Genomic DNA, 45,016 nt, shown 5'->3' on the forward strand with positions numbered 1-45,016 from the left:
TACGGCCTCATTTCTCGCTGCCGTCCAGATCAGATGCATCGCTCTCTGGGCTAAAATCTTGTGACGACACTATCTAGGAAAAACAGATCTTAAGGTTTCCCGTCTTTGCCTTGGCTGCATGACCTTTGGCGAGCCAGACCGGGGCAGCCATGCCTGGACGCTGCCGGAAGAGAGCAGCCGTCTGATTATCCAGCACGCCCTGAATGGCGGAATCAACTTCTTCGATACGGCAAACAGCTACTCCGACGGCAGCAGTGAAGAGATCGTCGGCCGTGCCCTGCGTGACTTCGCCCGCCGCGAAGATGTAGTGGTCGCCACCAAGGTGTATCACGCATCCGGCACGCTGAAAGAAGGCCTCTCCCGCGCACAAATCCTGCGTTCCATCGATGACAGCCTGCAACGGCTGGGTATGGACTATGTCGATTTACTGCAAATCCACCGTTGGGACTACAACACGCCGATTGAAGAGACGCTGGAAGCGCTCAACGATGTGGTGAAATCCGGGAAAGTCCGCTACATCGGTGCCTCTTCCATGCATGCCCATCAGTTTGCGCAGGCGCTGGAATTGCAGAAACAGCATGGCTGGGCGCCGTTTGTCACCATGCAGGATCACTACAATCTCATCTACCGTGAAGAAGAGCGTGAAATGCTGCCGCTTTGCTACCAGGAAGGGGTTGCTGTCATCCCATGGAGCCCGCTGGCGCGTGGTCGTCTGACACGCCCGTGGGGGGAAACCACTGCCCGCGTCGTGTCGGATGAAGTGGGGAAAAAGCTGTATAACGAAAGCGATGAGAACGATGCGCAGATTGCCGAACGTCTGGGTTCGATAGCCGAAGAAACGGGCGCAACGCGCGCGCAGGTGGCGCTGGCCTGGCTGCTGAGCAAACCGGGTATTGCCGCACCGATTATCGGCGCATCGCGCGAAGAGCAACTGGAAGAGCTGCTACAGGCGGTGGATTTGACGCTAAAACCGGAACAGATCGCCGAGATGGAAACGCCGTACAAACAGCATCCGGTGGTTGGGTTTAAGTAATTTTGTAGCGCGCTAATGAGTCTGAAATGTCCCGGATGCGGCGTGAAACGCCTTATCCGGGCTACCGTCCATAGCCCCGGTAAGCGTCAGCGCCACCGGGGTTTCCCGGATGCGGATTCGCCTGATCCGGGCTACCTTCCGTAGCCCCGGTAAGCGTCAGCGCCACCGGGTTTTCCCCGGATGCGGATTCGCCTGATCCGGGCTACCTTCCGTAGCCCCGGTAAGCGTCAGCGCCACCGGGGTTTCCCCGGATGCGGATTCGCCTTATCCGGACTACCTTCCGTAGCCCCGGTAAGCGTCAGCGCCACCGGGGTTTCCCCGGATGCGGATTCGCCTGGACCGGGCAATATCAGATGAGAAATACCACTAGAGAATGCCAATTGGCCAGTAGTGCCCCACCGCGTAAAGAATACCCGCGGAGATAATCCCAGCCACGATGTCATCAACCATAATCCCCATGCCACCATGCACATTACGGTCGAACCAGCGAATCGGCCAAGGTTTCCACATATCGAAGATACGGAAAATCACAAACCCGGCGGCCACCCACTGCCAGTCATAGGTCGGAAGCGCCATCAGGGTGATCCACATCCCGATAAACTCATCCCAGACAATGCTGCCATGATCGTGCACGCCCATATCTTTCGCCGTACGATGGCAAAGATAGACGCCCACGCTAATGCCCAGCATCACCAGCAGCGAATAGAGCTGCCACGGAAGAAAGGTCATCAGATACCAGAACGGGATCGAGGCCAGAGAACCCATTGTACCTGGCACAACAGGGCTTAACCCGCTGCCAAACCCCGTTGCCAGCAGATGCCACGGGTTACTCATTTTCAAACGGCTTTTGGCAATATCTTTTTTAAACAGTGGCAAAGTGGTCGTATCCTTTCCAGTCAAGCGTCACAATTTTACCGTCACGGGTAAAATTCAGTCCTTCCACATCCGCGCTCATCTGCCCAATACAGGTCACTGGCACACCTAAATGGCCAACCGCCACCTCCAGCGCACCCCGATTAAGTTCCGGCACGGTGAAGCACAGTTCATAGTCTTCGCCACCTGACAGCGCCCAGCGCAACGCCTGCTCCGGCTCCACATGACGCTGAATCACCGGCGAATAAGGTAACGCATCGAGGTCAATTCGCGCACCGCAGCCGCTGGCCTTAAGGATATGCCCCAGGTCGGAAATCAGCCCGTCAGACAGATCGATTGCCGAGCTTGCCAGATTACGCAGTGCCTGCCCGTGTAACACGCGCGGCACAGGACGCAGATGACGCTGAATCAGGTAAGTCGCATCTGTTTGATCGTTGACCTGCAAACGATCTTGCAAAATAGCCAGCCCGGCTGCGCTGTCACCCGGTGTGCCGGTGACATAAATCCAGTCGCCCGGTTTGGCACCGGAGCGTTTGATTGCGCGCCCCACTGGCACATAACCGTGGATACCCAACGTCATCGACAGCGGGCCACGGGTCGTGTCGCCGCCAATCAGTTGCATATCGTAGTAATTGAGTTGTTCGAACAGGCTATCGCTGAACGCTTTAAGCCAGTCTTCATCGACACTCGGTAGCGTCAGTGCCAGCGTGAGCCACGCCGGGTCAGCGCCCATGGCCGCCAGATCGCTAATATTCACCGCCAGCGCTTTATACGCCAGGTCAGCCGGGTCGATATCAGGGAGAAAATGAATGCCTGACACGAGCGTGTCAGTGCTGATCGCCAGCGTCTGCTTTTCAGGAACATTCAGCAGAGCGCAGTCGTCACCGATGCCGGTATCGACATCACGACGTGAGCTTGTTACACGGTCAAAATAACGGGCAATCAGGGAAAATTCGCCGCATGCCATACGTTATGCCTCAGCATAGAAAGGAAAAAAGCCGGATAGAGTGCGGTTAGACATCGCACCCCATTCCGGCTTGAGGATCATTTTTTGTTGGGGCGAATCACGGGTGCGGCTTTATCGAGCACACCATTAACAAACTTGTGGCTATCCTCAGCACCGAAGGTTTTCGCCAGTTCGATAGCTTCGTTAATCGCCACTTTGTACGGCACATCTGAACGTTTGGACAGTTCGAACAGTGCAATACGCAGTACCGCTTTCTCAACCTGGCCCAGCTCTTCGAGCAGACGGGACAGGTACGGCTTCATCAGGCCGTCGAGATACGCGCTATTAGTCGCCACCCCGCTTAACAGCTCACGGAAGTACGGGACGTCAACGTCTTTTACGTCCTGTTCTGCCAGGAACTGATATTCAACATCAGCGATGTCGTTCTGGGACAACTGCCAGGAGTAGAGCGCCTGGACAGCACACTCACGGGCGCGGCGACGAGCAGCAGGTTTCACGGATTTCCCCTTACAAAAAATCAGGCCTTGATGGCTTTCAAAACATTAATCATTTCAAGCGCGGTCAGTGCAGCTTCTGCACCTTTGTTGCCAGCTTTGGTGCCAGCACGTTCGATGGCTTGTTCAATGCTTTCGGTAGTCAGTACACCAAAAGCGACCGGGATTTCGCTGTCCTGCGCGACATGCGCCAGGCCATTGCTTGCACCACCGGCTACATATTCAAAGTGCGCAGTACCGCCACGGATAACGGTACCCAGCGCAATCACCGCGTCATATTTACCGGTTTTCGCCAGCGCGCCCGCCGCCAGTGGCAGCTCATAAGCACCTGGAACCCATACAACGGTAATATTTTTATCTTTTACCTGGCCGATACGTTTCAGGGCGTCAATCGCACCTTCCAGCAGGCTGTCATTGATAAAATTGTTGAAACGCGCAATGGTGATGGCGACGCGAGCGTCCGGGGCAGCAACGTTAGCTTCAATAATGTTCATACTCTTCCTTTACAGGTTCAGTTCAGACCCCGCAGGGGGGCGGATTTTATCATAATATTTCACGCGCTGCTTCCCTTTTACAGCAGAGGCTACGCGTGGGTAAGATGCAGGCAGACGTCTGGCCCAACCTGACGTATCTCATTGAATTTAAAAGATGGCGCATCAGCCAACGCTTCAAGACCCGGCAGTACGCACAGCCCTCTGGCATCCGCACCCAGCAGTTTCGGCGCCAGATAGACAATCAGTTCATCCACCAGACCCGTCTGTAGCAACGCGCCCGCAAGATTAGCCCCCGCTTCCACCCAGATGCTGTTGATCTGCTGTTTGCCCAGCAGCATCATCAGGGTGACCAGATCCGCGTGTCCACGGTGCTCCGGTACAAGGATTTCACGCACCGATTCAGGCCAGGCGCGGCTATCGCTATGCGTACGCGCAAACCAGGTTTCCCCCGGCTGCTGTACTAAGGCGTGTTCAGGCGTCACGCGATTCTGGCTATCCACCACAATACGCACCGGCTGGCGCAGGTTTTCCTGCGGATAAAGCGCCTGTACGTCGGGGCTCAGCTCATCCCAGCGAACCGTCAGTTTAGGGTCATCTGCCAGCACCGTCGCGCTGCTGGTTAAAATGGCGTGACTTTGGGCACGTAAGCGCTGTACATCGCGTCGTGCCTGCGGTGAAGTGATCCACTGGCTCTCACCGCTGGCCATCGCCGTACGCCCATCAAGGGATGCGCCAAGTTTAAGCTGAATCCACGGAAAACCGGTACGCATGCGCTTTAAAAAACCTTTATTCAGCGCTTCGGCTTCCGCCATCATCAGGCTATGGCTCACTTCAATGCCTTCCTGTTTAAGCCGATAGAGGCCACGTCCTTGCACCTGAGGATTTGGATCCTGCATCGCTGCCACAACGCGGGCAACGCCTGCGGCAATGAGCGCTTCACAGCACGGCGGCGTACGCCCGTGATGGCTGCACGGCTCCAGCGTCACATAGGCCGTTGCACCGCGCGCGCGCTCACCCGCCATGCGCAGCGCATGGACCTCGGCGTGCGGTTCACCCGCACGATAGTGAAAGCCTTCACCGACGATTTCGCCGTTATTCACGATCACGCATCCGACATTGGGGTTCGGGTGGGTGGTAAAACGCCCGCGTTGCGCCAGTTTGAGCGCACGCGCCATGTACATTTCGTCCTGCATGGTCAGTCCTGTAAACGGGCGATCTCTTCGCCGAACTCTTTGATATCCTCGAAGCTGCGATACACCGACGCAAAACGGATATAGGCAACTTTATCGAGCTTTTTCAGCTGTTCCATGACCAGATTACCGATCATTTTGCTGGGGACTTCGCGTTCCCCGGTAGCGCGTAATTGTGACTTAATATGATTTAACGCCATTTCAACGTCATCGGAGCTTACCGGGCGTTTTTCCAGCGCTTTCAACATACCGCTGCGTAGCTTATCTTCGTTGAACGGTTCACGAACCTCATTGCTTTTCACAACGCGCGGCATCACTAGCTCTGCCACTTCAAAAGTGGTGAAACGTTCATTGCATACCAGACACTGGCGACGGCGGCGAACAGACGAACCTTCACCGACAAGGCGAGAATCAATTACTTTGGTATCCACGGCGAAACAGAATGGGCAATGCATACGACGTCCTGACGAGTGAGTTAACTGAAATCTATTTTACCCTGAACTGGCATGACAACAAAGACGAGCCGATTTTGAGACAATGGATCGATGGCAACGGAGCCGTTGCGATCTACCATTAAAAACATCCTCATATTCAAGGAAACAGACAGAATGACAAGACGTTACCTAAGATCCCTGTTACTGGGAAGCGTTTTCGCCCTCAGCGCCTGCGCACAGCAAGGCGAAGTTCGTCAACTGCATCAGGATGTCAGCACCCTGAATAAAGAAATGACCAAGCTGAACAAAGAAACGGTGAAAATCACCCAGCAAAACGCGCTGAATGCTAAATCCAGCAACGGCGTCTACCTGCTGCCAGGATCCAACACCCCTGCCCGCCTGAATAGCCAAATCGGCATGCTGCGTATGACGCTCAAAGACGTCACCCCAAATGCCAACGGCACGCGGGCCACGCTGCGTATTCAGGGGGAATCTAACGATCCGCTGCCGGCATTTAGCGGCACCGTAGAGTGGGGGCAGATTCAGGGCACCACCCAGAATTACCAGGAAGTGAATGTCCAGAACCAGCTGATTAGCGCCCCAGCCAGTACCCTCGCACCGAGCGATGTTGACGTCTCGCTGCAGCTCAATGGTATTACGCCAGAGCAGTTAGGTTTCGTCCGCATCCACGATATTCAGCCCGCCACCCCGCAATAATTTCCAGGGCGACATTGTCGCTCTTTTTCACACTTTGTTACGCCTGAGCGCCCGCCAGACAAAATCTGGTGGGTGTCATTTATTGGCAACAATGATGATCCTCAGTACAATCCCTGCTGCGAAATGCGCGTAAACGTGAACGCAATCGATTACGTGTGTTTCAGTAATGTGAAACAAGACATATTTTTGTGAGCAATGATACTTATAATAAGCTCGCAGAAACATGAAATATTTAGAAACGCAATGCGTGCATTCTTTCACTCCCGTAAGGGATCTCTTATCAGTGGCATAACTATGAAAAATACATTACTTGCAGCTGGCGCTGCGCTGGCGATCACAACGTCTTTCTCTGTGAGCGCAGCAGACACCAATAAACCTGAATATGTCTCCGACTGGTGGCATCAGAGCGTTAACGTGGTGGGCAGCTATCACACCCGCTTCGGACCGCAGATTCGTAACGATACTTATCTGGAATATGAAGCGTTTGCGAAAAAAGATTGGTTCGATTTCTATGGTTATGTCGATGCCCCGGTCTTCTTCGGCGGTAACACCGACGCGAAAGGTATCTGGAACCACGGTTCTCCGCTGTTTATGGAAATCGAACCGCGCTTCTCCATTGATAAACTGACCGGCACCGACCTGAGCTTTGGTCCGTTCAAAGAGTGGTATTTCGCGAACAACTACATCTACGACATGGGCCGCAACGCCTCCGGCCGCCAGAGCACGTGGTACATGGGTCTGGGTACCGATATCGACACCGGTCTGCCGATGAGCCTGTCTCTGAACGTGTACGCAAAATACCAGTGGCAGAACTACCTGGCAGCGAACGAAAACGAGTGGGATGGCTACCGTTTCAAAGTGAAATACTTTGTTCCGATCACCTCTCTGTGGGGCGGCCAGCTGAGCTACATCGGCTTCACCAACTTTGACTGGGGTTCAGACCTGGGCGACAACGACTTCCGTGATCTGAACGGTAAGAAAGCGCGTACCAACAACTCCATCGCGTCCAGCCACATTCTGTCCCTGGGCTACGATCACTGGCACTACTCTGTTGTTGCGCGTTACTGGCACAACGGCGGCCAGTGGAACGATGACACGAGCCTGAACTTCGGTAACGGCAACTTCAGCGTGCGTTCTACCGGCTGGGGTGGTTACCTGGTTGTGGGTTACAACTTCTAAGAGAAGTTAACCACGCGTCTAACGGCTGTTGGGCGCCAGTAAAAAAGCACCGAACGAGACGCTCGTCGGTGCTTTTTTTATTCGTTCAGGTCTGCCTACGCAGTAAGCGGTGCTATTTTTTCTTATTTAGCATCGCTTTTAGATCGGCGAACGGGTTATAGGTCGCCTCACCCACATCCTTTTGGGCATCCTCACCCGCAACAACCGTCGAACCATACTGATCCGCTTCGGTATATTTCGAGTGTTCATGATCGTGGCAGAACAAGCAGAGCAGCTCCCAGTTGCTGCCATCCTCAGGGTTGTTGGTATGATCGTGATCCATATGGTGGACGGTGAGCTCACGCAGGTTCGAATACACAAACTCCCGTGAACAGCGCCCGCACACCCATGGAAACAGTTTTAATGCTTTTTCACGGTAGCCGCTTTCCAGCCGCGTATAGTTTTTAGGGATAATGGCCATAATAATTAAATACCTGAGTAACGTAACGGTTTACGGGCAGTGCCCTGCTTCACTGAATTTTACCAGTCAATCGCTTACGCAGACCAGCGCCTGAGTCGCATCCAGTAACCACGGGCGCAGGTAGCCCACCGTACTGGAGAAAGGCAACACATCTTCCGGCAATCGGATGCCCAATTCTCGCTGAATATAATCACGCCGTGTTTGTACCCGCTGCCAGAGTTGCGGGTAATCCTCTGCCAGTTGCTGACGCAGCGCCGCATCGGCCAGGGCCACCGTGTCCTCAATACTCGCCCCCGCATAACCTGCACGAGAGGGGATAATATCAATCTGCAGAATCATTCCACTGGCCAGTGGAATCGTTGATTGCGGCGATATGGGCGAACATAGCCACTCTTCATCTGCGACGAGATGGCCCGGATTGAGATGCCAGTGATACTCCACCTTCGGCAGCACCGACTCAACCAGGCGATACATTTCGCCGCCCGTCAGACCAACGCGGAGATTCTCGAGCCACGCCACGACCGCGCGATAGTAGGGGATCGCCACGACGTCGAGATAATCCGCAACCGCCGTCGGCAATTCATCCGCACTGCCAACAACATAAGCAGCACGGCTACTCAAACCGCCTTTAAAACTGGTGGTCAGCGAGAATTTATCCCCGCGCTCGATAACCTTATCGCCAGGATAGAGCCGGCCGTTAGCGAAACGCTCTCCGGTAGCGGCAATCATCACCACGTTATTCGCCTGCCCTTCCGCCGCCAGTAGCGCACCTATCGCTTTTTCGGTTTTGCCCGGCGCAGCGGCGTTTAGTGCCGTCAGGATCGCGCTCGACGCCAGGTTTGCCCCGTATTCATAGTGCGCCAGTTCGTTGGCGTTATTTACCGTGCGCACGCCATATGCCGGGGAGATAAAAATATCCGTCGCATTCAGCAGGCTGCAGCTCTTCCCTGCCGCCTGCTGGATGGCACTAAAAATAAACGTCGGGAAATCAAAATGCTGCGAGGTATCTTCCCCCGCACCGGTAAATAACTTCCAGCCAGCCAGGCCAATCGTCTTCTGCGCTACGATCCCCGCATCCTGTAGCAGTTGCGGCAGCGTTTTGGTATTCGTCATCGGCTGATTCGGCAGAGAGAACCACGGCGCATGCACTACCTGATTTTCCAGCCGGGCATAGGGCGCCAGTTTCAGGTTCTCATTACCCAATACCAGTACGCAGTCGCCGTTGCTGTGCAGCACCAGCAGCGCCTCTTCGAAACGCGGGATAAACCCGGTGAGGTATTCGAAATTTGCGCCGTGCTCTTTATCTGCATAAACAATCAGCGAGTCCAGGCGACGCTCACGCATTCGCGCCAGTACGTTCTCTTTACGCGTCTGCACTGTTTCATCCGTCAGCGTGACACAAGGAATTGCATGCCACAGAGCGGGTTGCGCAACGGTTTGCAGCGTAATACGACGAGGGGTGGGGGTCATCAGATTTACTCCGTGTCATCATGCGCCAGGCAAGCAGAGTAACGAATACAGCGGACGTTGCGAGAAAAAAATCCCGGTCATGCGACCGGGATTCCGATTATAGAACAATTTTACGCAGGCAATAATTACGGCAGAATTGACGGCTGATCCGCCCCTTCTTTTTCCACTTTCTGCTGAATCAGGTGCTCACGTTTCATGCCCAGTTTCAGCGCCAGCGCGGAGGCCACGTAAATCGAGGACGCCGTACCGATGGTGACACCGATAAGCATGGTCAGGGAGAAGCCCGCCAGAATCGTACCACCAAACAGATACAGCATCAGGATCACGACTAAGGTGGTCCCGGAGGTGATCAACGTACGATGCAGCGTCTGGGTCAGCGACACGTTAAAGATTTCGTAAGAAGTCCCACGGCGAATCTTGCGGAAGTTTTCACGAATACGGTCGGATACCACGATACTGTCGTTAAGCGAGTAACCGATAACGGACATCAACGACGCCACGATAGTCAGGTCAATCTCGATATGGAACAACGACAGCACGCCCATGGTAATGATCACGTCGTGCGCCAGTGCGATAACAACCCCTGCCGCCAGGCGCCACTCGAAGCGGAAGCCGACGTAAACAAGGATAGAGATCAGCGCCACCATCAGCGCCATTGCACCGGTTTGAGCCAGGTCAGCACCGACGCTCGGCCCCACAAACTCAATACGTTTTACCGTCGCATTCTGGCTGCTGGTATCGTTAATCACTTTAACGACTTTGCTGCCCAGCTCCTGACCACCGGTTTCCCCGTGTACAGGCGGCATACGTACCATGATGTCGCGGCTGCTACCGAAGTTTTGCAGCAGCGGCTCTTCAAAGCCCGACTTCTGCAGCGCTTCGCGCATCTGGTCCATATCCACTGGTTTTTCCAGCGTGATTTCGATTACCGTACCGCCGGTAAAATCCAGACCCCAGTTAAATCCACGCACGCCAATGATGGCGATAGAGATAATTAACAGCAGACCAGAGATGCCGAACGCCCAGTAATCCCAGCGCATAAAGTCCCAGACTTTACGGCCGTAGTTCAATTGTTCAACAGTGTATTCCTGTGCCACAACGCACTCCTCAGATAGACAGCTTTTTAACGCGCTTGCCGCCGTACAGCAGGTTCACGATGGCACGGGTGCCGACAATTGCGGTAAACATCGACGTTGCCACACCGATACCGGTGGTAATCGCAAAGCCTTTGATTGCGCCTGTACCCACTGCATACAGGATCAGGACTTTAATCAGCGTCGTGACGTTCGCATCGAAGATGGAACTGAACGCGCCTTTATACCCTTCATCAATAGCTTGCTGCACCGAACGACCGTTGCTCAATTCTTCTTTGATACGTTCGTTTATCAGTACGTTAGCATCGACCGCAACCGCAAGGGTTAACACAATACCCGCAATACCTGGCATGGTGAGCGTCGCCCCTGGCAGCAGGGACATAATGCCGACAATCAATACCAGGTTGGCAATCAGTGCGCTCGTCGCAATCAGACCAAACTTCTTATAGAAGAAGATCATGAAGATGATGGAGACCACCAGGCCTGCCAGACAGGCTTCCAGACCCTGAGTGATGTTCTGCATCCCAAGGGTTGGACCAATGGTACGTTCTTCAACAATCTGAATCGGCGCAATCAATGCACCCGCTCGCAGCAGCAGTGAGAGCTGACGGGCTTCGTTCGGGTTGTTAATACCGGTGATACGGAAGCTGTTACCCAGACGAGACTGGATATTGGCGATGTTAATCACCTCTTCCTCTTTCACCAGAATAGCGCGGCCATTTGCGTCTTTCTTACCACTGTCTTTGTACTCCACAAACAGGGTCGCCATCGGTTTGCCGATGTTGTCCTTGGTGAAGTTAGACATGATGTTACCGCCAGCGCTATCCAGTGAAATGTTCACCTGCGGCTGGTTGTACTCATCCTGGCTGGACGTGGAGTCGGTGATATGGTCACCGGTCAGAATCACACGTTTGTACAGCACAACTGGCTGCCCTTCGCGCGTCTGCTTCACTTCGGAATCGCCCGGCACACGGCCCGCAGCGGCAGCGGCCTGATCAACATTGCTGTTTACCAGACGGAATTCCAGGGTTGCAGTTGCACCGAGGATTTCTTTTGCACGCGCAGTGTCCTGAATACCCGGCAGCTCAACCACGATACGGTCTGAGCCCTGACGCTGTACCAGCGGCTCAGCGACGCCGAGTTGATTCACACGGTTACGCAGGATATTGATGTTTTGCTGCACCGCGTATTCGCGGGCTTCGCTCAGACGCGCATCGGTCATCACCGCACCCAGCGCGTTATCGCCCTGGCTGGTAATAACGAGATCGCGGTGACGCTGGGTCAGATAAGTGACCGCCTGGTCGCGCGCACCTGCGTCGCGGAAGAGAATGCTCAGGCCATAGTTATCGTCCTTACGTACGTTGGTGTAAGGAATGCCTTTATCGCGCAGGTCGCTACGCAGGCTGTCGATATTCTGTTCCTGGAGTTTGCCCAGCGCAGTGTCCATGTCCACTTCCATCAGGAAGTGCACGCCGCCACGCAGGTCGAGACCCAGTTTCATGGGTTCGGCATTGACTGCGCTCAGCCAGCGCGGTGTGGCCGGAGCAAGGTTAAGCGCCACGACAAACTGGTCACCCAGCTCAGTCACCAGCGCTTCACGCGCGCGTAACTGAACGTCAGTGCTGTCAAAGCGAGCGAGAATAGCGCCGTTTTCCAGTGCCACAGACTTCGCGTCGATTTTTTCTTCTTGTAGAGTTTTCTGGACCTGGATCAGCGTTTGCTCACTGGCGGCGACACCGCGCGCACCAGTGATCTGAACAGCCGGATCCTCACCATACAGGTTGGGAAGTGCGTAGAGCAGGCCGACGGCAATGACGACGACCAGCATAATGTACTTCCACAAAGGATAACGGTTTAACACGGCAGTTCCCTTTGGGAAAACAAGAAATTACAGCGCCTTCATGGTGCCTTTCGGCAGAACGGCAGCTACGAAGTCACGTTTGATAACCACTTCAGTGGTATCGTTCAGCGCGATAGCAATGTAGCCAGTTTCCGCTACTTTGGTTACGCGACCGACCAGACCACCGTTGGTCAGCACTTCATCACCTTTCGCGATGGAGTTCATCAGATTTTTATGCTCTTTAGTGCGTTTCTGCTGTGGGCGAAGGATCATGAAATAGAAAATCAGACCAAACACCGCCAACATCAGAATCAGAGACATCGGGCTGCTCTGCGCTGCGCCGCCTGTTGCTGCTACCGCATCAGAAATAAAAAAGCTCATTCAAATTCCCTCATTATTAAAATTAATCAACGTTCAAAGGCGGAACAGTACGCCCCTGACGCTGGTAAAAATCGGTCACGAAGCTCTCTAATTTACCCTCTTCAATAGCCTTGCGTAAACCCGCCATCAAGCGCTGGTAGTAACGCAGGTTATGAATGGTATTGAGTCGCGCGCCCAATATTTCGTTGCAACGATCGAGATGATGCAAGTAAGCGAGCGAATAATTGCGACAGGTGTAGCAATCACACTCAGGGTCGAGTGAACCCGTATCGCTTTTGTATTTCGCGTTACGGATTTTCACCACGCCGTTGGTCACAAACAGGTGACCATTGCGGGCATTACGTGTAGGCATAACGCAGTCGAACATATCGATGCCGCGACGTACGCCTTCCACCAAATCTTCTGGTTTACCCACGCCCATCAGATATCTTGGTTTATCTGCCGGGATTTGCGGGCAAACGTGTTCCAGAATGCGGTGCATGTCCTCTTTTGGCTCACCCACAGCGAGACCGCCGACAGCGTAGCCATCAAAGCCAATCTCTACCAGACCTTTCACGGAGATATCGCGTAAATCTTCGTAAACACTGCCCTGAATGATGCCAAACAGCGCATTCGGGTTTTCCAGCGAGTCAAAGCGGTCGCGGCTGCGTTTCGCCCAGCGCAGGGACATCTCCATCGAGCGTTTTGCATAGTCCCAGTCAGCCGGGTACGGCGTACATTCGTCGAAGATCATGACGATATCAGAACCGAGATCGTACTGAATTTCCATGGATTTTTCAGGATCGAGGAAAATCGGATCGCCGTTGATCGGGTTACGGAAGTGAACGCCTTTCTCGGTGATCTTACGAATGTCACCCAGGCTAAAGACCTGGAAGCCGCCGGAGTCGGTCAGGATCGGTCCTTTCCACTGCATAAAGTCATGCAGATCGCCGTGCAGTTTCATGATTTCCTGGCCCGGGCGCAGCCACAGGTGGAAGGTGTTGCCAAGGATGATTTGCGCGCCAGTGTCTTTGACTTCTTCCGGCGTCATCCCTTTAACGGTGCCATAGGTGCCGACAGGCATAAATGCAGGCGTTTCCACTACGCCACGAGCAAACACCAGGCGGCCGCGGCGTGCGCGACCATCGGTGGTATCCAGTTCAAATTTCATGTTTTCTCCAGCGTCAGAAAAACAGTCCGACGTTTAAACCAGCGTCGCGGATTTATTCCCCGACACGTTCAGAAATAGCCTGCGGATTGTACGTGATAAACATCGCGTCGCCGTAACTAAAAAATCGATATTTTTGCGCAACCGCTGCTTTGTAGGCATTCATGGTGTGCTGATACCCGGCAAAGGCGGAAACCAGCATGATAAGCGTTGATTCCGGCAGGTGGAAATTGGTCACCAGCGCATCGATAACCTGATACTGGTAGCCCGGGAAGATAAAGATTTGCGTGTCGCCAAAGAATGGTTCGATCAGCGCATTTTTCGCCGCCTGTGCCGCGCTCTCCAGCGAACGCACGGAGGTGGTCCCTACGGCGATAACACGATTGCCGCGCCCTTTGGCTGCCAGCACCGCGTTGACAACCTCCTGCGGCACTTCGGCGTATTCGGAGTGCATAATGTGGTCTTCAATGCTGTCCACGCGCACCGGCTGGAAGGTTCCTGCCCCAACGTGCAGCGTCACGAACGCCATCTCAATGCCCTTCTCGCGCAGACGCGCCAGCAGCGGCTCATCGAAATGCAGCCCTGCGGTCGGCGCAGCCACCGCACCCGGCTTCTGGCTGTAAACCGTCTGGTAAAGCTCGCGGTCAGCATCTTCGTCAGGGCGATCGATATACGGCGGCAGCGGCATATGACCAATGGCGTTCAGAATATCGAGCACCGGACGTTCATCGTAAAATTGCACCTCGAACAGCGCATCATGGCGAGCCACCATCGTGGCCGGGATGCTCTCATCGTCGCCCAGCAGCAGTTCCGCACCCGGCTTCGGTGCTTTTGACGCGCGAATATGCGCCAGAATGCGCTTATCGTCGAGCATACGCTCCACCAGCACTTCAATCTTACCGCCGCTGGCTTTGCGCCCGAACAGACGCGCCGGAATCACGCGGGTATTGTTAAACACCAGCAGGTCGCCGGGATTAAGCTTGTCGAGTAAATCCGTGAACGTACCGTGTGCAAGTTCACCTGTCGGCCCGTCCAGCGACAGCAAGCGGCAACTGCTGCGCTCAGGCTGCGGGTAGTGGGCAATCAGGGATTCAGGTAATTCAAAGGAAAAATCGGCAACGCGCATGACACTAACTCGAGATGTAAATAAGAGGCGGGTAGTCTAGTGCCGGGGCGTTCTCCCTGCAACCTTTACCCCTCCGGATAGTTCATATACTCTAAATAATTCGCATTACAAAATGGCGGCAGCAGCGAAAACTCCCGACAAATCCAATGGGAATACCACGCCCTACCGTGAAAATGCGACCTGAAAAAAAACGAGTATAACGATGAATTTTCTCGCACACCTGCACCTCGCACACCTCGCTAATAGCTCGCTTTCCGGTAACTTGCTGGCGGATTTTGTTCGCGGCAACCCGGACGCACTCTACGCTCCTGACGTGGTTTCCGGCATCCATATGCATCGTCGTATCGATGTCATGACCGACAACCTGCCGGAAGTTAAAGAGGCGCGCGGCTGGTTCCGTCCTGAAACACGCCGCGTCGCGCCGATCACGCTCGATGTTATGTGGGATCATTTCGTGTCGCGCCACTGGGATCGGATCTCACCCTCGATGCCGCTTAGCGAATTCGTCCACTACGCGCATACGCAGGTCAGCGTGATCCTGCCGGAGGCCCCGCCGCGCTTCGTCAATTTAAATGACTATTTGTGGTCTGAGCGCTGGCTGGAGCGCTACCGGGAGATGGATTTTATTCAGCGGGTTCTCAACGGCATGGCCAGCCGCCGACCGCGACTCGATGCCCTGCGGGACTCCTGGCAGGATCTGGATGAACACTACGCGCAGCTTGAAGAAAAGTTCTGGCAATTCTACCCGCGCATGATGGCGCAGGCAGAAACCAGAACCCTGTGATATCAGGCGGAACGCTCTTTTTGCACTTCGCGCCAGATACGCAGCGCCATCCACAGTAAGGCCAGCACGCCTAACACCAGTGCAGCCCAGACCAGCCAGATTTGCCACTGGCTGCGCAGTTCGGCAGCCGAGGTTGCGCTCAGACGCGCTTCGCCGCCGAGCTTCACGCGATCGCTGGCAACGGCCTCGGGCAAATTATCCGGTGAATGTTGCTGGCGTAGCGCCGCCGGGATCAGATTATCCAGCGTCACCGCCTCTTTTCCTGCCGCCTTGTTACCCCATGCAAGGATAAACGGTCCGGTCCCCTGCGCATTAAACAGCAGCCGCTGGCCGGTACGCTGCCCGGTAACCTGCGGAATAGCCTCAGGCATATGGGCGTTTACCGCTTTAAGGCGAATCCCCTGCACCAGCTCACCGGGGCTGGCAATGTCATCCGATACCTGGCCGTTGAGCTGCCAGAGCACCTCTTTGGCCAGTGGTCGCCATTCACTTTCCGCCGACGGACGCCAGGCTATCTCAACGGGCAGAACGCCTTCTTCATCCAGCTTCACCGCAATAGAAGAAAGCGGCTGCGGCTGCGACCATTGGTATTGCGCTTCCTGCGTGGAAATACGGTTTCCCCACGCCGGAAGACTCACGTTCGCGGCAAGATCCTTGTCGCTATTTTCAATCACCGTCGCTCCCGTGATCGTCACCGGCAACTGGGTGGTATTAAAGACCACCAGCAGATAGCGTGGACCATCGGTTGTCATGGCAAGGTTGATGTTGATTTGGTTGAGCGTGAGCCGGTCGTTGCCGCTCGCCACATCCATGACCGGCACATCATCTTGCAACAGCCCCCATTCCTGCATGTCGGTGCTGTAATAAACCGTTGCTTTGCCTTGCCAGTTTGTGGCGGGTTTATCCCAGTTAATCTTGAGTTGTGACACGGTGAACACACCGGAGGCATCGTCCGGCAGCGCCAGCAGGTAGCTCTGGCCTACCCCCTGAATCCGCGAACCTTCCAGTTTAATCTGGTAGCCATCCGGAGAACGCAGCCAGATCCGCTGCCCTTGCTCATCGAGTTTCTCAACGGGCGAGGTCGAGAGAGGAAAAATACGCAGCGCCATACTTTTCGGCGCGGGCTGCGTCTCTTTTAGCGTCTCCAGGGTAAACGGCACCCGCTCACCCTGATGGTTAAAAATGCGCACATCGCGCAGATCCGGCCAGACACTTTGCTGATAGACCTCGACAGGAAGATCCACGCGATACCAGGGAGAAGACTCCGTCGTTGTCAGCGCCCGTCCCCAGGCATAATCCTGCGGCGTTTCCGGCGTCGTATCACGGGCGAATCCCGGCGACGACAGGCTGATTAACGCCCCGATGACCACACTCACCATCCATCTCATGATTTCTCTTCCTCACTCAATGCTTTTGTCTCTTTTGGGGGCAAGGGAGAAAAATAGCCCACGATTAACACCAGCACCGCCACGCCAATAAAGGCAATAGCCCGCGCCAGTCCGCCGCCACCTGCGCTGTCCACCAGCATTAATTTCACGATAACCACGCCCAGCAAGGCCGCACCGCAGAACCATCCTTGTCGTTTTCCCCGCCGCGTTGCCAGTAGCATCACTACCAGCGCGCCCAGCATCCAGAACAGCGCGAAACTGGTCTGAATCAGGCGGGAATGCCAGAGATGTTCAATATCCCAGTCCACGCCGCCATAATTTGCCAGCGCCCGAAGCAGCAGGCCATTCAACCACCAGAAACCGATCCCGGCGAGCACCAGCGGTGCTCCACGTAGCGCCATCTGCGGGAAGCGCGTTTCACAGAAGCGCCACCCGCTCCACAGCGCCAACAATGCAAACGCGGCACCTTCTTCCAGTGGGTTAACCAGCGGCAGATAGCGCATGTGGATGACGCGCCCGTCCTGCACATTCGCCAAAAGCAGCATGACGACTAACGGGAGAACTACGGGCAGCAAGGCCAGCGAGCCGTACCATTGCGGCCAGACACGCAGCGGCCAGACACCGCGACGAATCCCGGCATAAATCAGTAAAACGGCAATACCGCCTGCCGCCATCAACAGACCGCTACGCCAGGCATCCATACCCCAGGGCAGCGCATCAACAAACCAGTAAAGTTCGGTACCCGCCGCCAGCAAAATGAGCCACAGCAGCGAAATATGTAGCCCCTGTGACAGCAGATCCGGCACTCTGCGCGCCCGATACAGCAGCAGGAATGCCGAGGGCAGCGCCACGCACCAGGCGAGGTTTTGCCAACCCGCGGCCAGCAACTGCTGCTGGATAACCAGCTGCCAGAGTAAAACCGCCAGCATCCCCGGCCAGAGCAGCCATACAGCATAGTGTAGCGCTCGCCAGCGAAGCCGCTGCGCCATATAACGCCAGCCCCAAACGGAGAGCGCCAGCAGCCCAAGTACCGCCGCCGGAATACCTTTATTAAGCACCCAGTCGGACGCCCCCCAGAGCGCCACCAGCCAGAAGGCGATCCCCCCCGCCAGCAGCACCAGGCTGCCCGGTGCGGGCAGACGACGCCAGAGTCTGGCGGCAACCAGCCAGGTCGCACTCAGTACCGCAAAAATCACCATCACCGAGAGCGCCGTTGTGCCGTCGGCCATGGCCCAGAGGGCACTGCCGAGTGCCAGCATCAGCAACCCGGTGCCGCTATAGCTCATACGCCGTTGCCCTTGCATCACGCCAAGCCACAGCACGCCCAACCCTTCCAGCGCCCACGCCATTGCCGTCCAGCGCGCCGACAGCGCCAGCGGAATAGCAAGCGTTGTAAATGCGCCACCGAGCGCCAGCGCCGCCAGAACCAGCGGTTTTCCCGCCGCCGGGAAGCGTTTTAGCGCCCCAAAGGCCAGCAGCATATAAAACGCGCCGTACCCCAGCGCACTGAGTGCCGGGCCATACGTCAGGTGCTGCGTAATGGCATATTGCATGCCAAACCCCACCAGCGGCGGAGCAAAGAGCAGCACGCCATCAATAATGCGCTCACCTTTCTTTTGCGCCCGTAGCGATAGCGCCACGCTCAACACGCCGAAGATCAGCAGATTAGCAATCAGGAACAGCTGGCAGCTCAGATAGTACTGAGGCCGGTAATCGGCAATCCCCCACAATCCGCCCACACCGAAAGTGAAAAACATCCCCAACAGGTTGAGCTCGCGCCAGTGCTGCCAGACGCTGATGGCCAGAATGCCGACAGAGAGTAATAGATAGAAAGAGAATAAGGTGACATGGCTACCGCCGCCCGTGGACAACAGCAGCGGTGCGGCATAACCGCCAAGGCTTGCCAGCATGGCCAGGCTTAACGCCCGTTGCAGAACAGCCAGCCCAACGCTGGCCGCGCAAATCAGCAGCAGTAGCGCAAACGCCAGTGACATGGGAAGCATCTGCCACAGGCGAAACGCGCCAAAGACCGTGAGATAGAGCGCTCCCGTCGCACCGCCTTGTAAGATCAAGGCAAAGACAGGCTGCTTGTGCCGCAAACGCCAGCCGAGGAACAGCAGCGCCATCGCACCCAGCGCGGCAACGGCCAGGCGCAGTTCCAGCGGGAAGAGCGAGCGTTCAACGCTATAGCGAAAGAGAAAGGCCAGTCCGAGGAACAGCAGGATGATACCGAGCTTTGCCAGCGGGTTGCCCTGCATAAACCAACGCAGCAGCGAGGTGGTCATGCCACCCAGCGGCCTGGCGGGAGCGGAGTCCGTCTGCACGGGTGCCGGTGTGGAGAGATTGGGCGAAGCCGCCGTCGCTGGCGTCCCTCGCGCCCAGACGTTCACCGGAGTGGGGTCGGGTACAACCGGCTCGGGCTGCGGCTGCGGGACAGAAATCTCAACCTCAGGTAAGACAATGTCAGGTAAAGCAGTCTCAGGCGGGGCAACAGGCGAAACCGCCTCCTGCACGGCGGGCGCTTCGCTCACACCACGCCCGCTAAGCTGCTGTTCAAGCAGGTCTACGCGCTGTCGCAGGCGCGACAGCTCACCCCTTGCGGCATTACTTCGTCGGTAAGCCAGAACCGATAATGCCGGGACAACCACCACCAGCATAAACAACAGGGCACAGGCTAACAGTACCAGTCCATCCATGATTTCACCTTCATTCCGGAGCGTGCATATACTTTGGCACACATTGCTGGAATTGCGCTATGCCCGCTGCGCTTTCAGGTACGCGTTAGTTCCCCTGCCAGACCGAGGCGGAGATGGCAGGTAACGCTAACACCTCATCCTGCAACGTTCCTTTCCCCTCTTTCAGATGCCACACCTTTGCTTCCAGCAGCGGCGATTCCGGCAGGACGACCTCGCAGGACTCCCCCCGGTTGATCGCCACCAGCACGCGTTCTTGCTGATACAGACGCAAGAAGACCACCACATTCTCTTCGGCATAGATCACCTGACAGCCGCCGTAACAGAGCGCGAGACAGCGTCTACGTAAGCGGGTCATCCGCTGGTAGAGCGCCAGCAGTCCTGCGTCCTGTTTTGCCCTGTCCCAGGGGAAAGGTTTGCGACAGAAGGGATCGTTGGCCCCGTCGAGTCCAACTTCATCGCCATAATAAATGCAGGGCACGCCGGGCCAGGTAAACAGCCAAATCACCGCCAGCGGCAGCCTGGCGACATCTTTCCCCAGCACGGTCTTAAAGCGCGGCGTGTCGTGGCTATCCAGTTGGTTAAACATCCGCAACTGCTGCTGATGAGAAAGCCCGGCACGGTAGTTGTCCATCCACACCATACAGGTCTGGGCATCAATACGCTGTGGATCCATCGAAATATCGGTATTCGCCAGAAACGCCCACAGCGGGAAGGCAAAGCCACGGTAGTTCATGGCGGCATCTTCCACATCCGCCTGCAGCCACTGGCGCGCATCGCCGAAATGCTCGCCGACGATATAGGCCTCAGGCAGCGTCTCTTTGGCAGCTTTGGCTATCCCGGCCACATGCTGCAGGTTATTGCGCGCCCCACCCGCTTCACCCAGCATATGCACCACATCCAGCCGCCAGCCGTCCATATTCCACGGCGCTTTCAGCCAGTGGCGCACCACGCTGTCTTCACCCTGGTACATCTCGTCCACCAGCGTCTGTGCCTGATAATCCAGCTTTGGCAGGCTCGAATAACCCAGCCAGTCGCGGGCGCGGCCATCATCATCAAAGCTGTACCATCCACGCCAATGAGAAGATAGATTATGGCAAGCCCCTGTCGTCCCACGATTATGGCGATCGAACCAGGCATGCGAGTCACCGCTGTGATTAAAGACCCCGTCCAACACCAGGCGGATCCCCAAACGGTGGGTATTACGGCGCAGACGAAACAGCGCCTGGTCGCCGCCAAAACGCGCATCCACGTGACGGTAATCTTCCGTGTCGTATTTGTGCACGCTGGGAGCGACAAAGATCGGGTTGAGGTAGAGCGCGGTCACGCCCAGTTTGCGCAGGTAAGGCAGTTTTTCGCTGATCCCGTCCAGCGTGCCGCCGTAAAAGGTTGAACCGCCCGCCTCACCGCTTAAAGGTTCATCCCAGTCGCGCAGCACGATCTCCTGGCCGGCAGCGTGGTGATAATAGACGTCGTCTTGCTGATCGCCATGCTGTCCGCTACGGGCAAAACGATCCGGAAAGATCTGATAAAACACCTGCTCCGCCACCCACTGCGGCCCGTTGTCGGGATAATCCACGGCGAATTGTTCCAGCCGTGCCGGGGGAAAACGGCTAAATCCCTGCGGCGTAAACCAGAGCTGGCGATCGTCCCACAGCAGCTTAAAGCTATAGCGACGCCGCGGCTGTCCGCTTTGCAAAGAGATCGCTGCACGCCAGGCCGTCACGCCGGGTTTCGGTGCCAGACGAACCCGCCGCATCGGTATCGCGGTCTCTTCATTATCTATTTCGGCCCGTAACGTGACGCGAGACGGGGGCTTACTTCCGGTTAGCCAGAGTGTAATAACCAGTTGGTCTTTGTTCTGTTTTACAAACGGCGCGACAGGCAAATGCCAGGCTTGCAACATCGACTTTCCCCTTTGTCAAAAATGGCGTCACTCTTGCACAAATGTAGTCTCGCCAGCTCATCTTTTCTGCTTTTTTATGGGGTTGAGAGCCAGGGCGCAGAAAATTCACCCTCTGTATTTTTTCCCACAGCCAGATGTGATCTGGCGGGTTTTTCGCCGGGCATATGCGTGAGTTTTTTCGCGCCGGGTTCGTGCGATTGCCCGAAGTCTCCCCTCCCTCCGGTTTTTTATACTGTGTGAAACCATAGCGTGAGAAGGGATTAAGCATGAGCAGTAAACCTGAGATTCTCGTCATCACTGAGATTCCCCAGCCGATGATTGATGTACTTGAGCAGCATTTTGTCGTGCATAAATTCTGGTTACAGGACCCCGAGTCATTTCTGCGTGAGCATGCCCATTCCATCCGCGGTGCCTTGACCCGTGCGGCCAAAGGCATCAAAAAAGATCTGATTGAAAAATTGCCCGCGCTGGAAGTGATCAGCGGCTTCGGGGTGGGTGTCGATGCCACCGACCTTGATACCTGCCGTCAGCGCGGCATTAAAGTCAGCAATACCCCGCGTGTTCTAAACGAATGTGTTGCCGACACTGGTCTCGCGCTGATGCTGGCCGTTAGCCGTAAAATCTGTGCCGCCGACCGTTTTGCCCGCACGGGTGCATGGGAAAGCGCAGGGTTTGAAGGTGCCTGGAAAGTAACCGGCAAGCGTTGCGGTATCGTCGGGATGGGCAACATCGGCCACGAAGTGGCAAACCGCGCCGCCGCATTCAGAATGCCGATTCATTATTTCAGCCCCAATGAAGCGCAAAACGCCGAATGGACGCACCATGCCTCCCTCGTTGAGCTGGCAAAAGCGGTCGATTTTCTCGTGCTGACGCTGCCAGGCGGCGCAGAAACTCACCACATTATTAACCGTGAAGTGCTGGAAGCGCTGGGGCCGGACGGCATCCTGGTGAACATTGCACGCGGCACCGTCGTCGATACCGACGCGCTGATTGCGGTACTTAGGGAAGGCAAACTGCGCGGTGCAGGTCTGGACGTGTTCGAGAAAGAACCGCATATTCCGGCACCGTTAATGGAACTGCCCAATGTCGTACTGCTGCCGCACATCGCCAGCAACACCGCCGAAACCCGTCAGGCCATGGCTGACCTGACTATCGATAACCTTATTCAATACTTCGGTGAAGGAAAACTGATTACCCCGGTCGTGTAAGGCGTTTTCTGGTTCACTTTGCCGTACAGAAAAACAGGATTATTCCTTCCCGCCGGCAGCGGCGGGAGACTGCTACAGGGAATGCATATGAACCGTTACCTGAAAGTCCTCATCTGCGCGATAGTCGCGCTCGTCATCTGGTTTTTTCCCGTACCCGAAGGCTTAGCCCCGCTCACCTGGCATATTCTCGCGGTCTTTATCACTACCGTAGTGGCGTTTATCCTCCAGCCGCTTCCCGTAGGTGCCGTGGCGCTGATTGCCATCAGTTTTATTATGCTTTCCGGCATGATGACCACTGCCGAGGCCTTAAAAGGGTTCAGCAGCACCACCGTATGGCTGATTGTGGCGGCGTTTCTCTACGCCAAAGGGTTTATTAAAACCGGGCTCGGTCGGCGTATCGCCTATCTGCTGATTCGCGGTTTCGGCGGCAGCTCGTTGCGCCTGGGCTACACGCTGGCCCTGAGTGATATGATCATCGCCCCGGCGACGCCGTCGAATACGGCGCGGGCAGGCGGTATTTTGTTTCCCATCGTGCGCGGTGTTTCCAGCAGTTTTGGCTCGGAGCCTGACCAGAATCCCCGCAAAATTGGCGCGTTTCTGATGCAGACGGTGTTCCACTCCAACTGTCTGTCGTCGTCGATGTTCATGACCGCCAGCGCCCCCAACGCGCTGATTGTCTCCCTTGCCGCCAGCACCCTGTTCGTGGATATTTCCTGGGGGATGTGGACCCTGAGCGCACTGGTGCCGGGCATCGTCGCGTTTATCACCATTCCGCTGGTTATCTATAAGCTCTACCCGCCTGAAATTAAAAAGACCCCGCAGGCAAAAGCACTGGCCCAGGAAGATCTGACCAAAATGGGGCCGGTTACCCGCGATGAGAGGATGACGATCGGCATCTTTTTGCTCTCGCTGCTGGCGTGGAGCACGTCGAAATGGACCGGTCTTGATGCAACGGCAGTGGCCCTGTCTGGCGTCTGCCTGATGCTGATGACCAATGTCATCAACTGGCAGGACGTGCAGTCGGAAAAAGGGGCGTGGGACATTCTGGTGTGGCTGGGGGTAATGATCTGTCTGGCAGACAAGCTCAACCAGCTTGGCCTGTTCAAATGGTTTGCCGTCACCACCTCAGCACTGTTCACCGGGATCCCATGGGAAATCACCCTCACCGTGCTGCTGATTGTCTACTGCTATTCACACTACTTCTTTGCCGGCAGCACGCCGCACGTGGTGGCGATGTATGCCGCATTCGGTAGCGTCTCGGTTGCCACCGGGGCGCCGCCGATGATGGTGGCACTCTCTCTGGCTTTCGTGACCAACCTGATGAGCGGTATTTCTCACTACGGCAACGGCCCGGCGGTGATTTACTACGGCGCAGGTTACGTCGCGCAGCGCGACTGGTGGCGTCTGGGCTTTATCGTGATGTTGATAAATATCGTGATTTGGTTCGGGCTGGGTGCCGTGTGGTGGAAGATTTTGGGATTGTGGTAACACGTTGTTTGCCCGGTAGCCAGACGCTACCGGGCGCTATCACACTTACGCCTTCTGGCGCTTAAACATCCAGCCAATCAGCAGCAGAACAATCCACGCAAAGCCCATATACAGCGAAATGCGCGTGTCCGGGTGCCAGCCAATCAGTGCGATGATAAAGACTAGGAAAATCAGCCCGGTTACGGTGGTTGCGACGCCGCCCGGCACTTTGAATTTCAGCGCGCTCACTTCCTGCGGCGACAAACGGCGACGGAAGGCAATTTGTGACAGCAGGATCATGATCCACACCCACACGGTGGCAAACGTCGCCAGTGACGCAATCACCAGAAAGACGTTTTCCGGCATGATGTAATTGAGGTAAACCGCAAACAGCAGCGCAATCGTCATGACCATTACCGTGACCCACGGAATGCCGCGACGCGAGGTTTTGGCGAACACTTTTGGCGCACTGCCCTGCTCTGCCATCCCGTGCAGCATACGGCCTACACCAAACACATCGGAGTTAATCGCCGACAGCGAAGCCGTCAGTACGACGAAGTTAAGAATGCTGGCCGCGAAGGTAATCCCCAGATGCTGGAAGGTCAGCACAAACGGGCTACCGTCGGTCCCCACCTGGTTCCACGGGTAAATGGACATGATGACAAACAGCGTCCCCACGTAGAACACCAGAATGCGCATCGGCACGGAGTTGATGGCGCGCGGAATGGACTTCTCCGGGTCTTCAGCTTCCCCGGCAGTGATACCGATAATCTCGATACCGCCGTAGGCGAACATCACCATTTGCAGCGACATCACCATTCCTATCCAGCCGTTGCTAAAGAAGCCGCCGTTGGTCCACAGGTTACTGATGCCGGTGGGCTGACCGCCGTTGCCAATCCCCCAGATGATGATGCCGAAACCGGCAGCAATCATGATGATAATGGTGGCGACTTTGAAGAAGGAGAACCAGAACTCCAGCTCGCCGAAGACCTTCACGCTCATCAGGTTGATAGAGCAGATGATCAGCACCACGCTGAGCACCCAGATCCAATGCGGTACGGCAGGAAACCAGACGCCCATATAAATGCCAAAGGCCGTCACATCGGCAATCGCCACAATCAGAATTTCGAAACAATAGGTCCAGCCGGTGATGTAACCGGCCAGCGGCCCGAGGTTTTCCTGCGCGTAGCGGGAAAATGAGCTGGCAGACGGGTTATGCACGGACATCTCGCCGAGGGCGCGCATGATGATATACGCTGCCACGCCGCCGATAATGTAGGCCAGCAATACGCTTGGCCCCGCCATTTTGATGGCATCGGCCGAGCCGTAAAACAGCCCGGTGCCAATCGCCGACCCCAGGGCCATAAAGCGAATGTGCCGGGTACTAAGACCTCGCTTTAGCTTGTTTGTACTTTCCATGGTTTCCTGTTCCAGGATGCAAAAAAACAAAAAACCACGGGACCCTGTAAGTCCCGTGGTTGGTAAAACATGTTGCGCAATTAATGTGCGCTGGAAGTCACCTGACGCCCTACGGCACGATCCCAGCATACCGCCAGAACCACCATCACCAGCGTTGGCATCAACCAGGCCAGGCCCTGCTCTGCCAGCGGCAGACGTTGAGTCCAGGCCGGGAGCACATCGCTAAAGGCAGAGGCTTTCACACCGTCCAGTACGCCAAATGCCAGGCTGATGAACATCGCCGGTGCAATCACGCGGGTCGAATTATGCCACCAGGAGCGCGTGAAGCTTAGCACGACAAGTGCGATACACGGCGGATAAATCATTGTCAGCACCGGAATGGAGATTTGAATCAGGTGGCTCAACCCCAGATTCGACACCGCCATTGAGAAGATGCCAAGGATAAACACCAGCGCGCGATAAGAGAGCGGCAGATACTGTGAGAAGAACTCTGCGCAGGCACAGGTCAAGCCTACAGCCGTCACCAGACAGGCGATGAAAATCAACGCCGCCAGCAGGAAGCTACCGGCACCACCAAAGGTGTGAGCAACGTAAGCGTGCAGAATCGCAGCACCGTTGGCAGACTGATCCACCAGCGTCGAGCTATCAGACCCCAGACGGAACAGCGCCAGATAGAGCAGCGTCAGACCGACACCGGCCATCAGGCCAGCCCAGACGGTATAGCGAGTCAGCAGACGGGCTTCGGTTACGCCGCGTGAACGCGCCGCATTAACGATAACAATCCCGAACACCATCGCGCCCAGCGTATCCATCGTCAAATAGCCATTCACAAAGCCGTTCGAGAACGCGGCGTGCTGGTAGGCATCCATCGCATGACTGATCGGACCGGCCGGCCAGACAATCGCGGCAACGGACAGAATGATCAGCGCAATGATTTTCAGCGGCGCGAGGAAGTTGCCAACGGTATCCAGCAGCTTGCCCGGATAGAGCGACACCAGAATCACCAGCGAGAAGTAGATGATGCTGTAAATCAGCAGTGGCAGTGAGCCTTCGCCGGTCAGCGGGGCAATGCCCACTTCAAACGACACGGTCGCGGTACGCGGTGTGGCAAACAGCGGCCCCACGGCCAGATAGCAGACGGTCGCCAGCAGAACGCCGGCCACTTTACCGATTGGCGTACTGAGGCTATCTACCCCACCGCCCACTTTCGCCAGCGCGACAACCGTCAGAACCGGCAGGCCCACGGCGGTAATCAGAAAGCCAATTGAGGCAGTCCAGACGTGCTCGCCTGCCTGCAAACCAACCATCGGGGGGAAAATGATGTTTCCTGCGCCGACGAACAGCGCGAAAGTCATAAAGCCCAGAGCAACAATGTCTCGTGGTTTTAAATGATGGGTCATAAACGTTTACTGCCTGTGGATGTGATGGTGTAAGTGTTGAAATTTTCGCCTTATTTCAGCGGAACATTACGGCGGAAATAACCTTAAAACATAGTGGGAAATACTTTCCACCCTGCGTGACGGAGAATAGTTTTTCGATTTACCACGCAAATACAGTCGGTCTGACGACGTACGGGGCGCAATTTAAACGCTTATAACGTTTAAAGGCAATAAGGGATCGCAAAACCAGATGGTTATACCATTTCTAAAATAAATACCAGATGAACATACTGTATATAAGAAAAACGGATGGCTAATCATGCGAACAAAAAATCACCACAGCCATAATCTGCTTGAGGATTTGGGAAAAACGAAGAGTGAAATGCGAGTCTGTGACAGCAGTGGAAAGAAAAGCTGACACCAACGGTGTCAGCTTGCGTTCTTCACAACGAGACGTTCAGGCAGCGTAAAGCTAAAACGAGTGCCTTTGCCGGGAGTACTGTCGATTTCCAGCTTGCTTTCGTGATGGTTAACCGCATGCTTCACGATTGCCAGCCCCAGCCCACTGCCGCCAGTTTGCCGGGAACGGGCTTTATCAACACGGTAAAAACGCTCGGTCAGACGCGGGATATGTTCCGGCCCAATCCCCGGTCCGTTATCTTCGACGATGAACTGGGCACCAGGCGTTGCTCGCTGCCAGCGCACGGTGATATGGGTTCCCGCAGGCGTATGGTTCACGGCGTTATACACCAGGTTCGAAATCGCACTGCGTAACTGTTCCTCGTTACCCTGCACTTTCAGGCCGTTGTCGACCACGAATTCGAACTCATGCTTCTTTTGGCTTAACGTCTGCGCCTCACGCTCCACAACGCGCAGCATCATCGGCACGTCGATAATTTCATTGGGCGGTAACGTCGGTGCCGCTTCGATTTTGGACAATGTCAGCAGCTGTTTGACCAGACCTTCCATCCGCGATGTCTGCTCACGCATGGTGTGCAGCGCTTTTTCGCGCGGCGGCCCTTCCAGCGTCTGCTCCTGCATCATTTCCAGATAGCCCTGCAAGACCGTTAACGGCGTGCGCAGTTCGTGGCTGACATTGGCAAAAAAGTTACGTCGCGCCCCTTCAAGCTGGTGCATTTGCGTGACATCACGCGCCACCATCAGTAATTGCTGCTCGCTGTAGGGCATCACGCGGATCTCCAGATGGCGACCACTGTTAAGCACCAGATTAAGCGGGCGGGCAAAGTCTTTGGTTTTAAGATAGCGGGTAAATTCAGGATAACGCAGCAGGTTGAGGATGTTTTGTCCGTTGTCATCGGGCCAGCGCAGGTTCAGCAGTTGCTGCGCCAGGCCGTTACACCAGAAAATCGATCCGTTTTCGGTGGTCAGCACCACCGCATCGGGCAGCGACTCCGCACCGCTACGAAAGCGTTTGATCAAATTACCCAGTTCGCGACGGCGCTTTTTATTACGCATCTGCATCTGGTGCAGACCATAGAGCAACGGTTCCCAGCTTCCCGTGCCCGGTGGCGGCGTCATACTTTTATCGACCCACAACCACCAGGAAAGACGCATTAAGTTCCAGAAATGCCAGGTCAGTAACCCGGTCACTGCCACCAGTAAAAACCAGGGCAGATAACCGAAGAAAGCACCGAGTAGCGCAGCAGGTAGACAACAAAGGATGAGTTCGAGTACCAGCCTTTTCCATGACAGCCGTTCCAGCACGCGTCACACTCCTTTCAGATTTTAGAAACGGGTCGAGAAACGATAACCCGTGCCGCGAACGGTTTGTACCATACGATCGTGGCCGCTGTGTTCCAGCGCTTTACGCAGTCGGCGAATATGAACATCCACCGTGCGGTCTTCAACATAGACATTCGTTCCCCAGACATGGTTCAGCAGTTGTTCGCGGCTATACACACGTTCCGGGTGGGTCATAAAGAAATGTAGTAGCTTAAATTCGGTAGGCCCCATGTCCAGGGGATTTTCCCCGGTCATCACGCGGTGGGAGCTTGGGTCAAGGCCTAAGCCCTGCATTTCAATGACTTCTTCTACCGCCATCGGCGAGATACGGCGCATGACGGCTTTAATGCGCGCCACTAGTTCCTTCGGCGAAAACGGCTTGGTAATATAATCATCTGCGCCCGTCTCAAGCCCGCGCACACGGTCTTCTTCTTCACCGCGCGCCGTCAGCATCATCACCGGGATATCGCGGGTCATGGCCTCACGCTTGAGATGTTTGATGAACTGAATACCTGAGCCACCTGGCAGCATCCAGTCGAGCAAAATCAGGTCGGGCCAGGGTTCATTAAGTTGGTTCACCGCGCTGTCATAATCTTCCGCTTCGACAGGTTGAAAGCCGTTTTGCTCGAGTACGAAGCACACCATCTCACGGATTGGCGCTTCATCTTCTACGACCAGAATGCGTCTTGCCATAATTTGCCCTGTTTAATGTAAGTCATCAGCTAATTGCGGCGCCATTATGCGTCACTTTTGTGACAGATTTATGAAACAAATGACCAACAGATGACCCAAGCCTTTGTTTTATGACAGCGGAGAAACGCTTTCACACTCCGCTCATATGCCCTTGAATGTTATAATCCTGTTTACGCTTTTTTGCCACGGAACCGCCATGCGCATCATTCATACTTCGGACTGGCACCTGGGTCAGAACTTCTACAGTAAAAGCCGCGCCGCCGAACACGACGCCTTCCTTAACTGGCTACTGGCCACTGCCGAAACGCACCTGGTCGATGCCATTATTGTCGCTGGCGACATCTTCGATACCGGCTCGCCGCCTAGCTATGCCCGCGAACTCTACAACCGTTTCGTGGTGAATTTACAGCAGACGGGCTGCCACCTGGTGGTGCTGGCCGGTAACCATGATTCGGTCGCCACGCTAAACGAATCGAAATAGATCCTCGCCTGGCTGAAAACCACGGTTGTCGCCAGCGCAGGCAGCGAGCCGTTTTGCCTGCCGTTACGCGACGGTTCCCCCGGTGCCATTTTTTGCCCGGTACCCTTTTTGCGCCCGCGCGACATCATCACCAGCCAGACAGGGCTTTCCGGGCAGGAAAAACAGCAACATCTGCTGGAAGCCATCACCGATTACTATCAGCATCAGTACCAGGCCGCCTGCGACTTACGCGGCGACCGCGCGTTGCCGATTATTGCCAGCGGCCATCTGACCACCGTCGGGGCCAGTAAAAGTGACGCCGTACGTGACATCTATATCGGTACGCTGGATGCCTTCCCCGCACAGAATTTCCCGCCCGCCGATTACATCGCGCTGGGACATATTCATCGCCCGCAAAAGCCTGGCGGACAAGAACATATCCGCTACTGCGGCTCGCCAATCCCGCTGAGCTTTGATGAAACCGGTAACGGCAAATATGTCAATCTGGTGACATTCTCAGACGGGAAACTGGCGGATGTGACAGCGCTGGAAGTTCCTGTTACACAGCAACTGGCGGTCATAAAGGGCGATCTTGGGGCAATTAGTCAGCAACTTGAGCAGTGGCGGGACACCCCTGCCGACGCACCGGTGTGGCTGGATATCGAAGTCACAACCGAGGATTACCTGAGCGACATGCAGCGAAAAATTCAGGCCCTGACCACCGATCTGCCGGTCGAGGTGTTATTGGTTCGCCGCAGCCGCGAACAGCGGGAGCGCATCCTCGCCAGCGAACGCCGCGAGACCTTGAGCGAGCTGAAAGTGGAAGAGGTATTCGCTCGCCGTCTCGCCCAGGAGGAGCTCGACGAGGTGCAGATTGCCCGCCTGCAATCACTCTTTAGCGAAACGCTCCACTCGCTCAATCAGGAGCATGACGCATGAAAATCCTCAGCCTACGCCTGAAAAACCTCAATTCATTAAAGGGCGAGTGGAAGATTGATTTCACTGCGGAGCCGTTTGCCAGCAACGGTCTGTTTGCCATCACCGGGCCAACCGGGGCCGGGAAAACCACCCTGCTGGATGCCATCTGCCTGGCGCTGTATCACGAGACGCCGCGCCTGAATACCGTTTCGCAGTCGCAAAACGATCTGATGACCCGCGATACCGCCGACTGTCTGGCTGAGGTCGAATTTGAAGTTAAGGATGTCGCCTATCGTGCGTTCTGGAGCCAAAGCCGCGCGCGCAATCATCCGGACGGAAATTTGCAGGTTCCGCGCGTGGAGCTGGCCCGCTGCGAAGACGGCAAAATTCTCGCCGATAAAGTGAAAGACAAGCTGGAGCTGACCGCCGCCTTAACCGGGCTGGATTATGGCCGCTTCACCCGCTCGATGCTGCTCTCCCAGGGACAATTCGCCGCCTTTCTCAACGCCAAACCGAAAGAGCGTGCGGAGCTACTTGAGGAACTGACCGGCACCGAAATTTACGGGCAGATTTCCGCCGATGTGTTTGAAAAACTTAAGTCGCCAAAATCGAGCTGGAGAAACTCCAGGCCCAGGCCGAAGGCGTCGTGCTGCTTAACGATGAACAGCGGGAATCACTGAATGCAAGTGTGCAGGCACTCACTGACGAAGAACAGCGCCTGCTACACGGACAGCGCGACGTGCAGGCACAGCTGAACTGGCTAGTTCGCCGCGGTGAGCTGCAAACCGCCTGCGAGAGGGCACAAAAAGCCCAACAGCAGGCACAACAGGCACGCGTTACCGCCGAACCACAGTTGGCGAGGCTTGCACGGGTTCAGCCTGCATTGCAGTTGCGACCCGTCTGGGAGCGGTTGCAGGAACAACGAAAAGCACAGGACAGCAGCCGTCACCAGAATGAAGAAGTGAATACTCGCTTACAGGCGAGCCTGGCGCTGCGGGCACAGATTCGTGCCAACGCGGCCCGACAGCATCAGGAGTTAATGGTCTCGCAAAAAACGCTCGCCCAGTGGCTCGAAGACAACAACCGTTTTCAACGCTGGCAGAACGAGTTAACCGGCTGGCGGGCGATGCTGAATCAGCAGATAGATGACAAAAAGCCCTGGCTGGCGTTGCAATCGCGTATCGAACAAAACGAACTGAAATTACGCAGCCTGATGACCGTTTCGCTGGAGATGACAGCAGACGAGGTCAGCGCGGCGATGACGCTAAGTGCGCAGAATCGCCCGCTGCGTCAGCGGCTGACCGCCCTGCACGCGCGTTTTGCGCCGTTACAAAAACACCTCTCCCAGCGCCAGCAAAGCCTGACGGAACTCAAAGCCGAGCAGGAAAAACTGACGGCCGAGCTGGCGCGTAAGCGCGAGCTGTATAAAGAAAAAAACCAGCTGTTGACGGAAGTTCGCACCATCTGCGAGCTGGAAGATCGAATCCGCAGTCTGGAAACCGAGCGTGCACGTCTGCAACCGGGCCATCCTTGCCCGCTTTGCGGTTCAACAGAGCACCCTGCAATTGCCGAATATCAGGCCATCGTCCCCGGCGTGAATCATGCCCGCCGCGATGCGCTGGACCTTGAAGTACGCCAGGTAAAAGAAGACGGTGTGGCACTCGGTGAACGCCTGAAAGGGTTAAGCGAACGCATTGAAAAAGACGACCGGGAGGCGAAATCACTCCAGGAGCAGGAGCAAACGCTCACTCAGGAGTGGCAGGAATTGTGTGTGTCGCTGCACGTCACCCTGCAACCGCAGCACGATATATCCAGTTGGTTGAGCGCGCAGGATGCCTACGAGCATCAGCTCTATCAGTTAAGCCAGCGCCTGACATTGCAAAGCCAAATCAGTGAATTGTGCCAGCAGGTGCAGCAATACCAGCAGGCAGCCGAGGCGCGTCGCGCGAATCTGGCCACCATGCTCGAGCCGCTTGGGCTAACGCTGCCGCCGGAAGATGAAGAGACACAATGGCTGGCAGCCCGCTCGGCGGAGGCTGCGCTCTGGCAGGAAAAACAGACCGCATTTGGCGCGTTGCACGAGCAGATTGCGCGGCTGGATCCTCTTCTCGATACGCTGCCGGAAGAGGCCACGCCGGATGAGGTGAAAGCCGTTGCCTTAGATAACTGGCGACAGGTCCATAACGATTGCGTATCGCTGCACAGTCAGTGGCAAACCCTGCAACAACAGTTAGCACAAGAGACGCAGCGTCTGGCGGAGCTGGAGAAACAGTTCGCCGATACGCTGGCAAAAAGCGAGTTTGCCGATCGGCAGGCGTTTCTTGATGCGCTGTTGAGTGACGATGAGCGCGCGGGCCTGGAACAGCTCCGCCAGCGTCTCGAAAGTGACGAACAGCAGGCGAAGGCATTGGTCGCCAGCGCTGAACAGACGTTAGCTGCACATATCGCGCAACCTCCCACCGCGTTGAGCGACGATGCAGACACGGAGAAATCCCGTGAAGCGCTGGAATTGCTGGCACGCCAGTTGCGTGAAAACACCACCCGTCAGGGGGAATGCCGCCAGCAGCTCAGACAGGATGCGGACAACCGCCAGCGTCAACAGGCGCTGATGCTGGATATTGAACGCGCGGCCCTGCGTTGCGACGACTGGGGGCATCTCAACGCCCTGATTGGCTCAAAAGAAGGGGATAAATTCCGCAAATTCGCGCAGGGATTAACCCTCGAAAATCTGGTGTGGCTGGCCAACAATCAGTTAAACCGCCTGCACGGGCGCTATCTGCTGAAACGCAAAGTCAGCGAAGCGCTGGAACTGGAGGTGGTTGATACCTGGCAGGCCGATGCGATACGCGATACCCGCACGCTGTCCGGCGGAGAAAGCTTCCTGGTGAGCCTGGCGCTGGCGCTCGCATTGTCGGACCTGGTCAGCCATAAGACCCGCATCGATTCGCTGTTCCTCGATGAAGGTTTCGGCACGCTGGACAGCGAAACGCTGGATACCGCGCTGGATGCCCTCGATGCGCTGAACGCCAGCGGTAAAACCATCGGCGTGATCAGCCACGTTGAGGCAATGAAAGAGCGTATTCCGGTGCAGATTAAAGTGAGGAAAATTAACGGCCTGGGCTACAGCAAGCTCGATAGCACGTTCTCAGTGCCACACGCGTGACCCAGGGAAACCCGGATGCGGCGCGAACGCCTTGTCCGGGCTACCGCTCAACAACGTGCCACACATCGTAGCCCCGGTAAGCGCAACGTCACCGGGGGCTGTTCCCGGATGCGGCGCAAACGCCTTATCCGGGCTACCGATGGACAACGAGCCACATATCGTAGCCCGGTAAGCGCAGCGCCACCGGGGGCTGTTCCCGGATGCGACGCAAACGCCTTATCCAGGCTACCGCTCAACAACATGTCACACTTCGCGGGAACCGGTTAATTTACACCTGCGGCCACAGCCATGCCGCGCCGCGCACACCGCTGGAATCACCGTGCAGCGCTTTGCGGATAGGAGTTTCGCACTCGCCGCCGAAAACCCAGTTTTTCACCAGATTCGGGACGGTTTTATACAGGCGTTCGACGTTGCTCATCCCACCGCCGAGCACAATTACATCCGGGTCGAGGATATTCACCACATGGGCCAGCGACTTCGCCAGACGCAGCTCATAGCGGCTCAACGCCAGCTCGGCCAGCGGGTCCTGCTCTTCCACCAGACGAATGATTTCATTGCCCTTGAGCGCATGCCCGCTTAAGCGCTGGTAATCTGTGCCAAAGCCGGTACCGGAGATAAAGGTTTCGATACACCCTTGTTTACCGCAGTAGCACGGCACTTCCTCGCGATAGCGCAGCTCATCTTCATCCATCCACGGCAGCGGATTATGCCCCCACTCGCCTGCCGTCCCGTTGCCGCCGATATGCGAGCGGCCACCGAACGCCAGCCCCGCCCCGCAGCCCGTACCGATAATCACCGCAAACACGGTCTGCGCCCCCGCCGCCGCACCATCGACCGCTTCTGACACAGCCAGACAGTTCGCATCGTTCGCCAGACGAACTTCCCGATTCAGGCGCTGGCTTAAATCTTTATCGAATGGCTTGCCGTTGAGCCAGGTTGAGTTGGCATTTTTCACTACGCCCGTATAGGGGGAAATGGAGCCGGGGATCCCCATACCCACCGTCCCGGTTTGCCCGGTTTCTTTCTCGGTCAACGTGACCAGAGAAACCAGCAGGTCGAGGGTTTGCTGATAATCACGCGGCGTCGCCTGACGATGGCGAAACAGCTCGTCACCGCTATCGCTGAGCGCAATGATTTCCGTCTTTGTACCGCCTAAATCGATACCAATACGCACATAATGCTCCTCATAGTTGGACAACGCATTCACATGCAAGCGCGGCGACAATTAGTTATCATGCCCGCTGCAATTAACGACCAGACTGTGGAAAATATCATGCTGTGGTTCAAAAATTTAATGGTGTACCGTCTCACCCGCGATGTAGCGCTGCAGGCGGAAGAGATGGAAAAACAGCTTGCCCCACTATCGTTTACCCCATGCGGTAGTCAGGATATGGCGAAAACCGGGTGGGTTCCACCGATGGGTTCACACAGTGATGCGCTGACTCACACTGCAAACGGTCAGATCATTATCTGTGCGCGCAAAGAAGAGAAAATTCTGCCTTCACCGGTGATCAAACAGGCGCTGGAAGCCAAAATTTCCCGTCTTGAGGCCGACCAGGGCCGCAAGCTGAAAAAAACCGAAAAAGATTCCCTGAAAGATGAAGTGCTGGACTCTCTGCTGCCGCGCGCCTTTAGCCGTTTTAGCCAGACCATGATGTGGATTGATACCGTTAACGGTTTGATCATGGTGGACTGTGCAAGTGCGAAAAAAGCGGAAGATACGCTGGCACTGCTGCGTAAAAGCCTGGGGTCTCTGCCGGTTGTCCCGCTGACGCTGGAAACGCCGATTGAGCTGACGCTGACGGAATGGGTACGTTCCGGTACGGTCGCGCAGGGCTTCCAGTTGCTCGACGAAGCCGAGCTGAAAGCCATTCTGGAAGATGGCGGCGTGATCCGCTGTAAAAAGCAGGAACTGGTGAGCGACGAGATTGCCGTGCATATCGAAGCGGGCAAAGTGGTCACCAAGCTGGCCCTCGACTGGCAGCAGCGCGTTCAGTTCGTGGTCTGTGACGACGGCTCAATCAAGCGCCTGAAATTCGGCGATGAGATACGCGACCAGAACGAAGATATCGACCGTGACGACGTCGCTCAGCGCTTTGATGCGGACTTCATTCTGATGACGGGCGAGCTGGCAACGCTGATCCACAGCCTGGTGGAAGGTCTGGGCGGCGAAGCCGAACGCTAAGACGAAAAACGTCAGACGCTAAAATGCAGAACGCCCGGTTGAGCCGGGCGTTTTCTTTTACAGATAGCGGCAGAGGTAAGACGTCGGCTCGGCGACCTGCAGGTGGAATTCACTTTGGCCGGCAACATTGAACACTTCGCCCGCAGCAAAAGTTTGCCATTCAGTTTCACCTGGCAGCAGGACGCGCAGCGCACCGCTAATGACCGTCATTTCTTCCGGCTGCGCGGTACCAAAGGTGTATTCACCTTCCGCCATCACGCCCACACTGGCACGGCCAGTACTGCTACTGGTAAAACCAATGGATTTCACTTTACCGGAAAAGTATTCGTTACTTTGAAGCATGAACTGGCCCTTATAGAGAAAATGTATGGAAAAACACTATAGAGGCCAGACTTCGCTTCTGTCACGCGAAATTGCAGGGCGAAACGGCTTATACCAACAGTTCCGACGCCAGTCGCGCCACCAGCACATTAGACAGTAGCACTGGCACATCCAATGATTTCTGGAGCAAATCTCTGTGCCATTGATGAAAACCGAGGCAATCGAGCATTAACACGTCCGCGCCCTGTTCAATCAACTCTTTTCCCGCTGTGACCAGCTCGTACTCTGTCGCCTCGTACGGGTGCGCCAGCGTGTAATACGGCGTGTTTTCCAGCACGCTCCATTTTCGCTGCTGCTGTTGCATCAGTTCAGGGATCGGCACGATCACCCCCACCTGATGCCCGTCCACGATCGAAGCAACCAGCGGTGGAATAATGCGCTGCGGTTCAATCAGAATGGAGTTTCGCGCATTGAGTCCACGGATATCCGCCGTACTCATCAGCAAAATCACGTCATAACCCTGGTTATCCATCACTTCGATAACGCTTTGCAGGTCGCGCTCCACTTTCTCGCGCGAGACCATCACAATGCTGTCATCGCACAGACGCGTAGGCAGCGGCGTTTCGCCCGGCTCAACGCCGTAATCGGTCAGGACATCCGCGGGATCCATTTTGCCAAGCAGGCTGAAATGGGTAATCTGCTGCTCGGAAATATGTTCGGTCAGCAGCGGTAAAATCGCATTAACAGGCACCACCCCCACGGTGAGGATCGCCATCGTCGCACTCATTTTCTTCATCCGCCTTGCAACACTGCTTTTCGTTAATACCTTGACGCAGTCTGATATGAACCGGGGCTAAGTGCTCCGGTTTTCAGGCATATCAGCCCAGAGAAACTCGACTTCCAGGTTCTTATACATTCCTAAACACACCAATAACGTTTGATTATTGTCGCTCCTCATCCATCCCGCCAGGGCGAAAAATGTGATGAAACGCTGTTTATTTCACGTTTCGGACCTTATGCAAGGCAGTTAGCTTTTATCTGGATCCTCATAACGCTTTTTCGCATCCAGCGCTTCCTGCTCAGTCGGATGTTCGCTGATTAAAGAGTTGGGGTTCGGATGGTCGGCACGCAGTTCGTACCAGGTGACGGTTTGCCCGGCTGCGCCTTTTTCAACAGCAACAACGCGGGCTTCACGAGGGTAAGGTGGTTTACCAGGCATGACGTTACCTCAGTTGCGGTGTCAGGCCTTAAGTATAGACAATCGTTTCGCTAGCTGGCGCGCGCCAGACGCAGAGCAGTCTGAATTTCAGCGATGACCAAATCAAGATCCTGCGCGGCATTTACCACATGGTGTGCCGCTTCGCGGTACAGCGCATCACGCCCAGCCAGAATCTCGCCCACTTCTTCACGGATAGGTTTACCGGTCAGGGTCGGACGCTGGCTCTCTTTCGGATACGCTTCCAGACGATCAACCAGGACAGAAACAGGCGCAGACAGGTAAATCACCACACCCTGCTCGCGCATAAATTTGCGGTTGTACTCGCTCAGGATGATGCCGCCGCCGGTGGCCACCACGCGTGCAGGTGCGGTAACAGCTTCCAGCGCCTGAGTTTCACGCGCGCGGAAACCATGCCAGCCTTCTTTGCTCACGAGCTGGGCAACGGTCATCTGCGCCTGCTCCTGCAACCAGTGGTCGGTATCAACAAACGGACAGACGTGTAATTGTGATAAAGCATGGCCAACGGTGGTTTTACCGCAACCACGTGCGCCAATTAAAAAGATGGGTAGCGTCATGAACTGGTGTTCCCTCTGATATCGCAAGGTGAAAAAATGAAAACAAGAAAACGGTAAATCACCCTGCCTGGCGTTGAGTGATCGTAAACAAATCGTTACGCTACAAAAACAACTCGCATCCTTCCTCAAGAGAACCCAGAGACGACGCCACATTGGAGTGTAAAGATTTTAATGCAACCTATGTAGCGATAACCTTACTTTAAAAGATTGTATGTTGACAAGCCCACAGGCTCGCTTAGCGTAACATATTCATATGACTGATGATGACACAACTAGTCCGCCTGACGGCGTTGGCGCTCGAGCAGCCATTTGTCCAGTTGGGCGGCAAATTGCTGACGGTCACGCTGGGACAGGCTGTCCGGGCCACCGGTCTGGATCCCGCTGGCGCGCAGCGTATCCATAAAGTCTCGCATCGTCAGTCGTTCACGAATGGTCGCTTCGGTGTACAACTCGCCGCGCGGGTTAAGGGCAGCAGCCCCTTTAGCCAGTACTTCTGCCGCCAGCGGAATATCTGCCGTGATCACCAAATCACCCGCCTCGCACAGGCGCACGATTTCGTTATCTGCCACATCGAAACCCGCCCCTACGCGCACGGAACGGATAAAGCGCGATGGCGGCACACGGATATTCTGGTTCGCCACCAGCGTCAACGGCGTTTGCGTGCGTTCGGCGGCACGAAACAGAATCTCTTTAATCACATTCGGACACGCGTCCGCATCAACCCAAATCGCCATTGTCACTCCTCACTCTGATTTCGGGCATTGTCGCGTTAAATGCCCCGCTTCGCAAAGCATGACGTTAAGCTTTAGCCCTGCACGCCGTTCCACGTTAAGCTATACCCCACAACACATATCAGCAGAGAGACAGACGTAATGGAGAAAAAAATCGGTTTTATCGGCTGCGGCAACATGGGCAAAGCCATTCTCGGCGGTCTGATCGCCAGCGGCCAGGTGCAGCCCGGGCAGATTTGGGTCTATACCCCGTCGCCGGATAAAGTCGCCACGCTGCATGACCAGTACGGCATTAACGCCGCCCAAAGCGCGCAGGAAGTCGCCCAGATTGCCGATATCGTTTTTGGCGCGGTAAAACCGAACATTATGGTTAAGGTGCTCAGTGAAGTCGCATCCAGCCTGAGCAAAGAGTCTCTGGTCGTGTCGATTGCCGCAGGCGTTACGCTCGATCAACTGGCGCGAGCGCTGGGCCACGATCGCAAAATCATCCGCACCATGCCAAACACACCGTCGCTGGTGAATGCCGGGATGACCTCCGTTACGCCAAACGCGCTGGTGACGTCGGAAGATATCGCCGACGTGCTGAATATTTTCCGCTGCTTTGGTGCCGCCGAAGTGATTGCCGAGCCGATGATCCACCCGGTGGTAGGCGTCAGCGGTTCCGCGCCGGCCTATGTGTTTATGTTTATCGAAGCCATGGCCGATGCCGCTGTACTGGGCGGAATGCCGCGCGCGCAGGCCTACAAGTTTGCCGCGCAGGCGGTAATGGGCTCAGCCAAAATGGTGCTGGAAACCGGCAAACACCCGGGTGAGCTGAAAGATATGGTCTGCTCGCCGGGCGGCACCACCATCGAAGCGGTGAAAGTGCTGGAAGAAAAAGGCTTCCGCGCGGCGGTCATCGACGCCATTCAGGCTTGTATGGCAAAATCCGACAAGATGAGTAAATAAAACCGAGCTGCGCCGCCGGGGCACCCCGCGGCGCAACGGGTATTACGCCAGCATCTCACTGGCTTCGCGCAGGCTTATCGGTTGCTGCATTTTCACCAACAGCTCTGCCGTCGCGGTATTTTCACCGCAGCTTAGTACTGCTTTCAGCATCCCCTCTTCGCCATACAGCATCGCAAAACGTTTGTCGTCGAACGAACCGAGCATTTTCACGCTGTCCCACTCCCGGGCGTAACCCAGATATTCAAAGCGCGTACCGAAATGGGTCGTCCAGAAAAACGTGACCCGATCGAACGGGCTGTGTTCACCCAACATATTTTTTGCCGCCAGCCTCCCCTGCTGCTGCGCCACACGCCAGTGTTCGATTCGCCGCCTGCCTTCCGGTGCCGGATAGCTGGCAATATCGCCCACCGCCCATACATCCGGTGCAGCGCATAAGGTTTCATCCACCGTCAGGCTGCCGTCCTGTTCGTGATGAAGGTCGTGGGCCAGGTCGGTAAACGGACGAACGCCAGTGGCAAACACCACCACTTGCGCAGGCAGCGTTTTGCCATTTTTCAGCCGTACCCCCTGCACATGCCCGTTGCCTTCCAGTGCCGCAGGCTCCCCTGTGACAAATTTCACGCCGTTTTGCTTATGCAAATTGAGAAAGCGCTGCCCCATCTCTTCACCAAACTGCGGAACAAACGGCAGCGCATGGCGCGAAACCACCGTCACGGCGATATCCTGGTTACGTAGCGCCGCCGCCAGCTCCATCGCAATAAAGCTATTGCCGACGATCACCAACTGGTGTTCCTGCTCCACGTCATTAAGCAACTGCTGCGCCTGATGGATATCCCGCAGGACATGCACGCCCGCCAGATGGTTACCGTCAATGTCCGGCCATAGCGGCTGCCCGCCGGTCGCCAGCAGCAGTTTGTCAAAATGGAGCCTTTGCCCACTGGCCAGCGTGAGGAGGTGCTCACGGCTGTTGAGGTCGGTCACTTCTTCGCGCAGGCTTTCAACACCCGGCTGCTGATAAAACGCCTCATCCAGCATATGCGGCACTTCGCTGATTTTCATTTTGCCCGCCGGGACAAATTTACTCAGCGCCGTGCGGTCATATGGCGCGTCGCGTTCTTTGTCAATAAGGATTAAATGGCCGGTGTAGCCCGCATCACGCAGGGTAACGGCGGCAGAACTCCCGGCGGCGCCGGTTCCCAAAATGACAGTGGTCTGTTGCTCTTCACCGCGGATGTGCGACCGGCTGGCCGGTGACATTGGGCGCGGGTTCACCATGACGCGATTGTGTTCCAGCAGCACCGGGTACTGCTTAAGGCTGGTCAGCGCCAGCGGCTCGACCCACTGACCGTTGGTAATATCAAATTCCGCTTTATGCCACGGGCAAACCAGGTGCCCTTCGCATATGGCCCCTTTTTCAAGCGGCGCGCCCGCATGTGGGCATTTGCTCTGGAACGCACGCACCTGACTCGACGTACGAATGAGGATCATGGCGATACCCGCCACCTCGACTTTAACCGGTTCATTCTCCGGTAATGCTTTGATATCTAATACGTATTGATAGCTCATAACATTGCTCTCGTGTCAGTGTTGGAGATACGGTCGTAACGCCAGACAGCGCACACCACGAGGAAATAAAAAGGCATTCAATCTGTAAGGATGACCTGTTAAGCCTGGCAGAGAATAGATCTATAGCAACCAGGCGGAGGGAGTCAGGCGGCAACTTCGGTGCGGTTTCGCCCGGCCTTTTTGGCTTTGTATAACGCGAGATCGGCAGATTTTAGCCACTCCCGGTAATGAGCCATTTCATCGGTCAACGGGGCAACGCCAACGCTGATTTGCAGCGCCAGCTGAGGAGCAGAAGGCAGGCGGAAAGCGGTAAGGCGGTAATGGACTCGCTCCATCGCCGTAATCGCGTTTTCAGGCGGCGTGCCGCACATGATGACGGCGAACTCATCGCCACCGAAACGACCAATCAGATCGCTACCGCGCAGGGTAAGCTGCAAATGACGGGTAATAGCAATAATCGCCTCATCGCCCACATCATGACCCCAGGTATCATTAATGGTTTTGAAGTGATCAACATCGATCAGCAATAGCGTCGTGGCTCGCTGATGGCGGCGACAGTTGTCAAACTCATCACGTAGCAGGCTTTCCCAATGGCGGCGATTGTAGACGCCGGTCATGCCGTCACGAATGCTCATCACCTGCAGGCGACGTTTATGCTCTTCCAGCCTTGCGGCAGTGCGAAAGCTCACCCAGGAGAAAAGGAGTGGGTACAGCAGAAGTACCGGCACCGTCAGTAAGATAATGAGTGATGAGCTGGCAAGGTTAATCGCAATACCGGTGAGCTGGAGAGTCACCAGGCAGGAGACCGCCATCAATACGACGCCGGCAAGGCACAGCCGTGGCCCGGCCGACCCCATGGTGGTGATAAATACCATCATGGCGAGTGCGATCGACGGCAACATATTCACGCCGGTCAGCGCCATCCACATGCCGGCCAGAATGGCATCGGCTTTCAGATTATGAGTTTCACTGGTGTAAGGATCGCTTGAACGCGCCGCCCGTTGCCAGGCCAGATGTGGCCAGACGAAAGTCCACAGCACCAATAGAATCCACCAGCCGCCCGCAATGGGTTGCAGCGCCAGCACGCCCGCCAGCGGCATAAATAAGCAGGCCAGTCCGACCGCCCGTGGCAGCCTCTCCCGCTGCGCAAACTGGAGCCCCATGGCATGAGGATCGTCGTCATTCAGCATGGTGCGCCGTTCTTTTCCGCTCTCTGGCGTGTAAAAGTTATTATCATTCATCATTTTTGGGAACATTCTGAAACAATTTCCCAAATTATAGAGAGGGGTCATGCAGGGAAAGTATGAAATTTCGGGTGAGCCGCGTGGCGAACTCACCCGTTTGGGTTAGCCCGTTTTTTTCAGGCAGGCACTCATGAATTTGCTGCGATCTTCGCCTTTAAGCGACTGCTGCGTCGCCTGTGCGTTGCACTCGCGCATTTTTTGCTGCTGTGGAGTCAGACTTTTTTGTCCGGGCTCCGTTTTGGTGTTTTTCAGGCAATCGCTCAAGTACCGCTTGCGGGCATCGCCGGAAAGGGTTTGCGCAGTGGCCTGTTGATTGCAGAGGGTCATACGTTGTTGTTGAGGGGTAAGCGTCTTCTCAGCGGCACTCAGTGCGGTGACAAACACCAGGCCGAACAGGAGCGTAACAAGTAATGTTATTTTCATTGCACCATCCTTCTGTAAGCCTTGCCCCTTAAGAATGGTCCGTCATGGCGAAAAAACCACCCGACAGGAGAGATTTCCTGCCGGGCAGCGGATTATTTCAGCCCAAGTGCGTCTTTCATGGTGAAGAACAGGTCGGTCTGATCGGTCAGGCCCACGACGTTAGCCGCATGTGGACCATAGGCCGCCAGACGAATCTGGGTACCGGTATGCTCCATCGACTCTTCCTCAGAGTTGCCGTAAGTCATCGCCATCACCGTACCGTCTTTGGTATTCAGTAGTTGGCTCAGGCCAGGCGCTTTGGTGTCAGCCGGGATAATCTGGCTGGCGTGCGCGTGGTCAGCGGTGACGATGACCAGCGTGTTGCCGTCTTTTTTGGCGAAGGCCAGCGCTTTCTGCACGGCTTCGTCGAGGTCAACGGTTTCACCAATCTGACCGCACGGGTTGGCCGCGTGATCTTGTTTATCGATTGACGCGCCTTCCACCTGCAGGAAGAAGCCTTTCTGGTTTTTACTCAGCAGATCGATGGCTTTTTCGGTCATCTGCGCCAGCGTCGGTACGCTATCGGTACGCTTCGCATTCGGCGTACAGGTTACCGCAGGCTTATCGAGATTGCCGTGCAGGGAGGCTTTCGGCCCTTCCCAGCGAACCGGCATGTTGCCTTCGGAGAACAGACCCAGCAGCGGTTTATCCTGATTGGCTTCGGTAATAGCCGCCAGCGACGAGGCGTCACCCACTAACTGATAGCCGCGCGCCTGTGCCTGCTCACGCAGCGTTTTGCCTTTCCACTCACCGGCGGTTGCCGTTTCGCTAAAGGTTTTCGCGCCGCCGCCGAGAGTGACGTCCGCGCGGGCGTTCAGCAACTGCTCAGAAATAGACCCCTTGCCACCTTTTTCCAGCGCATTGCTGGCGCATTTTTCGCTGGTGACGCTCGGGCCGTAGCATTTACGTGAGGTCACATGGGAAATCAGCGCCGCTGGGGTCGCATCCTGCAGTTCAGCGGTAGAGACGTTACCGGTGGCAAAACCAGCGGCTTTTGCCATCTCCAGAATCGTCATATGATCTTTTTCGTGGATATCGACGCCCAGCGCGCCGTTATAGGTTTTCACGCCGGTGGACCATGCCGTTGCGGATGCCGCGGAATCGGTCACGTAATCGGGTTTGCCCGTTTTTTTATCCAGCGCGTAGTGCGTGTACTGACCCGTCAGCGGTAACGCATCAATACCTTTAAAATAACCACCGGCCCCTTCGGCATAATTTCGCGCGGCGGTAATTTCTGAATCACCCATGCCATCGCCGACCAGCAGAATTATATTTTTCGCTGGTTTGTCATTAAGCGAGGAACGAATTGCATCGGTTTGATCGGCACTTAAACGGCGGGCACCGCCTTGTGTCGTAATATCCCCTTGGGCAGTACGATTCTCCAGCACTGTTCCAGGTGTAGTATCCGCATAAATAACCGGGGTAAACAGTATAGGGAATAAAGCGATGAATAATGCGCTCTGTTTCAATTTATTTTCTCCATGTATAAATACTTAAAAAGAAATAAAACAGAGCGACTATAGGCAGCGCGCATGACAGTGAGATGACAACGTGACTTATCTCAAAGTCTTAGATAGTGTCGTCACAAGATTTTAGCCCAGAGAGCGATGCATCTGATCTGGACGGCAGCGAGAAATGAGGCCGT

General features: G+C 55.7%; 37 protein-coding genes and 3 pseudogenes. 10 read left to right on the forward strand and 30 right to left on the reverse strand.

Annotated elements, in window-relative coordinates:
- Positions 1-73: 73 nt before the first annotated feature.
- Positions 74-1,033: pseudogene (locus tag ACSZPU_RS03225) on the forward strand (aldo/keto reductase); the annotation flags it as partial.
- A gap of 366 nt (positions 1,034-1,399) precedes the next feature.
- On the opposite strand, the gene pgpA reads toward ACSZPU_RS03225, so the two are convergent.
- The 6 genes from pgpA to nrdR form a co-directional block, all read right to left on the reverse strand.
- Positions 1,400-1,909, reverse strand: a complete 510-nt coding sequence (pgpA, locus tag ACSZPU_RS03230) for a phosphatidylglycerophosphatase A (RefSeq protein ID WP_498995419.1) — start codon at positions 1,907-1,909, stop codon at positions 1,400-1,402.
- Positions 1,896-2,873, reverse strand: coding sequence for a thiamine-phosphate kinase (gene thiL / locus ACSZPU_RS03235; protein ID WP_498995421.1), 978 nt, complete (start codon positions 2,871-2,873; stop codon positions 1,896-1,898). The genes pgpA and thiL overlap by 14 nt, the downstream gene beginning before the upstream one ends.
- 77 nt (positions 2,874-2,950) lie before the next feature.
- Positions 2,951-3,370, reverse strand: coding sequence for a transcription antitermination factor NusB (gene nusB, locus ACSZPU_RS03240; protein WP_498995424.1), 420 nt, complete (start codon positions 3,368-3,370; stop codon positions 2,951-2,953).
- Between the two features lie 20 nt (positions 3,371-3,390).
- Positions 3,391-3,861, reverse strand: coding sequence for a 6,7-dimethyl-8-ribityllumazine synthase (gene ribH / locus ACSZPU_RS03245; protein WP_090136927.1), 471 nt, complete (start codon positions 3,859-3,861; stop codon positions 3,391-3,393).
- Between the two features lie 89 nt (positions 3,862-3,950).
- Complete coding sequence (gene ribD / locus ACSZPU_RS03250) at positions 3,951-5,054, reverse strand: bifunctional diaminohydroxyphosphoribosylaminopyrimidine deaminase/5-amino-6-(5-phosphoribosylamino)uracil reductase RibD (protein WP_498995426.1); 1,104 nt, start codon at positions 5,052-5,054, stop codon at positions 3,951-3,953.
- Positions 5,055-5,056: 2 nt separating this feature from the next.
- Positions 5,057-5,506: a transcriptional regulator NrdR gene (gene nrdR / locus ACSZPU_RS03255; RefSeq protein WP_047371600.1), complete on the reverse strand. Its 450-nt coding sequence runs from the start codon at positions 5,504-5,506 to the stop codon at positions 5,057-5,059.
- 153 nt (positions 5,507-5,659) lie between these two features.
- Here nrdR and ACSZPU_RS03260 point away from each other — a divergent pair, with 153 nt between their 5' ends.
- Complete coding sequence (locus ACSZPU_RS03260) at positions 5,660-6,202, forward strand: SadB/YajI family lipoprotein (protein ID WP_498995429.1); 543 nt, start codon at positions 5,660-5,662, stop codon at positions 6,200-6,202.
- Positions 6,203-6,496: 294 nt separating this feature from the next.
- Positions 6,497-7,381, forward strand: a complete 885-nt coding sequence (locus ACSZPU_RS03265) for a nucleoside-specific channel-forming protein Tsx (protein WP_498995431.1) — start codon at positions 6,497-6,499, stop codon at positions 7,379-7,381.
- 112 nt (positions 7,382-7,493) lie between these two features.
- Here ACSZPU_RS03265 and yajD read toward each other — a convergent pair whose 3' ends face one another.
- The 7 genes from yajD to queA form a co-directional block, all read right to left on the reverse strand.
- Entirely contained in the window at positions 7,494-7,841 is a 348-nt protein-coding gene (gene yajD / locus ACSZPU_RS03270) for an HNH nuclease YajD (RefSeq protein WP_485886732.1), read from the reverse strand.
- A gap of 66 nt (positions 7,842-7,907) precedes the next feature.
- Positions 7,908-9,311, reverse strand: a complete 1,404-nt coding sequence (locus ACSZPU_RS03275) for a M24 family metallopeptidase (protein WP_498995434.1) — start codon at positions 9,309-9,311, stop codon at positions 7,908-7,910.
- A 125-nt stretch (positions 9,312-9,436) separates the two neighbouring features.
- The gene (gene secF, locus ACSZPU_RS03280; RefSeq protein ID WP_498995436.1) at positions 9,437-10,408 is read right to left on the reverse strand and encodes a protein translocase subunit SecF; all 972 of its coding nucleotides are present in this window, start codon (positions 10,406-10,408) and stop codon (positions 9,437-9,439) included.
- 10 nt (positions 10,409-10,418) lie between these two features.
- The gene (secD, locus tag ACSZPU_RS03285) at positions 10,419-12,266 is read right to left on the reverse strand and encodes a protein translocase subunit SecD (protein WP_498995438.1); all 1,848 of its coding nucleotides are present in this window, start codon (positions 12,264-12,266) and stop codon (positions 10,419-10,421) included.
- Positions 12,267-12,293: 27 nt separating this feature from the next.
- Positions 12,294-12,626, reverse strand: a complete 333-nt coding sequence (gene yajC, locus ACSZPU_RS03290) for a preprotein translocase subunit YajC (protein WP_498995439.1) — start codon at positions 12,624-12,626, stop codon at positions 12,294-12,296.
- Positions 12,627-12,648: 22 nt separating this feature from the next.
- Positions 12,649-13,776 carry a tRNA guanosine(34) transglycosylase Tgt gene (gene tgt / locus ACSZPU_RS03295; protein WP_498995441.1) on the reverse strand — a complete coding sequence of 376 codons (1,128 nt, stop codon included), beginning with the start codon at positions 13,774-13,776 and terminating at the stop codon, positions 12,649-12,651.
- A gap of 52 nt (positions 13,777-13,828) precedes the next feature.
- Complete coding sequence (gene queA, locus ACSZPU_RS03300; protein ID WP_498995443.1) at positions 13,829-14,899, reverse strand: tRNA preQ1(34) S-adenosylmethionine ribosyltransferase-isomerase QueA; 1,071 nt, start codon at positions 14,897-14,899, stop codon at positions 13,829-13,831.
- 202 nt (positions 14,900-15,101) lie between these two features.
- Between queA and acpH the strand changes: the two genes are divergently transcribed.
- Entirely contained in the window at positions 15,102-15,683 is a 582-nt protein-coding gene (gene acpH, locus ACSZPU_RS03305) for an ACP phosphodiesterase (protein ID WP_498995445.1), read from the forward strand.
- A gap of 2 nt (positions 15,684-15,685) precedes the next feature.
- Here the strand turns inward: acpH and ACSZPU_RS03310 are convergent, their stop codons facing one another.
- From ACSZPU_RS03310 to malZ, 3 genes are all read right to left on the reverse strand, one after another.
- Positions 15,686-17,071, reverse strand: a complete 1,386-nt coding sequence (locus tag ACSZPU_RS03310) for a DUF3999 family protein (RefSeq protein ID WP_498995447.1) — start codon at positions 17,069-17,071, stop codon at positions 15,686-15,688.
- Positions 17,068-19,767, reverse strand: coding sequence for a DUF2339 domain-containing protein (locus ACSZPU_RS03315; RefSeq protein WP_498995448.1), 2,700 nt, complete (start codon positions 19,765-19,767; stop codon positions 17,068-17,070). Before ACSZPU_RS03315 ends, ACSZPU_RS03310 begins: the two co-directional genes overlap by 4 nt.
- Before the next feature lie 85 nt (positions 19,768-19,852).
- Positions 19,853-21,670 (reverse strand): maltodextrin glucosidase, encoded by a 1,818-nt coding sequence (gene malZ / locus ACSZPU_RS03320; RefSeq protein WP_498995449.1) that lies wholly within the window; start codon positions 21,668-21,670, stop codon positions 19,853-19,855.
- A 266-nt stretch (positions 21,671-21,936) separates the two neighbouring features.
- Here malZ and ACSZPU_RS03325 point away from each other — a divergent pair, with 266 nt between their 5' ends.
- Both ACSZPU_RS03325 and ACSZPU_RS03330 read left to right on the forward strand, forming a co-directional pair.
- The gene (locus ACSZPU_RS03325) at positions 21,937-22,878 is read left to right on the forward strand and encodes a 2-hydroxyacid dehydrogenase (protein WP_498995450.1); all 942 of its coding nucleotides are present in this window, start codon (positions 21,937-21,939) and stop codon (positions 22,876-22,878) included.
- A gap of 87 nt (positions 22,879-22,965) precedes the next feature.
- Positions 22,966-24,366 carry an anion permease gene (locus tag ACSZPU_RS03330; protein ID WP_498995453.1) on the forward strand — a complete coding sequence of 467 codons (1,401 nt, stop codon included), beginning with the start codon at positions 22,966-22,968 and terminating at the stop codon, positions 24,364-24,366.
- Positions 24,367-24,411: 45 nt separating this feature from the next.
- Here ACSZPU_RS03330 and proY read toward each other — a convergent pair whose 3' ends face one another.
- The 4 genes from proY to phoB form a co-directional block, all read right to left on the reverse strand.
- Positions 24,412-25,764 (reverse strand): proline-specific permease ProY, encoded by a 1,353-nt coding sequence (gene proY, locus ACSZPU_RS03335; RefSeq protein ID WP_498995454.1) that lies wholly within the window; start codon positions 25,762-25,764, stop codon positions 24,412-24,414.
- An 80-nt stretch (positions 25,765-25,844) separates the two neighbouring features.
- The gene (gene brnQ / locus ACSZPU_RS03340; protein WP_498995456.1) at positions 25,845-27,164 is read right to left on the reverse strand and encodes a branched-chain amino acid transporter carrier protein BrnQ; all 1,320 of its coding nucleotides are present in this window, start codon (positions 27,162-27,164) and stop codon (positions 25,845-25,847) included.
- Positions 27,165-27,572: 408 nt separating this feature from the next.
- A complete protein-coding gene (gene phoR, locus ACSZPU_RS03345) occupies positions 27,573-28,868 on the reverse strand; it encodes a phosphate regulon sensor histidine kinase PhoR (RefSeq protein WP_498995458.1) in 1,296 nt (431 codons plus the stop codon).
- A 21-nt stretch (positions 28,869-28,889) separates the two neighbouring features.
- Positions 28,890-29,579 carry a phosphate response regulator transcription factor PhoB gene (phoB, locus tag ACSZPU_RS03350; RefSeq protein ID WP_498995460.1) on the reverse strand — a complete coding sequence of 230 codons (690 nt, stop codon included), beginning with the start codon at positions 29,577-29,579 and terminating at the stop codon, positions 28,890-28,892.
- A gap of 196 nt (positions 29,580-29,775) precedes the next feature.
- On the opposite strand from phoB, the pseudogene sbcD reads away from it, so the two are divergent.
- Both sbcD and sbcC read left to right on the forward strand, forming a co-directional pair.
- Positions 29,776-30,978 (forward strand): annotated as a pseudogene (sbcD, locus tag ACSZPU_RS03355) (exonuclease subunit SbcD).
- Positions 30,975-34,120 (forward strand): annotated as a pseudogene (gene sbcC / locus ACSZPU_RS03360) (exonuclease subunit SbcC). Before sbcD ends, sbcC begins: the two co-directional pseudogenes overlap by 4 nt.
- 268 nt (positions 34,121-34,388) lie before the next feature.
- Here the strand turns inward: sbcC and mak are convergent.
- Entirely contained in the window at positions 34,389-35,294 is a 906-nt protein-coding gene (gene mak, locus ACSZPU_RS03365; RefSeq protein ID WP_498995462.1) for a fructokinase, read from the reverse strand.
- A gap of 99 nt (positions 35,295-35,393) precedes the next feature.
- Between mak and rdgC the strand changes: the two genes are divergently transcribed.
- Positions 35,394-36,305 carry a recombination-associated protein RdgC gene (rdgC, locus tag ACSZPU_RS03370; RefSeq protein ID WP_498995464.1) on the forward strand — a complete coding sequence of 304 codons (912 nt, stop codon included), beginning with the start codon at positions 35,394-35,396 and terminating at the stop codon, positions 36,303-36,305.
- 57 nt (positions 36,306-36,362) lie between these two features.
- Here rdgC and ppnP read toward each other — a convergent pair whose 3' ends face one another.
- The 5 genes from ppnP to ACSZPU_RS03395 form a co-directional block, all read right to left on the reverse strand.
- The gene (gene ppnP, locus ACSZPU_RS03375; RefSeq protein WP_498995467.1) at positions 36,363-36,647 is read right to left on the reverse strand and encodes a pyrimidine/purine nucleoside phosphorylase; all 285 of its coding nucleotides are present in this window, start codon (positions 36,645-36,647) and stop codon (positions 36,363-36,365) included.
- Positions 36,648-36,735: 88 nt separating this feature from the next.
- Positions 36,736-37,413: an AroM family protein gene (locus ACSZPU_RS03380; protein WP_498995469.1), complete on the reverse strand. Its 678-nt coding sequence runs from the start codon at positions 37,411-37,413 to the stop codon at positions 36,736-36,738.
- Positions 37,414-37,653: 240 nt separating this feature from the next.
- Positions 37,654-37,845 carry a protein YaiA gene (gene yaiA, locus ACSZPU_RS03385; protein WP_498995472.1) on the reverse strand — a complete coding sequence of 64 codons (192 nt, stop codon included), beginning with the start codon at positions 37,843-37,845 and terminating at the stop codon, positions 37,654-37,656.
- Positions 37,846-37,895: 50 nt separating this feature from the next.
- Positions 37,896-38,420: a shikimate kinase AroL gene (gene aroL, locus ACSZPU_RS03390; protein ID WP_498995475.1), complete on the reverse strand. Its 525-nt coding sequence runs from the start codon at positions 38,418-38,420 to the stop codon at positions 37,896-37,898.
- A 272-nt stretch (positions 38,421-38,692) separates the two neighbouring features.
- On the reverse strand, positions 38,693-39,154 hold the full coding sequence (locus tag ACSZPU_RS03395) for a YaiI/YqxD family protein (RefSeq protein ID WP_498995477.1): 462 nt from the start codon (positions 39,152-39,154) through the stop codon (positions 38,693-38,695).
- Between the two features lie 138 nt (positions 39,155-39,292).
- Between ACSZPU_RS03395 and proC the strand changes: the two genes are divergently transcribed.
- Positions 39,293-40,099 carry a pyrroline-5-carboxylate reductase gene (gene proC / locus ACSZPU_RS03400; protein WP_498995479.1) on the forward strand — a complete coding sequence of 269 codons (807 nt, stop codon included), beginning with the start codon at positions 39,293-39,295 and terminating at the stop codon, positions 40,097-40,099.
- 42 nt (positions 40,100-40,141) lie between these two features.
- Here the strand turns inward: proC and ACSZPU_RS03405 are convergent, their stop codons facing one another.
- The 4 genes from ACSZPU_RS03405 to phoA form a co-directional block, all read right to left on the reverse strand.
- Positions 40,142-41,665 (reverse strand): FAD-dependent oxidoreductase, encoded by a 1,524-nt coding sequence (locus ACSZPU_RS03405; protein WP_498995481.1) that lies wholly within the window; start codon positions 41,663-41,665, stop codon positions 40,142-40,144.
- 143 nt (positions 41,666-41,808) lie between these two features.
- Complete coding sequence (adrA, locus tag ACSZPU_RS03410) at positions 41,809-42,921, reverse strand: diguanylate cyclase AdrA (RefSeq protein WP_498995482.1); 1,113 nt, start codon at positions 42,919-42,921, stop codon at positions 41,809-41,811.
- 90 nt (positions 42,922-43,011) lie between these two features.
- Positions 43,012-43,332, reverse strand: a complete 321-nt coding sequence (psiF, locus tag ACSZPU_RS03415; RefSeq protein ID WP_498995484.1) for a phosphate starvation-inducible protein PsiF — start codon at positions 43,330-43,332, stop codon at positions 43,012-43,014.
- Positions 43,333-43,424: 92 nt separating this feature from the next.
- Positions 43,425-44,840 carry an alkaline phosphatase gene (gene phoA / locus ACSZPU_RS03420; RefSeq protein WP_498995486.1) on the reverse strand — a complete coding sequence of 472 codons (1,416 nt, stop codon included), beginning with the start codon at positions 44,838-44,840 and terminating at the stop codon, positions 43,425-43,427.
- Positions 44,841-45,016 lie beyond the last annotated feature (176 nt).

The organism is Phytobacter sp. V69, from assembly GCF_965644215.1.
Lineage (GTDB): Bacteria > Pseudomonadota > Gammaproteobacteria > Enterobacterales > Enterobacteriaceae > Phytobacter.

Excerpts from the sequence above, each read along its gene's own strand:
- thiL (WP_498995421.1), bottom strand. The coding sequence starts at position 2,873 with ATGGCATGCGGCGAATTTTCCCTGATTGCCCGTTATTTTGACCGTGTA.
- ribH (WP_090136927.1), bottom strand. The coding sequence starts at position 3,861 with ATGAACATTATTGAAGCTAACGTTGCTGCCCCGGACGCTCGCGTCGCC.
- ribD (WP_498995426.1), bottom strand. The coding sequence starts at position 5,054 with ATGCAGGACGAAATGTACATGGCGCGTGCGCTCAAACTGGCGCAACGC.
- nrdR (WP_047371600.1), bottom strand. The coding sequence starts at position 5,506 with ATGCATTGCCCATTCTGTTTCGCCGTGGATACCAAAGTAATTGATTCT.
- ACSZPU_RS03260 (WP_498995429.1), top strand. The coding sequence starts at position 5,660 with ATGACAAGACGTTACCTAAGATCCCTGTTACTGGGAAGCGTTTTCGCC.
- ACSZPU_RS03265 (WP_498995431.1), top strand. The coding sequence starts at position 6,497 with ATGAAAAATACATTACTTGCAGCTGGCGCTGCGCTGGCGATCACAACG.
- yajD (WP_485886732.1), bottom strand. The coding sequence starts at position 7,841 with ATGGCCATTATCCCTAAAAACTATACGCGGCTGGAAAGCGGCTACCGT.
- ACSZPU_RS03275 (WP_498995434.1), bottom strand. The coding sequence starts at position 9,311 with ATGACCCCCACCCCTCGTCGTATTACGCTGCAAACCGTTGCGCAACCC.
- yajC (WP_498995439.1), bottom strand. The coding sequence starts at position 12,626 with ATGAGCTTTTTTATTTCTGATGCGGTAGCAGCAACAGGCGGCGCAGCG.
- tgt (WP_498995441.1), bottom strand. The coding sequence starts at position 13,776 with ATGAAATTTGAACTGGATACCACCGATGGTCGCGCACGCCGCGGCCGC.
- queA (WP_498995443.1), bottom strand. The coding sequence starts at position 14,899 with ATGCGCGTTGCCGATTTTTCCTTTGAATTACCTGAATCCCTGATTGCC.
- acpH (WP_498995445.1), top strand. The coding sequence starts at position 15,102 with ATGAATTTTCTCGCACACCTGCACCTCGCACACCTCGCTAATAGCTCG.
- ACSZPU_RS03310 (WP_498995447.1), bottom strand. The coding sequence starts at position 17,071 with ATGAGATGGATGGTGAGTGTGGTCATCGGGGCGTTAATCAGCCTGTCG.
- ACSZPU_RS03315 (WP_498995448.1), bottom strand. The coding sequence starts at position 19,767 with ATGGATGGACTGGTACTGTTAGCCTGTGCCCTGTTGTTTATGCTGGTG.
- malZ (WP_498995449.1), bottom strand. The coding sequence starts at position 21,670 with ATGTTGCAAGCCTGGCATTTGCCTGTCGCGCCGTTTGTAAAACAGAAC.
- ACSZPU_RS03325 (WP_498995450.1), top strand. The coding sequence starts at position 21,937 with ATGAGCAGTAAACCTGAGATTCTCGTCATCACTGAGATTCCCCAGCCG.
- ACSZPU_RS03330 (WP_498995453.1), top strand. The coding sequence starts at position 22,966 with ATGAACCGTTACCTGAAAGTCCTCATCTGCGCGATAGTCGCGCTCGTC.
- proY (WP_498995454.1), bottom strand. The coding sequence starts at position 25,764 with ATGGAAAGTACAAACAAGCTAAAGCGAGGTCTTAGTACCCGGCACATT.
- brnQ (WP_498995456.1), bottom strand. The coding sequence starts at position 27,164 with ATGACCCATCATTTAAAACCACGAGACATTGTTGCTCTGGGCTTTATG.
- phoB (WP_498995460.1), bottom strand. The coding sequence starts at position 29,579 with ATGGCAAGACGCATTCTGGTCGTAGAAGATGAAGCGCCAATCCGTGAG.
- rdgC (WP_498995464.1), top strand. The coding sequence starts at position 35,394 with ATGCTGTGGTTCAAAAATTTAATGGTGTACCGTCTCACCCGCGATGTA.
- ppnP (WP_498995467.1), bottom strand. The coding sequence starts at position 36,647 with ATGCTTCAAAGTAACGAATACTTTTCCGGTAAAGTGAAATCCATTGGT.
- ACSZPU_RS03380 (WP_498995469.1), bottom strand. The coding sequence starts at position 37,413 with ATGAGTGCGACGATGGCGATCCTCACCGTGGGGGTGGTGCCTGTTAAT.
- yaiA (WP_498995472.1), bottom strand. The coding sequence starts at position 37,845 with ATGCCTGGTAAACCACCTTACCCTCGTGAAGCCCGCGTTGTTGCTGTT.
- aroL (WP_498995475.1), bottom strand. The coding sequence starts at position 38,420 with ATGACGCTACCCATCTTTTTAATTGGCGCACGTGGTTGCGGTAAAACC.
- ACSZPU_RS03395 (WP_498995477.1), bottom strand. The coding sequence starts at position 39,154 with ATGGCGATTTGGGTTGATGCGGACGCGTGTCCGAATGTGATTAAAGAG.
- proC (WP_498995479.1), top strand. The coding sequence starts at position 39,293 with ATGGAGAAAAAAATCGGTTTTATCGGCTGCGGCAACATGGGCAAAGCC.
- ACSZPU_RS03405 (WP_498995481.1), bottom strand. The coding sequence starts at position 41,665 with ATGAGCTATCAATACGTATTAGATATCAAAGCATTACCGGAGAATGAA.
- adrA (WP_498995482.1), bottom strand. The coding sequence starts at position 42,921 with ATGTTCCCAAAAATGATGAATGATAATAACTTTTACACGCCAGAGAGC.
- psiF (WP_498995484.1), bottom strand. The coding sequence starts at position 43,332 with ATGAAAATAACATTACTTGTTACGCTCCTGTTCGGCCTGGTGTTTGTC.